This window comes from Chryseobacterium sp. GM_Chr_2 (assembly GCF_026540445.1).
GTDB lineage: Bacteria > Bacteroidota > Bacteroidia > Flavobacteriales > Weeksellaceae > Chryseobacterium.
Genome location: NZ_JALNUD010000014.1, coordinates 57,672 through 115,342, shown reverse-complemented (window position 1 = coordinate 115,342; position 57,671 = coordinate 57,672). Strand labels below are relative to the sequence as shown.

Annotated in this window: 57 protein-coding genes (2 of these 57 cut by a window edge); 27 read left to right on the top strand and 30 right to left on the bottom strand. The window is 33.8% G+C overall.

Annotation, left to right across the window (positions count from 1 at the left end; genetic code table 11):
- The 10 genes from OXQ85_RS18745 to OXQ85_RS18700 form a co-directional block, all read left to right on the top strand.
- On the top strand, positions 1-994 hold the 3' portion of the coding sequence (locus tag OXQ85_RS18745; protein ID WP_267406453.1) for a MoxR family ATPase. Its footprint begins 11 nt before the window's first position; only the last 994 of its 1,005 coding nucleotides appear in the window; its start codon lies off the left edge, out of view; the stop codon is at positions 992-994.
- On the top strand, positions 994-1,452 hold the full coding sequence (locus OXQ85_RS18740; protein WP_267406451.1) for a GNAT family N-acetyltransferase: 459 nt from the start codon (positions 994-996) through the stop codon (positions 1,450-1,452). Before OXQ85_RS18745 ends, OXQ85_RS18740 begins: the two co-directional genes overlap by 1 nt.
- A 112-nt stretch (positions 1,453-1,564) precedes the next feature.
- The gene (locus OXQ85_RS18735) at positions 1,565-2,428 is read left to right on the top strand and encodes a DUF58 domain-containing protein (RefSeq protein ID WP_267406450.1); all 864 of its coding nucleotides are present in this window, start codon (positions 1,565-1,567) and stop codon (positions 2,426-2,428) included.
- A gap of 83 nt (positions 2,429-2,511) precedes the next feature.
- Positions 2,512-3,408, top strand: a complete 897-nt coding sequence (locus OXQ85_RS18730; RefSeq protein WP_267406449.1) for a BatD family protein — start codon at positions 2,512-2,514, stop codon at positions 3,406-3,408.
- Positions 3,401-4,393 carry a VWA domain-containing protein gene (locus OXQ85_RS18725; RefSeq protein WP_267406448.1) on the top strand — a complete coding sequence of 331 codons (993 nt, stop codon included), beginning with the start codon at positions 3,401-3,403 and terminating at the stop codon, positions 4,391-4,393. The genes OXQ85_RS18730 and OXQ85_RS18725 overlap by 8 nt, the downstream gene beginning before the upstream one ends.
- A 5-nt stretch (positions 4,394-4,398) precedes the next feature.
- Positions 4,399-5,406, top strand: a complete 1,008-nt coding sequence (locus OXQ85_RS18720; RefSeq protein WP_267406447.1) for a VWA domain-containing protein — start codon at positions 4,399-4,401, stop codon at positions 5,404-5,406.
- 99 nt (positions 5,407-5,505) lie between these two features.
- Positions 5,506-6,249: a tetratricopeptide repeat protein gene (locus OXQ85_RS18715; protein WP_267406446.1), complete on the top strand. Its 744-nt coding sequence runs from the start codon at positions 5,506-5,508 to the stop codon at positions 6,247-6,249.
- A gap of 11 nt (positions 6,250-6,260) precedes the next feature.
- A complete protein-coding gene (locus OXQ85_RS18710) occupies positions 6,261-7,982 on the top strand; it encodes a BatD family protein (protein WP_267406445.1) in 1,722 nt (573 codons plus the stop codon).
- 44 nt (positions 7,983-8,026) lie between these two features.
- Complete coding sequence (locus OXQ85_RS18705) at positions 8,027-8,629, top strand: MarC family protein (RefSeq protein WP_267406444.1); 603 nt, start codon at positions 8,027-8,029, stop codon at positions 8,627-8,629.
- Positions 8,630-8,634: 5 nt separating this feature from the next.
- The gene (locus tag OXQ85_RS18700; protein WP_267406443.1) at positions 8,635-8,829 is read left to right on the top strand and encodes a hypothetical protein; all 195 of its coding nucleotides are present in this window, start codon (positions 8,635-8,637) and stop codon (positions 8,827-8,829) included.
- A gap of 88 nt (positions 8,830-8,917) precedes the next feature.
- Here the strand turns inward: OXQ85_RS18700 and OXQ85_RS18695 are convergent, their stop codons facing one another.
- From OXQ85_RS18695 to OXQ85_RS18645, 11 genes are all read right to left on the bottom strand, one after another.
- Positions 8,918-9,505, bottom strand: coding sequence for an AraC family transcriptional regulator (locus OXQ85_RS18695; RefSeq protein WP_267406441.1), 588 nt, complete (start codon positions 9,503-9,505; stop codon positions 8,918-8,920).
- A 59-nt stretch (positions 9,506-9,564) separates the two neighbouring features.
- Complete coding sequence (locus OXQ85_RS18690; RefSeq protein ID WP_267406438.1) at positions 9,565-10,533, bottom strand: chorismate-binding protein; 969 nt, start codon at positions 10,531-10,533, stop codon at positions 9,565-9,567.
- Positions 10,534-10,556: 23 nt separating this feature from the next.
- Positions 10,557-11,450: a hypothetical protein gene (locus tag OXQ85_RS18685; RefSeq protein ID WP_267406437.1), complete on the bottom strand. Its 894-nt coding sequence runs from the start codon at positions 11,448-11,450 to the stop codon at positions 10,557-10,559.
- A 16-nt stretch (positions 11,451-11,466) separates the two neighbouring features.
- On the bottom strand, positions 11,467-12,576 hold the full coding sequence (locus OXQ85_RS18680; protein WP_267406436.1) for a sigma-70 family RNA polymerase sigma factor: 1,110 nt from the start codon (positions 12,574-12,576) through the stop codon (positions 11,467-11,469).
- Positions 12,577-12,767: 191 nt separating this feature from the next.
- Complete coding sequence (locus tag OXQ85_RS18675) at positions 12,768-13,790, bottom strand: hypothetical protein (RefSeq protein WP_267406435.1); 1,023 nt, start codon at positions 13,788-13,790, stop codon at positions 12,768-12,770.
- A 137-nt stretch (positions 13,791-13,927) separates the two neighbouring features.
- On the bottom strand, positions 13,928-14,659 hold the full coding sequence (locus OXQ85_RS18670; RefSeq protein ID WP_267406434.1) for a helical backbone metal receptor: 732 nt from the start codon (positions 14,657-14,659) through the stop codon (positions 13,928-13,930).
- Positions 14,659-16,050, bottom strand: coding sequence for a hypothetical protein (locus tag OXQ85_RS18665; protein WP_267406433.1), 1,392 nt, complete (start codon positions 16,048-16,050; stop codon positions 14,659-14,661). Before OXQ85_RS18665 ends, OXQ85_RS18670 begins: the two co-directional genes overlap by 1 nt.
- A 12-nt stretch (positions 16,051-16,062) precedes the next feature.
- Positions 16,063-17,385, bottom strand: a complete 1,323-nt coding sequence (gene mgtE, locus OXQ85_RS18660) for a magnesium transporter (protein WP_267406432.1) — start codon at positions 17,383-17,385, stop codon at positions 16,063-16,065.
- A 158-nt stretch (positions 17,386-17,543) separates the two neighbouring features.
- Positions 17,544-17,705 carry a hypothetical protein gene (locus OXQ85_RS18655; protein WP_267406431.1) on the bottom strand — a complete coding sequence of 54 codons (162 nt, stop codon included), beginning with the start codon at positions 17,703-17,705 and terminating at the stop codon, positions 17,544-17,546.
- A gap of 172 nt (positions 17,706-17,877) precedes the next feature.
- A complete protein-coding gene (locus OXQ85_RS18650; protein ID WP_267406430.1) occupies positions 17,878-18,021 on the bottom strand; it encodes a hypothetical protein in 144 nt (47 codons plus the stop codon).
- Between the two features lie 257 nt (positions 18,022-18,278).
- The gene (locus tag OXQ85_RS18645; RefSeq protein WP_267406429.1) at positions 18,279-18,830 is read right to left on the bottom strand and encodes a pyruvate decarboxylase; all 552 of its coding nucleotides are present in this window, start codon (positions 18,828-18,830) and stop codon (positions 18,279-18,281) included.
- A gap of 172 nt (positions 18,831-19,002) precedes the next feature.
- Here OXQ85_RS18645 and rpsO point away from each other — a divergent pair, with 172 nt between their 5' ends.
- Positions 19,003-19,272, top strand: a complete 270-nt coding sequence (gene rpsO, locus OXQ85_RS18640) for a 30S ribosomal protein S15 (protein ID WP_267406427.1) — start codon at positions 19,003-19,005, stop codon at positions 19,270-19,272.
- Between the two features lie 374 nt (positions 19,273-19,646).
- Here rpsO and OXQ85_RS18635 read toward each other — a convergent pair whose 3' ends face one another.
- Entirely contained in the window at positions 19,647-21,062 is a 1,416-nt protein-coding gene (locus OXQ85_RS18635; RefSeq protein WP_267406425.1) for a sugar MFS transporter, read from the bottom strand.
- Between the two features lie 492 nt (positions 21,063-21,554).
- Here OXQ85_RS18635 and OXQ85_RS18630 point away from each other — a divergent pair, with 492 nt between their 5' ends.
- The 3 genes from OXQ85_RS18630 to OXQ85_RS18620 all read left to right on the top strand — a co-directional run bounded on the left by OXQ85_RS18630 (position 21,555) and on the right by OXQ85_RS18620 (position 25,015).
- A complete protein-coding gene (locus OXQ85_RS18630; RefSeq protein WP_267406423.1) occupies positions 21,555-23,819 on the top strand; it encodes a polyribonucleotide nucleotidyltransferase in 2,265 nt (754 codons plus the stop codon).
- 107 nt (positions 23,820-23,926) lie between these two features.
- Positions 23,927-24,286: a hypothetical protein gene (locus OXQ85_RS18625; RefSeq protein WP_267406422.1), complete on the top strand. Its 360-nt coding sequence runs from the start codon at positions 23,927-23,929 to the stop codon at positions 24,284-24,286.
- A gap of 294 nt (positions 24,287-24,580) precedes the next feature.
- Positions 24,581-25,015 (top strand): cold shock domain-containing protein, encoded by a 435-nt coding sequence (locus tag OXQ85_RS18620; protein ID WP_267406421.1) that lies wholly within the window; start codon positions 24,581-24,583, stop codon positions 25,013-25,015.
- A gap of 250 nt (positions 25,016-25,265) precedes the next feature.
- Here the strand turns inward: OXQ85_RS18620 and OXQ85_RS18615 are convergent, their stop codons facing one another.
- From OXQ85_RS18615 to OXQ85_RS18590, 6 genes are all read right to left on the bottom strand, one after another.
- Positions 25,266-26,321 carry a nucleotidyltransferase domain-containing protein gene (locus tag OXQ85_RS18615; protein WP_267406420.1) on the bottom strand — a complete coding sequence of 352 codons (1,056 nt, stop codon included), beginning with the start codon at positions 26,319-26,321 and terminating at the stop codon, positions 25,266-25,268.
- 11 nt (positions 26,322-26,332) lie between these two features.
- Entirely contained in the window at positions 26,333-27,082 is a 750-nt protein-coding gene (locus tag OXQ85_RS18610) for a nucleotidyltransferase domain-containing protein (protein WP_267406419.1), read from the bottom strand.
- Between the two features lie 506 nt (positions 27,083-27,588).
- Complete coding sequence (locus tag OXQ85_RS18605; protein ID WP_267406417.1) at positions 27,589-28,311, bottom strand: hypothetical protein; 723 nt, start codon at positions 28,309-28,311, stop codon at positions 27,589-27,591.
- Positions 28,312-28,663: 352 nt separating this feature from the next.
- Positions 28,664-29,245, bottom strand: coding sequence for a hypothetical protein (locus tag OXQ85_RS18600; RefSeq protein ID WP_267406415.1), 582 nt, complete (start codon positions 29,243-29,245; stop codon positions 28,664-28,666).
- 45 nt (positions 29,246-29,290) lie between these two features.
- Positions 29,291-30,001: a hypothetical protein gene (locus tag OXQ85_RS18595; RefSeq protein WP_267406413.1), complete on the bottom strand. Its 711-nt coding sequence runs from the start codon at positions 29,999-30,001 to the stop codon at positions 29,291-29,293.
- Between the two features lie 174 nt (positions 30,002-30,175).
- Complete coding sequence (locus OXQ85_RS18590) at positions 30,176-31,555, bottom strand: RtcB family protein (protein ID WP_267406411.1); 1,380 nt, start codon at positions 31,553-31,555, stop codon at positions 30,176-30,178.
- Between the two features lie 99 nt (positions 31,556-31,654).
- Here OXQ85_RS18590 and OXQ85_RS18585 point away from each other — a divergent pair, with 99 nt between their 5' ends.
- The 4 genes from OXQ85_RS18585 to OXQ85_RS18570 all read left to right on the top strand — a co-directional run bounded on the left by OXQ85_RS18585 (position 31,655) and on the right by OXQ85_RS18570 (position 37,296).
- Positions 31,655-35,659, top strand: coding sequence for an AAA domain-containing protein (locus tag OXQ85_RS18585; RefSeq protein ID WP_267406410.1), 4,005 nt, complete (start codon positions 31,655-31,657; stop codon positions 35,657-35,659).
- Complete coding sequence (locus OXQ85_RS18580) at positions 35,653-35,985, top strand: HopJ type III effector protein (RefSeq protein WP_267406481.1); 333 nt, start codon at positions 35,653-35,655, stop codon at positions 35,983-35,985. Before OXQ85_RS18585 ends, OXQ85_RS18580 begins: the two co-directional genes overlap by 7 nt.
- A 104-nt stretch (positions 35,986-36,089) precedes the next feature.
- Entirely contained in the window at positions 36,090-37,109 is a 1,020-nt protein-coding gene (locus OXQ85_RS18575) for a WYL domain-containing protein (protein ID WP_267406409.1), read from the top strand.
- A gap of 49 nt (positions 37,110-37,158) precedes the next feature.
- Entirely contained in the window at positions 37,159-37,296 is a 138-nt protein-coding gene (locus OXQ85_RS18570; RefSeq protein ID WP_267406407.1) for a hypothetical protein, read from the top strand.
- A 59-nt stretch (positions 37,297-37,355) separates the two neighbouring features.
- Here the strand turns inward: OXQ85_RS18570 and OXQ85_RS18565 are convergent, their stop codons facing one another.
- Together OXQ85_RS18565 and OXQ85_RS18560 are read right to left on the bottom strand one after the other, a co-directional pair.
- The gene (locus OXQ85_RS18565) at positions 37,356-38,540 is read right to left on the bottom strand and encodes a DUF1501 domain-containing protein (RefSeq protein WP_267406405.1); all 1,185 of its coding nucleotides are present in this window, start codon (positions 38,538-38,540) and stop codon (positions 37,356-37,358) included.
- Positions 38,541-38,625: 85 nt separating this feature from the next.
- Positions 38,626-40,005, bottom strand: a complete 1,380-nt coding sequence (locus tag OXQ85_RS18560; RefSeq protein WP_267406404.1) for a DUF1800 domain-containing protein — start codon at positions 40,003-40,005, stop codon at positions 38,626-38,628.
- Positions 40,006-40,295: 290 nt separating this feature from the next.
- On the opposite strand from OXQ85_RS18560, the gene OXQ85_RS18555 reads away from it, so the two are divergent.
- The 6 genes from OXQ85_RS18555 to OXQ85_RS18530 all read left to right on the top strand — a co-directional run bounded on the left by OXQ85_RS18555 (position 40,296) and on the right by OXQ85_RS18530 (position 44,395).
- Entirely contained in the window at positions 40,296-40,859 is a 564-nt protein-coding gene (locus OXQ85_RS18555; RefSeq protein WP_267406403.1) for a hypothetical protein, read from the top strand.
- A 115-nt stretch (positions 40,860-40,974) separates the two neighbouring features.
- Entirely contained in the window at positions 40,975-42,024 is a 1,050-nt protein-coding gene (locus tag OXQ85_RS18550) for a glucokinase (RefSeq protein WP_267406402.1), read from the top strand.
- 145 nt (positions 42,025-42,169) lie between these two features.
- Positions 42,170-42,736 carry a YceI family protein gene (locus OXQ85_RS18545; protein ID WP_267406401.1) on the top strand — a complete coding sequence of 189 codons (567 nt, stop codon included), beginning with the start codon at positions 42,170-42,172 and terminating at the stop codon, positions 42,734-42,736.
- 78 nt (positions 42,737-42,814) lie between these two features.
- Entirely contained in the window at positions 42,815-43,441 is a 627-nt protein-coding gene (locus OXQ85_RS18540) for a YceI family protein (protein ID WP_267406400.1), read from the top strand.
- A 181-nt stretch (positions 43,442-43,622) separates the two neighbouring features.
- Positions 43,623-44,045, top strand: a complete 423-nt coding sequence (locus tag OXQ85_RS18535) for a hypothetical protein (protein ID WP_267406399.1) — start codon at positions 43,623-43,625, stop codon at positions 44,043-44,045.
- 200 nt (positions 44,046-44,245) lie between these two features.
- Complete coding sequence (locus OXQ85_RS18530; RefSeq protein ID WP_267406398.1) at positions 44,246-44,395, top strand: hypothetical protein; 150 nt, start codon at positions 44,246-44,248, stop codon at positions 44,393-44,395.
- A gap of 92 nt (positions 44,396-44,487) precedes the next feature.
- On the opposite strand, the gene OXQ85_RS18525 is transcribed toward OXQ85_RS18530, so the two are convergent.
- Positions 44,488-44,721, bottom strand: coding sequence for a hypothetical protein (locus OXQ85_RS18525; protein WP_267406397.1), 234 nt, complete (start codon positions 44,719-44,721; stop codon positions 44,488-44,490).
- 283 nt (positions 44,722-45,004) lie between these two features.
- Here OXQ85_RS18525 and OXQ85_RS18520 point away from each other — a divergent pair, with 283 nt between their 5' ends.
- From OXQ85_RS18520 to OXQ85_RS18510, 3 genes are all read left to right on the top strand, one after another.
- The gene (locus tag OXQ85_RS18520; RefSeq protein WP_267406396.1) at positions 45,005-45,646 is read left to right on the top strand and encodes an alpha/beta hydrolase; all 642 of its coding nucleotides are present in this window, start codon (positions 45,005-45,007) and stop codon (positions 45,644-45,646) included.
- Between the two features lie 106 nt (positions 45,647-45,752).
- Positions 45,753-47,096 (top strand): ammonium transporter, encoded by a 1,344-nt coding sequence (locus tag OXQ85_RS18515; protein WP_267406395.1) that lies wholly within the window; start codon positions 45,753-45,755, stop codon positions 47,094-47,096.
- 250 nt (positions 47,097-47,346) lie between these two features.
- Positions 47,347-48,765, top strand: coding sequence for an L-serine ammonia-lyase (locus OXQ85_RS18510; RefSeq protein WP_267406394.1), 1,419 nt, complete (start codon positions 47,347-47,349; stop codon positions 48,763-48,765).
- Positions 48,766-49,042: 277 nt separating this feature from the next.
- On the opposite strand, the gene OXQ85_RS18505 is transcribed toward OXQ85_RS18510, so the two are convergent.
- The 9 genes from OXQ85_RS18505 to OXQ85_RS18465 all read right to left on the bottom strand — a co-directional run.
- A complete protein-coding gene (locus tag OXQ85_RS18505; RefSeq protein ID WP_267406393.1) occupies positions 49,043-49,888 on the bottom strand; it encodes a prephenate dehydrogenase in 846 nt (281 codons plus the stop codon).
- Between the two features lie 284 nt (positions 49,889-50,172).
- The gene (locus OXQ85_RS18500) at positions 50,173-52,464 is read right to left on the bottom strand and encodes a cation:proton antiporter (RefSeq protein ID WP_267406392.1); all 2,292 of its coding nucleotides are present in this window, start codon (positions 52,462-52,464) and stop codon (positions 50,173-50,175) included.
- A gap of 100 nt (positions 52,465-52,564) precedes the next feature.
- Positions 52,565-52,954: a hypothetical protein gene (locus tag OXQ85_RS18495; protein WP_267406391.1), complete on the bottom strand. Its 390-nt coding sequence runs from the start codon at positions 52,952-52,954 to the stop codon at positions 52,565-52,567.
- A gap of 109 nt (positions 52,955-53,063) precedes the next feature.
- Positions 53,064-53,774 (bottom strand): response regulator transcription factor, encoded by a 711-nt coding sequence (locus OXQ85_RS18490; RefSeq protein ID WP_267406390.1) that lies wholly within the window; start codon positions 53,772-53,774, stop codon positions 53,064-53,066.
- A complete protein-coding gene (locus tag OXQ85_RS18485; protein ID WP_267406389.1) occupies positions 53,752-54,522 on the bottom strand; it encodes a histidine kinase in 771 nt (256 codons plus the stop codon). Before OXQ85_RS18485 ends, OXQ85_RS18490 begins: the two co-directional genes overlap by 23 nt.
- Positions 54,523-54,756: 234 nt before the next feature.
- A complete protein-coding gene (locus OXQ85_RS18480; RefSeq protein ID WP_267406388.1) occupies positions 54,757-55,128 on the bottom strand; it encodes a hypothetical protein in 372 nt (123 codons plus the stop codon).
- Positions 55,128-56,321, bottom strand: coding sequence for an alanine dehydrogenase (locus OXQ85_RS18475; RefSeq protein ID WP_267406387.1), 1,194 nt, complete (start codon positions 56,319-56,321; stop codon positions 55,128-55,130). Before OXQ85_RS18475 ends, OXQ85_RS18480 begins: the two co-directional genes overlap by 1 nt.
- Positions 56,322-56,391: 70 nt before the next feature.
- Positions 56,392-56,799: a tRNA (adenosine(37)-N6)-threonylcarbamoyltransferase complex ATPase subunit type 1 TsaE gene (tsaE, locus tag OXQ85_RS18470; RefSeq protein WP_267406385.1), complete on the bottom strand. Its 408-nt coding sequence runs from the start codon at positions 56,797-56,799 to the stop codon at positions 56,392-56,394.
- Between the two features lie 147 nt (positions 56,800-56,946).
- Positions 56,947-57,671, bottom strand: partial view of a T9SS type A sorting domain-containing protein gene (locus tag OXQ85_RS18465; protein ID WP_267406383.1) — the end only. 1,018 nt of this gene lie beyond the right edge of the window; only the last 725 of its 1,743 coding nucleotides appear in the window; its start codon lies beyond the right edge, outside the window; it ends in the stop codon at positions 56,947-56,949.

Genomic DNA, 57,671 nt, shown 5'->3' with positions numbered 1-57,671 from the left:
CAATCAAGCTGAAGATATTCGTCAATTGACGGAACAGGTAAAAGAAGCAAACTACTTTTTTTCTCTCCTGAGACAGGAAATAAACAAGGTTATTATTGGGCAGGAATATATGATAGACCGCCTTTTGGTAGGGCTTCTGGGGAATGGTCACGTTCTTTTGGAAGGGGTTCCCGGCTTGGCAAAAACCTTAGCAATCAAAACGCTGGCCGATGCTGTTCATGGCGAATTTTCACGAATTCAGTTTACTCCGGATTTACTTCCTGCCGATGTAGTAGGAACGATGATCTATAATGTAAAAGATAATGATTTTTCCATCAAAAAAGGACCTGTTTTTGCCAATTTCGTATTAGCAGATGAGATCAACCGTGCACCTGCAAAAGTGCAATCTGCTTTGTTGGAAGTAATGCAGGAAAAGCAAGTTACCATTGGTGACGAAACAATGAAACTTCCAAAGCCGTTTTTGGTATTGGCAACTCAAAACCCGATCGATCAGGAGGGTACTTATTTGTTGCCGGAAGCTCAAAGCGACCGTTTCATGTTGAAATGCACGATTGATTATCCTAAATTTGAGGATGAAAGAACAGTAATGAGAATGGTTTCAACTTCGCATCAGCCGACTGTGAAGCCTGTGATTTCGCTGGAGCACATTGTAGCGGCAAAAGAATTAATCAATCAGATTTATCTTGACGAAAAGATCGAAAAATATATTCTGGATATGGTTTTTGCAACGCGTTTTCCAGAAAATTATGGTCTTTCAGAACTGAAAAATTATATAAGTTTCGGAGCTTCTCCAAGAGCGTCAATCAATTTAGCTATTGCATCAAGAGCGCACGCATTTTTGAAAGGAAGAGCATTTGTGATTCCTGAAGATGTAAAAGAATTGGCTAAAGACGTTTTGCGACACAGAATTGGTCTCACGTTCGAAGCAGAAGCGGAAGAAATTTCATCAGAAGAAATTATCAATAGAATTTTAGCAAAAATCCAGGCTCCGTAATGAGTGAAGTGGTGATTAGAAAAGCAGTTCAGGAAGATTGTGCTCCGATGTTGGAGCTGATCAAAGAATTGGCGGATTATGAAAAGGCATTGCATGAAGTGACTTTAACTTTAGAGCAATTCATTGAAGACGGATTCGGAAAATCGCCTATTTGGGGAGCTTTTGTTGCTGAATTTAATGGAGAAATCGTTGGAATCTCTTTATATTATGATAGATATTCAACTTGGAAGGGAAGAAGATTGTATCTTGAAGATTTGGTGGTGACGGAAAAATTAAGAGGAAAACAAATCGGAAAGAAATTGTTTGAAGCTACGATGGAACATGGAAAATCCAATCAATACAGCGGAATGGTTTTCCAAGTATTAAACTGGAACGAACCCGCCATTAATTTCTACAAAAAATACAGTCCGAAATTCGATGATGAATGGCTGAATGTTTCTATTGAGTTCAAGGTTTAATGTTTTTTGTTTAAAGTTTATTGATGTCGTTAGCCTATTTAAATTTTTAATAATAGAACATTTTTCAAACAAAAAACATTGAACAAAGAACCTTAAGCTTTAAACTAATTATATGCAGATAAAAGATATTGTAAAAAAAGTAAAGCAGATAGAAATCCGAACTCGTAAGAAGACGGAAGCTACTTTAATGGGGCAGTATCACAGTGCTTTTAAAGGACAAGGGATGACTTTTTCAGAGGTTCGTCCGTATCAGTTTGGAGATGAAATCCGCAGAATCGACTGGAATAAAACAGCACGTTTCCGCGAACCTTTCGTAAAAGTGATGGAAGAGGAGAGGGAGCTGACGATGATGTTGGTGGTAGATATTTCCGCATCGATGGATTACGGAACAAAAACGCAGCTGAAAAGAGAATATGTTGCTGAAATTGCCGCAAGTTTAGGCTTTTCGGCAGCAGGCAATAATGATAAAGTAGGATTAATTTTATTTGCTGACAAAGTGTATAAAGTGATTCCGCCACAAAAAGGGAGAAAGCATATTCTTTCGATTATCAGTACTATTTTAACGGCAGATTATGTTCCTGCGGTTTCAAAAATTGATAAAGCGATGGAATATATGATGGGAATTTTCAAAAGAAAATCTTTGGTTTTCCTGTTCTCAGATTTTGAAGATGAATATGATTCTAAAATGTTGAGAGTCGCTTCCAAAAAGCATCAATTGTTAGGAATGAGAATTTTTGATGAAAAGGATAATGAAATTCCGGATGTGGGTTATACCTTATTATATGATGCCGAAACAGGCAAACAGGTTTGGGTAAATACGTCTAGCGCAAGATGGAGATATACTTTCGCCGAAGCTCAGAAACAGAAATTAAAGGCTTTGGAAGAAGACTTTGCCAACAGCTCAGCAAGTTTTATGAATATTAATACGGGAGAAGATTATTCGAAATTATTGTATAATTATTTTCAAAAGAAATAAAAATGAAAGTTGAAATTTAGAGCGTAAAAATTAGTTTAAACTTTAAATTTTGAACACTAAACTTTGAACAATTATTTAAAAAATTGAAAAAACTATTATTTATATTTTGCTTTTTACTCTGTGCGAATGCTTTTGCGCAGATGCTCTCTTCGAATGTTGACAAGAAAACCATTGCTTTGGGAGAAGTAAACAGAATTGTTGTGACGATTAATAATCTTCATAACGAAAAAGTTTCTGCTGCTCCCAAAAACGAATTGTTGCCTTTTCATTTTGAAGAAATAAAAGACAGTATTGCACAAAATCCTGATATTTATTATAGAAGCATTGAATTTGCAGTTTATGAAGAAGGAAAATTTACGATTCCTGAACTCGAATTTAAAGTAGGCGGAAAAATTTTAAAGACGATTCCTTACGAAATCGATGTCATCAATACGGCTCAGAAAAATGATCCTATTAATGATATTATGAAAAATAAAGAAGTAAAGCTCGAAGCCACAGATTATTGGGAGCTTTACAAGTTTTATATTTTAGGTGCTATTGCGGTTATTTGTTTGATTATTGCAATCTTCATGATTGTGAAATGGGGTAGGAAATCAAAAAGTTCACCTGTTGTGGCTACCAATCAGACATTAAAAGAGCTAGATTCTTTGAAGAAGAAAAAATATGTGGAAAGTGGAAATTATCGTTCATTTTATGTTGAATTAATTGATATTTCGCGAAAATTTATCACAAAACAATATCATCTACCGGCCGATGTTTTACTGACGGATGATTTGATCGATTTAATGAAAAAAAATAATACCATTTCTCAGGAAAATGAAAAAGTGGTGGAAGATGTATTTTTAAGAGGTGATTTGGTGAAATTTGCCAAAACATTCCCAGATAAAGATGCCATGGAGAAAGATCTTGCGGATATTCGGGAATTTGTAAAAAGATCTTCTAAAGATCTGGAATTTGAAAACTTGAGAAAGGATGTTTAATTTTGAGTTTTATAGTCCGTGGTTTTTAGCACTTTTCCTGCTGTTTATTCCTCTTTTTATAAGAGACATAAGCAGACAGAAAAAGAAAGGGATTAAAGTTCCTACTGTTAAAAATATGGGCGAAAGCAGTGGAATTCTGCCTGTACTTTTTTTACTGAAATTATCAAAGTATATTATACTTTCTGCGTTAATTGTAGCAATGGCGCGACCTCGTACGTTCACGATTTCTCAGGATCGAGATGATACAAAAGGTATTGATATTATGCTTTCTGTGGACGTTTCACTAAGTATGCTGGCAAAAGATTTATCACCAGATCGTTTGTCTGCGTTGAGGGATATTGCTATAAAATTCGTCGATAAACGCCCGAATGACCGATTGGGTTTGGTGACTTACTCAGGTGAAGCGTTTACAAAAGTTCCCGTAACTTCAGATCATCAGGTGGTGATTGATGAATTAAGAAACCTGAATCCTATGGAACTTCAGCCCGGAACAGCTATTGGAGAGGGGCTTTCGGTAGCGGTAAATCACTTGAAAAATAGTAAGGCGAAAAGTAAGATCATTATTTTAATGACCGATGGCGTAAATACCATTGAAAACGCAATGCCTGCACAGGTGGCTGCCGAATTGGCAAAAAGTAACGGGATTAAAGTGTACTCTATCGGGATCGGAACCAACGGATACGCTTTGATGCCTACTCAGACAGATATTTTCGGAGATCTGGTTTTTACTGAAACGGAAGTGAAAATTGATGAACCTCTGTTGAAAGAAGTGGCAGAGATGACTGGAGGAAGATATTTCAGAGCGACATCGAATAGCAGTCTGGAAGAGGTTTACAATGAAATTAATCAATTAGAGAAATCAGACGTCAAGGTGTCCAAATTATATAATTACGAGGAATATTTTAAAATTTTCCTTTGGATTGCATTGGGAATGTTGTTTTTTGATGCTTTACTGAGATGGGTTGTTTATAAATTTTTAAGCTAATGGTAATGGATTGGTATTTAGGGAATTATTGGTACTTGTTGTTGCTGTTGCTTTTGCCGCTGCTGGCTGTCTTTATGGTTAGTTATTTAAAATGGAAGAAGAAAAAAAGAGCGGTTTTTGCAGATTCAAAGTTTCACGAGGGTTTGTTTGAAAAGAAATCGTGGTTTACGAAGTTTTTTCCGACATTATATCTTTTAGGAACATTATTTTTAATCTTTTCAATTATTGATTTGTTGAATGGTTCCGAGGAAGTTAAAACCAATCAGAAATTGAATAACGTCATTTTTATGATGGACGTTTCCAATTCGATGAATGCTGAAGATATTGAGCCAAGCCGTCTAATGGAAGCCAAGAATTTAATGATCAATACCATGCAGAAGATGAAAAACGATAAAGTTGGGATCGTGATTTTTGCTGGTGAGGCGACATCGATCATGCCTTTAACAACAGATTATGGCTCTGCTGAGACTTATATAAACGCAATTGAAACGAACTCCATGCAGATCCAGGGGACAGATTTTCAGAAAGCGATGCAGGCGGCAGTTTCAAAGTTTAAAAATGTAGGAAAAGGTTCAAGAAAAATAGTTTTGCTGAGCGATGGTGAAGATAACGAAGGAAAAGACGATGCAGCGATAAGATTGGCTAATAAGGAAGGAATTATGGTAACTTCTGTGGGAATTGGTACTGAAGAAGGAGCACCGGTTCCTGAATATGTTTTCGGGCAGTTGATGGGCTATAAATCTGATGCTGCAGGGCAGACGGTAATTTCTAAACGACAGACAGAAGCATTGACAAAAATAGCAGAATCTACGGGTGGAAGCTATATTGACGGAAATAATATCAACGAAGCTCCGAATAGAATTATAGATGCTTTAAGCAAAAAACAATCGTCGGCGACAACATTGGTAAAATCTCAAAATGCGAATCATTATTATCAATATTTTTTGGCAGTTTCGATATTCTTTTTCTTCCTGATTTATCTCATAAACCCCAAAAGAGATTTTAATGTTTAATTTCATCCTTGTTTATCAGGATTTTAAATAAGCATTTTAACCGAATTTTAACAAATAAAACGCTGTTTCTTAACAATTAAAGGAATAATTTTGCACAGTATGAATACTAAAATCATATATTTATCGTTAATAATTGCTTTTACGTTCTCAGGGCTGCTTTTTGGGCAGAACAATTACAGAACTTTAGTATTCGAAGGCAATCAAAAATTTAATGCTAAAGATTATGATGGCGCGTCTGCTAAATACTTTGAAGCTATAAAGTCTAACAGAAAAGATTTTACAGCTCATTACAATTTAGGTAACGCATTATATAAAAGTAAAAAATACGAAGAGGCTAAAACAGAATTTGAAAGAGCGCAAAAACTGGCTCAGACACTTCCTGATAAAGCGGCAGCTCTTCACAACATGGGCAACACTTATATGCAGATGAAACAGCCGGAGCAGGCTGCTAATTTTTATAAGCAAGCGCTAAAACAAGACCCTTACAATGAGGCAACAAGAAAAAATTATGAAATTGCCAAACTGAAGGAAAAAGAAAACCAACAAAAAAAACAGCAAAACAACTCAGGAAAAGGGGGCGGCGGCAAAGACCAAAAACAGAATGATGATCAAAAAGGAAATCCGAATGATAAAAACCAAGATCAGGGAAGCGGAAAGCAGAATCAAGGTGAAAGTCAACAAGGAAAAGATCCTAATCAAAATCAAAATAATGAGGGCAAAATGCCTAAAGATCTCGAAAACGCAATTCTAAATAAAGTAAGCGAAAAAGAAAGAGAAACCGCCAGAAGAATTTTGAATAAAAATTCTTATTCGATGCCTGAGAGCAACGAGAAAGATTGGTGATGCAGCACAAATTGATTTACATATTATTATTTTTATCTTCCGTAATTTCTTACGGCCAGGTAACTATATCCATTGATCCCGATAAAAATGATTACTCGGGTAAGGAGGTTGTAAATCTTACGGTGGTGCTTGAAATGAACGGAAGCGAGTACAATCAGCAAACGCCAATTCGTCTGCCGGATCTTTCAAAATTCAATATTATCGGAAGCGGATCTGTCAACAATACTTATATCGATCCCGCGACCAATACCGTTATTACTCAACGTGTTTCACAAATTGCTCTTGAACCAAAACAAAAAGGTAAGATCAAGATCGGTTCGGTGCTTGTTACGGTTAATAATAAAATTTATAAGACAGAACCTTTCGACATTCTGGTAAAAGATGTTGAGAAAAAATCTGTGGCTTCCAACAATAATGATCTTTATCTTAATATGGAAATTGAAGATCGTGATGTTTATCAGGACCAGCCAACCATTGCTGTTTTAAAGGCTTACTCCAAAAACATGGATAATTTAAGGAAGGTTAAAAATATCAATCTTCCTAAACAAGAAAACATCAATGTTCACCCTGTAAGTTTTACCAAATCAGAAATTGATCCTTCGGGTTCAGGCAATATGGCTTCACAGGTTTTAGCCGTATTTATGGTGTTTCCGAATGAAGCAGGATATGTTGAAGTTCCTGCAGTTTCAGCGTCAATTAATTCTTATTCACATAAAAATAAACTTCTTTCCAACAAGGTTAAATTGAATGTTAAAAAGCTTCCGGAAGGCTCTCCTGACTGTTTTAAAAATGCGGTGGGTAACTTTAGCGTAAGCGTGTATCATTCACCCAAAGAAAAAGTGGAGGTTAAAAAACCAATCAATGTTTTTGTAAAAGTTTCAGGTGAAGGTAATTTGTCTGATATGCAATTGCCTAAAATCGAGAACTCTCCTGATTATGATGTTTTTGCTCCGAAAATAACCTCAAAAGTTGCTCCCGGAACTTCAGGAATAAAAGGAGAAGTTTTGGCAAATTATGTCGTAATTCCTAAAAAAGCAGGCGAAATTGCTATTAAAACGGAACAGTTTGCCTTTTTTAATCCTGCTAAAAAAGAGTATGTTGACTTAGGTCAGGAAACTTTGGCGGTAAATGCTTTTTCTCACGATCAAATTTTAGAAGCTCGTTCTACCGTTGAAAAGGTAAATGAATACACCAATAATTTTCTTGAAACAGTAAATAGTCCGGTTTTAAAAACGACTTCCTTCAAAGTAAAAGAGAAAAGTAAATTCAACTGGAATGTACTTTTTGTGAATGCTGCAATACTTTTAGGATTGTTAATCGCCTACTTTTTATTTAAAAATTGGCAAAAAAAACGTAATTTAGTTAAGGAAACTGTACCTCCACGATCATTAGGCTCTATTGCTGAAACAGAAAATGAAATTCGAAAAAATCTGGAAACAGATGTGAATGATTATTTCAGTTATTTAGAAAATCTTAAAGATAGTGGGGATTATCAGAAGTTCTTTCAAATTGTAGATGAAATGGATTCTGAGATCAGAAAGCAGTATTCTCAAGGTTCTATGGAAGATTTTAAGTTGCTTTTAGAAAAACATAACGGAGCTTTAATTGCCGATGAATACAGTAAAGTATCTCAAAAGATTCAGATTGAAAAATATGCGCCTGTAAAATCTTCGGAAGGAATTGATGAACTTTTGAAGGCGATTGTTAATTTGTATTCACAGATTAGCAAATAATCAATTTATTTTCATATTTTTGCGAAATTATTAATTACGGAAAGATGGAAGTTTTCAATGATTTTTCAATAAAAGAGATTGTTACGTGCTTTATGGTACTTTTTGCGGTAATCGATATTATCGGTTCTGTGCCTATTGTGGTAAGTTTGCAGCAGAAATTCGGGCAAATAGAAGCAGGTAGAGCTTCGGTAACGGCGGGTGCTATTATGATCGTTTTCCTTTTCGTAGGGAATAAAATTCTTAAATTAATCGGCGTTGATGTAAATTCTTTCGCTATTGCCGGTGCGTTCGTTATTTTCATTATTGCACTGGAAATGATCTTAGGTATTGAAATTAATAAAAGCTCTGAAGCCAAATCGGCATCCATTGTTCCTATCGCTTTTCCATTGGTAGCTGGTGCCGGAACTTTAACGACTACACTTTCTCTGAGAGCTGAATTTCATGATATTAATATTATTTTGGGCATCATTCTCAATACAATTTTCGTATATTTGGTGCTGAAATCTGCCAAGTGGCTGGAGAAGAAAATGGGTGAGGCTACCTTGTCGATCTTACAAAAAGTTTTCGGAATCATTCTTTTGGCAATATCAATTAAATTATTCACCGCAAATTTTGCGCAATTGGTGCAGAATTATATTAATTTTTAAGAATCATGCAGAAGTTTTATAAAGTATTTTTAATACTATTTATCGTGTTCATCGCAATCAATCTTTATGCTCTGGATTGGCAATCAGATATTTTGTCTGAAGATAACCTGAAGTTTGTTTTCTCAATTGCTTCAGCGGTCATTGGTCTTATTGTTCTTTTCGTAATGGAAACATGGAGTAGAGTAGGCGTGAAGAAATAATTTTGAATTACATCTTAATACATATAAAATCCTCTTTCAGTTTTGAAGGAGGATTTTTGTTTATGCTAAAGTTTATATTTAAACTGAATTAAGGGGTTTCCTTTAATCTTTCCATTTCTTTTAAGTAGACAGAAAGGGGAGTTCCGGTTCTTTTTTTAAAGGCTAACGTGAAAGCCTGCTCGTTGTTATAGCCCAATTCATCGGCAATGACAGATAACTTATAAGAACGAAATTTTCTGTCGTCACTTAAACGATTGATAGCGCACTCTATTCGCAAATCATTTAAATATGTAGCAAAATTTTTACCCTTATAAATATTGATGATTTCAGATAAATATGCGGTATTGGTATTAAATTTTTTGGATAAATTAGCTAATGTAATTCCTTTTTCAAGAAATTCACTTTCTCTTTCAAATGTCTCCAGATCAGCTAAAACTTTGTCGACAACATCTCTCGAAATTGTACAGAAAGTTTTGGTTTTTAAACTTTCCTTCAGCTGATTTTCTATGAATTTTTTCTGAAGTTCAAGCTTTAAAGTATAGCTGTTTTTATGTTGGAATTGATGTTGCGGTTGATTATATTTCGGGATGTTCCCTGAATATTGTTTTACAAAATTAGTGTAAAGTATGTAAATAATCAATATGATTAATAGTATTAGCAATAAAATAACATCCATAATTCATCATTTAGTTATTGTACAAAAATATAGTTTTCCTTGGTTATTCAATTTTTTATTTACGAAAATTCCAGATTTTTCAAAACAACTTCCGATTTCAATTCAGTCTCTATCCATTCTTTTTCCGTATTGCTTTGAGCTGTAATTCCACCGCCAACGAAAGAATGAACCGAATTTTGATACAGTTTTGAACATCTTAAATTCACAAAATACTGAATGGTATCTTCATTTTCAATTCGAATATAACCAGAGTACAATTCGCGTGCAAACTTTTCGAATTTCTGAATATTTTCTTTACAAAAGTCTTTTGGGATGCCGCAAACTGCCGGAGTGGGATGTAAATCGTTAATGATTTTGCTTAAATCTTGAGGGTTTATTTTTGTCTTAAAATCAGTTCTTAGATGTTTAATATTTCCAGAAATATGATCGTAAGTTTCAGATTCATTAATATGATCTGAATAATTGTTTAAAATATTTCTAATATATGATGAAACAGGTTTTTGTTCTTCAATCTCTTTTTCCGACCAATTTTCTGAAATGGGAAGCGTTCCGGCAAGACTCATGGTTTCAAATTCATGAGTTTTTTTGTTGAATTTTCCTAAAACTTCTGAAAAGGCGCCCATCCATGACGTTTCGCCATCAAAGAATAAATATCGGAAAGCATTTGGATAAGATGCGCAGATATTATTAAAACTCGCTTTTAAATCAATTGTATTAAAACCGGTGAAAATTTTTCTTCGTGAATACACCATTTTAGGAAGATGATTTTCTTTAATTACCTGAATTACCTTATCCAGCTGATTAAGATATTCTTCCTTTGTTTCCGCTTCTATTTGATTATCATCTTTTGGCAAAATTTCGCTGGAAATGACATGGTTTTTAAAGTCTTCTTCATTTATTTCAATGATATTTCCTTCGAAACTTACCTGCCTATTTCCATCAAATGTGTAAAACTGAATAGGATTTTGATCGTTTTTTTCGTCTGTGGAATACAGTTTTTCGTCGAATGGAAGTTTGAAATAAATCATCAGATAATACTTTTAGAAACCTTTTATTTAGAAATAATATATGCTATTCCGAGGTTTACTTTTCTTTCTGCAAAGGTATTATTAGTCTTAAAAATGTCAAAATCAAATGTGCTGTTTTTTAAAGAAACATTTTTTAATTGAAACTGCTGATAATCGACAGAAATTAAAAAATTATTCCATATTTTATATTGAACTCCAAGTGAAAAACCGAAATTGATTTGAGTAGTTTTAAAGTCATCAAGTTTATTCAAGACATTATTTTCGGGTACTAAAAACTGCATTTTATAATTATTTCTGTTGACTAAAAATCCAGCAAAAGTTCGAATATTTTTCCATTCGTATAATAATTTTAATTGTAAAATGTATTCAAAATGTTTATTATTAAATCTTTGAAATAACAAGGGTTGATTGTCTTTTGTGAAATAAAATCCATTCAGATAGGTGTCTTCCGTATGTCCGTCAAGATCGAAAGTAGAGTTCCATCGATACACATTCGCGGAAAATAGCAAAGATAGTTGAGGAAGGAGAATTTTTTTTGAAATCCATATTCCCAGATTTTCGCCAGTTTGTTTTTTATTGTTGGATGTATTAATTGTCCAGTTACTGTTTTTAATTCCCACTCCGGCTTCGATTCCAAATTCAAATCTTTGGGCTAATTTTTTTCTTGCTTTTTCCTCATTTTTTTCTTTGTTAATTTCCTGTTCCATAATATCTTTTAATTCCTTTTGTTGAATTTCAGAATTTTTTATAGAAAGATCATTAAGTTTTATTTTCAATGGTTTTTCTAAGTAAACAGTGTCGTAAACAATAATATTTTCATACACGTAAACAGTGTCGATTTTTTTCTTCTTTTTCTGTGCGAATGAAAAATTTACGATAATAATGAATGAAAGTAGAATAAATTTTCTAAGGAACATAAGTTGATTATTGAGTTTATCTTTCTACAAATATGGTGTCTCTTTTGATGATTTTTTTCACAATAATCACTTTTTGCGGCTCTTCTTTTGCTGAATCCTTTCTGATGATGATGATTGTATTATTTTTTTTAGATTGATTTTTTAGCGCTAATTTTTCTTCGGCATTTTCTGAAACGTTATCTTTTTGTGAATTATCCTCAGTATTATCTTGTGCTATGTTTGAATCTATATCTTGACTTTTTTCTATCGTTTCATCATAATTTTTAATATTGTTCTGATTTGTTGAATCTGAAATTTTTACATTATCTGAATGGTTTTTACTAAAAATAGTACTATTTATATTCATAGCAACAATTGAAGCTGCTACAATAACGACAGCAGCAGAACCTATAATAATTTTCTTTTTCCATGCATGATTTCCTGAAGAAGATTGAAAGAAATAAGTTTGATTATTAGCAGGGATTTTGAACGTTTTAGAAGGCAAAATTTTAAAATTAGAAAAGGCTGCCTGAAAAGTTTGAGCCCAAAGTAAGCCTCCAAATCCGAAAATAACAAGCAATTGAGCCATTTTCTTTTTGTTTTTTGGAGTATTTTCATTTACGAAATTATTTAACAAAAAGTTTTGAACAGATTTTTTTGCTCTTAACAAATGAGACTTTGAAGTATTAACTGTAATTCCTAATATTTCTGAAATTTCTACATGAGAATGATTATCAATAAAATATAAATTGAATACAGATTTGTGATGAGATGGCAAACTATCGATGGACGAAAGAAGCTGCTCTCTCGTAAAATCGTAAATGAAAATATTTTTTTCTTGTGAAGCGGAATGGTTCATTTCTGAAAAATTATCCGGAATTTCCGAGGGTTCTATTGAAACGAAAAGGTCTTTGCTCTCTTTACGCAAATATTGTAAAGCATTATTTACCACAATTTTTTTAAGCCATCCAAAAAGTGCTTTTTCATCCCGAAGTTGATGATTATTCTGGATTGCCGCCATGAAACTGTCTTGAAGAATATCTTCCGCAGTTTGAATATCAGGAATATATCTACGGCAAATCCCCAAGAGTTTTGGGGAATAATTGTTGTAAATATTTTGCCAGTCTGTGTTGTTATTTTGCTTCATATTTTATAGGTTAGATTGCAAAATATTTCTTTTCATCTGTTGAGTTTTCTTTTAAAGATTTCCTCTTCATCCTGCGGTAGACAGGATGAGAGGAAAACTAGTAAAGATTGATCGGCGAAATTAAAAGTTTTCATGGTGTTTTTAATTATAAGATGAAAAGATTTATAAAGTTGTGTTTTTTTGTAATTTTTTTAATTCGCTACCACAAAAATTGAATTGAAAGCATTGAGGTAGGTTACACTGTTTGAAATATTTTGAGATTCTACATTGTTGATGTAAACTTTACTTCCTGAAAGACTAAGTTGCTCTTTAATCATATAGATGTTGTTATCAAGAACAAACAGATCTTTAATTTTAGAATAAGTAGGATCAATCGAAACATTAGTTTGCACATTATTTTTATAATAGAGATTTTCCAAACTAGTTCCTGTTACATATAGATTGTTTGTTTCACTAGTGATTTTTCCATCGAAAATATTCATATTTCCGGCACTTCCTACGGCAGTTTCTGTATTATTAGACAGTTGTCTGTAATAATATTGCTGATCTTTAGCATACAGGAAATGAATACCATTTGATGTTTCGGTAAAATTACCAAGCCAAGTAATATTTGGAACTTCATGGAAGGTATTGTTCACAAAATATCCCGATTTTATAGTTCCTGCATCATGAATCATTGAGGAAATGTAAGGTTGGTGATTAAAAATATTGATTTGCGAACTCGAATAAATAATACTGTCATAAGTGTTTAAAACAGTTTTTACTCCATTTTTCCAAACACAGAATGCATATCTTTGGTTTGCTATAGGTGACATGGTGTCGTAATATCCTACAAAATAATCATCATTATCATCAATGGCCATATCAAAAATTTGATATTCTACAGCAGAAGGAATTCCTAAGTACTGTTTAAGATCCTTTCTTGTATTATTTTCCCAATAATAATAAGTTCCGTTGAAAGTTGTTTTTGTTTTTCCAAATACGTGAACATCATTGTTTTTCACAATAATTTTTGATGCATACGTACTGTCTGGTGAAATTAAAGAAGTTTTCACATTGTTTTTCCAATAACATGCTTTGTAGTTTTCCATTCCTGCTACATACACATCATAAGAAGCTACGTTTTGTTGAAGGTCTTCTATTTCCTCAGCATTTTGAGTACACGAAACAAAGAGCGTTAATAGTAATAAAAAAGGTAAAATTAAAGTTTTCATGGTTGTTTTGTTTTTCTTACTTATAAGATGAAAAAAAATAAAAAGGTTGCAGAAAAAAAATATAAAAAAGCTCAAAATATTTTTGAGCTTTATGTATTGGTTTGATTTTTAATTGATTAAAGTGTATGGAGTTTTCATTAAAAAGTGCTGACTTCAGAAATTAATTCCTTGAAATAGCTTTCACACTTGGCGATATGAGTTCCGTACCAGGAAAAAGCTTCTCCGTCTACGATCATGATTTTTTTATCAGGATAAACTTCTTTTAGCTCTTCAATATGTTTTTCTTTAAAGGGAAAAGGTTCGGAAGAGAGCATAATAATATCAGCTTCTGCAAGATCTTCAGTTTGAATTTCGGGATAGCGTTTTTGATTCTTAAATATATTTTCAAAACCAATTTCTCCTAAAATTTTATGTATGAAAGTATCAGAACCTATTGTCATATAAGGGTTTTTCCAAATAAGATAAGCCACTTTTATATTAGAATTAATTTTAGCATCATTTAAAATCTCATAAATTTTCAGATTAAAAAGTTGTGCTTTTTCTTCTTTATTAAAGATGTTTCCTAAATTTTTAAGCAGATAATAATTGTCTTCAATATTTTCTACATTCGTAACAATTACTTTAAAATCATCCATTAAAGCTTCTACTTGTTCTTTACTATTTTCTTCTTTATTCGCAAGAACTATATCAGGTTGTAAAGCTTTTATTTTGTCAATATTGATATTTTTTGTACCACCAATAATGGCAACATTTTTTACTTTTTCTTGAGGGTGAATACAAAATTTTGTCCTTCCAATAACTTCATTTTCGGTTAATCCCAGATCAAATAAGGCTTCTGTGATGGAAGGAACCAGCGAGACTACTTTCATTAGCGAGTTTTATAGATGTATAAATAAAATCCTTGATCCATAGGATAAATATACAAAATCTCGCGTTTTTTTAAGTCTAATGTTTGATAAATAAATGCCTCGGAAGGGCTTCTGGCAAAGAATTCCTTATCAGATGTTGAAGCTAAAGCAATTTGGTTAATATCCTTCTTGTTAAAATATTCTTTATAGGCATTTGCATCCCAGCTTTTTAGCGCTAATAAGAATTTTGCATCATTTAATCCATAGCCGTCATACGTCATAGAAGGAGAAAAATAGGCCACATAACCAGCATCAATAATTGAAACTTTATCATTTTTGGTAAGATGCTTTGTCCATTCTTTATAACTAGAATCAAAACCTTCTTTTACAATTTCAACGCCTTTCATGCTTTCGTAGAAATTGGTGCATAAATCAAACATTCTCAAGACTGAAGCAATCAGAATAATTTTCTTGATTAATGACCATTTTTCCTGAAATTTTTCAGCATTAAAAAATAAAAAATAAGCCATTAACGGAAAGAAATATCTTATGTAAATACTAGATGAATAACTGCTTACATGAAATGTGTAATAATAAATAAGGATAAATAACGGGAGTAGTTTGAAATACTTTTTTTCTTCAAAAAACTGAATAAGAACCGGCGCAAAAATAATCAGATAACCAATGAAAACTTTAACAATTGCAAAACTAAAAACGGTTAAATGTGATTTTAAAATAAACGGCAAAGGAATATAAAAATCGAAAAATACTAAGTAAAAACCTACAAAAATTAAAATTCCAATGGCTGAAATACATACTTTTTTGAAAAAATCTTTACTGAAAAGTTTTGAATTTAAAACATAAAATACCTGAAATAAAGCAAATTCCGGACGAACCAAAGGCAATAAAAGGCTGTAATAGTTTTTATCTGAATCAAAATTAACTAAAAATTGATACAAAATAACAATAGCCAAAACAGACTCTAAACCATGCGTAGCATTTAAATAAAGCCAAATGGTAAAGAAAATCGCGAATGATATATTGAAGATTTTCGAAAAAATATTTCCTTTAAAATCAAAATTATTGACGAGTTTATAAATTAAGAAAAGCCCTAATAATAAGTTGATGATAATAAATGAATCTTCAGGTTTTATCTGCAAAAAAGCAAATAATGCCAAAATCCACATCCATAATAAGCTGGTTTGCCCGTTTCCCTGATATTGAGGATCTAAATTGTACCAAGGTTTAAAATGTTCAGCAAAATTCTTAGAATATTGAAAAGTGATAAATGAATCATCAATTACCAAATCGTGTTTAACAATTAGTAAAATAATAAATGCTAAACCGAAAAAAGCGATTAATATTCTTTTCAATAGGATATCTTTATTATGAGATATAGAAAAATCTGTCATAATAAAAATGTTTTACAAAAGTTTACCCGTTAAGAAAAGTCCGGCAACAGAAAAATAAATAATAAGTCCGGTAACATCTACCAAAGTGGCTACAAACGGAGCAGAAGAGGTTGCGGGGTCGAGATTTAATTTTTTCAGAATAAAAGGAACCATAGAACCTGAAAGTGTTCCCCAAAGTACGATCATGACTAAGGAAACGCCAACACTCAGTCCTACATAAACCCAATGAATTCCATAGTTGAAAAGTCCTGTTTCGTGCCAAACCATGATTCGTAAAAAGCCGATAATTCCCAAAATTCCACCGAGGAGCAATCCTGTGAAAATCTCTTTTTTCATGACATACCACCAGTCTTTCAGACCGATTTCTTGAAGCGCCATCGCCCTGATGATAAGGGTTGCAGCCTGAGAACCAGAATTTCCTCCACTAGAAATAATCAGCGGAACAAATAATGCTAAAACAACAGCCTTCTGAATTTCATCTTCAAAATAACCCATCGCAGAAGCAGTTAACATTTCGGAGAAGAAAAGAATGATTAGCCACATTCCTCTCTTTTTCACCATTTCGATCAGCGAAGTTTGAGTATAAGGCAAATCAAGGGCTTCCAATCCCCCGAATTTTTGAATATCTTCGGTATTTTGTTGTTCAATTTGATCTAAAATATCATCAATCGTTACAATTCCAACCAAAACTCCAGCTTCTGTTACAATCGGAAGAGCGCCTCGGTCATATTTTTCAAAATATTGAACGGCATCTTCTTTTGAAGTGGTTGTGGTGATGGCAACAAAGTGATTATCAGTTATATCTGATATTAAAGTGTCTTCTTCTGCCAACAATAAACTTCCTAATGCAATATCATCAATCAATCGGTTTCTTTCATCAACTACATAAAGATAGTTCATGGTTTCTACCTTACTTCCGACTTTTTTGATCTGTTGAAGACATCTTTTTATTGTCCATTCCTTACGGATCTGGATATAATAAGGCGTCATCAAACGGGCAATGGAATCTGAATTGTACCCCAAAAGTTTCAAAGCAATTCTTCTTTCCTGCGGATTCAGATGGTTGATAGAATATTTGATTAATTCATCCGGAAAATCTTCAAAAAGAGCCGTTCTGTCATCGGGAGTCATTGCGTTCAGAATCTCAGAAACTTCGTCGCTTCCGATACTTCTGATGGTTTCTTCCTGAAAATCAGGATCCAAATGAGAAAAAACTTCGGCTTTGTATTCTTTCGGAACTTTCAAAAACGCCAAAAGCCTCTCGTCAGCGTGAAGTTCGCTAAGAGTTTCTGCTATATCGGCCGGGTTGAAGATAAGTTCGTCTTTAGAATTCAAAACGTTAAAATTTTAGGATATGCAAAAATAGGGCAAATTTTTAAAATTGGAGAATGTTGACAGAAAATTAAGGATTTCTTAAGATTATAAATAAAGAACATCCGCTAAAAAACGGATGCTCAAAAAAATTAAATTTAAAATAAAGTTCCATGTGGATTTTATGATAGGAGAGTACAGATCGGAATATCTGAATACACACATACTCCGTAGCTGCAGCATTGGAAGAAATCACACTGATCGTCGGCAGTACATTTTACAATTTTTCCGCCTCCGTTGATTGCTTTTTGCTGTTGTCTGTTTAATTTCTTTAAATTTTTCATAGTTTATTAAGAATTAGTTAATTGCACATCGAATGTTCGAACATCTGTCTTCGCAGCACCATAAACCTAGGCAGTCATTGTCGGTTCTGCATCTTTTAGCTAGGGCTCCGCCGCTAATTTGTGATTGCTCTGTTCTTGAAAGTTTTCTTAAATTTTTCATACTGTTCAGATTTTAAGGTTCAATACAAGCAAATTCCACACAAGTTCCGCCGCAGCACCATCCGTAGACACATTCTGAATTACTTTTACATTTTTTCAACGCTCCACCGTTGATCAGTTGCTGATCTTTTCGTGAAAGTTTTTTCAAATTTTTCATATTATTTAGTTTTAATGTTGAACTAAAATAATAAAAAAATCTATATTATTCACTTATTGATGAAAATATTTTTAATGTAATTGATTAATTATGAGATTTATGCAGAAAATGTTTTGATTTAAATGAAATAAAAAACACCTATAAATACAAATGAAAAGGGAAGTTTTAAGGCAAATAAAACGTAAAGAAAAATGAAAAAGAAATAAAGTAATTAATTTTGAACTATCAACTATCAACTATCAACTATCAACTATCAACTAAAACCCCGTTTCCGTAGAAGGTTTTATTTTTCTGAGTTTTTTAAGAATATCTTTAATTGCACCATTCGTTCCGATTTTCACGGAATTGGTTGTGGAGCCCAAAAGACGCATATTTTTGCGATACGTATCGTAGTCGGTTTCGGTTAAAAGATTTCCTTCAGCATCAAAAAGTTTCATGCTTACCACAACCTGATTAGAAAAGACATACTTTCCGAGACCTACTTTGAAATACTTTACTTTAGGAACAATAACGAAATCTGCTTCGTTGTTAATGCTGTAATCGGTGATGGTCTTTTTATCAATACTATCAAACGAAACCTGAGTTTCCGTTTTGATCATTCTATTTTTTCGCTCGCTAAGATTGTCTGAAACAGCGCTGAAAAACGCATGATTGGTAGGTTCTTTTATTTCTTCAATATCAGGTTCTACCTCGGGATTGAAGTATAGAATTCTTTTTATTTTGTCGGTCGAAATTTTCTGCGCTTTTAGAAGTACAGATCCCGAAAATAAAAATACAGTAAGCGTAACAAAAGATATAAATTTTCTCATCACTAATTCGAATGCAAAATTACTGCCTTTTAGTTGGATACCATAATTTATTTAAGAAATATTTAACATTTTTTTCTATCAAATTTGATACATGAAATCAATAATGTTTGTGCATTCAAAAAATAGTTGTAATTTTGCAGCCGTTACATAATAATCATTAAACAATATTGGAATGTACTTAACAAACGAAAAAAAGCAGGAAATTTTCGCAAAACACGGAAAATCTGCACAAGACACAGGAAGTGCTGAAGGACAGGTAGCTCTTTTCACTTACAGAATCAATCACTTATCTCAACACCTAAAGTCTAACCGTCACGATTTCAACACAGAGAGATCTTTGGTTAAATTGGTAGGTAAGAGAAAAAGTTTACTAGATTATCTTAAAAACAAAGATATCAACAGATATAGAGCAATTATTGCTGAACTAGGTTTAAGAAAATAATCTGTAAAGATTTTACAAATAAAAGCAATCTCGAAAGAGGTTGCTTTTTTGTTTTCCGAGTTTAATTTTTTTAAAGCTATTTCCAGCTATCCACTTTTACTCCTCGCGCCAAAGCTTTTCCATCGCTTGCTGTGGGGTAGCCGTTCCTATCTGGGCTAGGGTGTAGCTATTCTCCTTAACTATTTTGCAAAAATAATTATTTGTCATTTCTTAGTAATCTATATTTAGGATTGAAATTATAAGGAAAAAATAGTATTTAAAAGGGTAATCTTAACAGAAAAAATATAGAAACAACTGAATTACACATTCTTCATAAAAAAATGAGACACTAAAAAGTGCCTCATTTTATATTTTTATCTCTATTAATATTTAAATTAATGTCCAGATTTAGATTCACCAGCTTCTACATGGCTAAGATATTTCGTGCAATACGCTCCAAAAATCAAAATCATAATATAGCAGAGTACAGGAATGATAAATGAATGCTGAACTCCAAAATGATCGGCTAAAAACCCTTGGAAAATAGGAACAATAGCACCTCCCAAAATAGCCATTACGACCAATGAAGATCCCTGGCTTGTATATTTTCCTAATCCTGAGATCGCCAATGTATAAATATTCGAGAACATGATCGAGTTGAAAATTCCGATTCCTAAGATGCTGTACATTGCAATTTCACCATGATTTACCATTGCTGAAATCAATAAAATAACATTGATTGCTGCAAAAATAGACAACGTTCTTGCCGGAGCTGCTTTTCCAACGAAGAAGGCAATGAAATTAAGAATGATAAATACTAAGAAGAAGCTGATTTGTGCAAAAGTAAGATCTACAATGCTGAAAATTACCAGGAAGACCAAGGCTGCAGCTCCCAACATAAAGATCGCTTTCTTAGCCTGACTAATCGAATGATTCAATGAAATGGCTCCTAAGAAACGCCCGATCATCGCACCTCCCCAATATAAGGAAAGGTAATTTTTACTGATCGCTTCATTAAACTTCATTGTTTCTTCAAGAAAACTGATGATGAAACTTCCTACGGCAACTTCACCACCAACGTAGCAGAACATAGCAAAAACTCCGAATTTCAGGTGACTGTATTGTAATGCACCCCAACCTTTTACCACTTCTTCTTCCTCCATTTGGAAAGACGGAAGTTTTACCCTTGAGATCAACAAACCTACTAATAAAAGGATCCCTGCGAAGATTAAATAAGGAATTCTTGTTGCCACAGCACTGAATGAACCGTCGGCTGCAGAGAAAAATTCAAAAATTAAGTGACCTCCTAAAACCGGCGCAATCGTTGTTCCAAATGCATTGAAAGCCTGCGTCATATTCAATCGGCTGGATGCAGAATCTTCGGAACCCAACAAGGAAACGTACGCGTTTGCGGTAATCTGCAATACGGTAAATCCTAATCCTAAGATGAATAAAGCTCCTAAAAATAAAGGATAATAAGAGAAAGTAGCCGCCGGATAGAATAGAATACATCCAAAAGCTGCTAATCCGATTCCGAAGAGAATTCCTTTTTTGTAACCCACTTTATTGATGGGGTCGCCTTGGGAAATCGAAATCAGGAAATAAATCAATGAGCCAATAAAATAAGCTCCGAAGAAACAAAACTGTACCAGCATTGATTCGAAGAAACTTAGGTTAAAAAGCTGTTTCAGGTAAGGAATCAAAATGTCATTCATACAAGTGATGAATCCCCACATAAAGAATAAAAGAGTAATGGTAATAAGCGGAATAGTGTAATTCCTGCCTTGCGATTTTACTTCATTATTGATCATAAACACACATATTTAGCAAAAGAGTTTTTAGTTCTCTTTTTAATTCAAGTCATCACAATGGTTTGAAAATCTTCTTGTTAAGCTAATTTTTAATCTGATTTTTAATCTGAATCTTCAAGAAGCATGGCAAATATAGTTGAAGTTCGTGTTTTTATGCAAACTTTATTGTGTTTTTAATGTTAAATTTTATTTTATTCATTTGCAAATGTTTTAAAATTTACATCAGATTTTAACTATTTTGGAATGAAAATGATAAAATGTTTTCAACTTAATAATTTTTATAAGAATCGATTGTATTTCCCAAAGTGAGATATTAATTGATTGATAGTATGTTTATTAAATGGTAAAAGTACAATGAAGAACGTAAGCTAATTTTGATATTTTAATACTAAAAATTTAAAACATCATTATAATATATTACCTTTGCAAACGAAAATTTAAAGAGTTTAAATAATAATCGTACTCAATACGGAGTACTATAGACGAAAATTTATGAGTATACCTCAAGCGTTTACAGAAACGATTACTCTAGCAGACGGCAGAGAAATCACTTTAGAAACAGGGAAGTTGGCAAAGCAGGCTGATGGATCTGTGGTAGTAAAATTAGGCGGAACAATGCTTTTAGCAACGGTTGTAGCCAATAAAGAAGCAAATCCTGGTGTAGATTTTTTACCATTAACAGTAGATTACAGAGAAAAATTCTACGCAGGTGGTAGAATTCCCGGAAACTTTTTCCGTAGAGAAGCAAGACCTTCTGATCAGGAAATTTTAACAATGCGTTTAGTAGACAGAGTTCTACGTCCGCTTTTCCCTGAAGATTTCCATGCGGAAGTTCAGGTAATGATTTCTTTGATTTCTTATGACGGACAAACAATTCCTGATGATTTAGCTGGTTTAGCAGCTTCTGCAGCGATTGCTATTACTGATATTCCTTTCAATGGACCAATGTCTGAAGTAAGAGTTGTAAGATTCAACGGAGAATTGGCAATTAACCCAAGTTATGAAGCTTTAAAAGATTCAGAATTGGATATCATGGTGGGAGCTACTAAAGATTCCATCGTAATGGTAGAAGGGGAAATGAAAGAAATTTCTGAGCAGGAAATGTTGGAAGCTATTAATTTCGGTCATGCTGAAATCAAAAAGCAAATTGAAGCTCAGGAAAGATTAGCAGAAAAAGTAGGAAAAGCTTTCCCTAAGAGAGAATATTCTCACGAAACTCACGATGAAGCTATTCGTGAAAAAGTGTGGAAAGAAACTTACGATAAAGTATATGAAGTAGCAAGAACTCCTTCTGGAAAAGAAGAAAGAGGAGAAAAATTCAAAGCGGTACGTGAAGAATTCCTTGCTCAGTATGTAGATGATGCAGAAGAGCTAGAAAGAGTAACACCTTTCGTAAAAGTATATTATCATGATGTAGAGAAAGAAGCAATGCGTCAGATGATTCTTGAAGACAATATCCGTCTTGATGGTCGTGATCCTCAAACGATTCGCCCAATCTGGTCTGAGATTGATTATCTTCCTGGAGCTCACGGTTCTGCAATCTTTACAAGAGGTGAAACTCAGTCTTTAACGGCTGTTACACTTGGTTCTGTGAAAGATGCGAACATGGTAGACAGCGTAATCACTCAGCACGATGAAAAATTCTTCTTACATTATAACTTCCCTCCATTCTCAACGGGTGAAGCAAGACCTTTAAGAGGTACTTCAAGAAGAGAAGTAGGACATGGAAACTTGGCTCAAAGAGCTTTACAGGCGGTAATTCCTGAGGAAAATCCATACACAATCAGAATTGTTTCTGATATCTTGGAATCAAACGGTTCATCTTCAATGGCAACAGTTTGTGCAGGAACATTGGCATTAATGGATGCAGGTGTGCAAATTACAAAACCTGTTTCTGGTATTGCAATGGGATTGATTACTGATACAAAATCTGGTAAATTCACGGTACTTTCTGATATCTTAGGTGATGAAGATCACTTGGGAGATATGGACTTTAAAGTAACTGGTACTGCAGACGGTATCACAGCTTGTCAGATGGATATCAAAATCCAGGGGCTTTCTATGGATATCATGGAAAAAGCTTTGATGCAGGCTAGAGACGGAAGATTGCATATCTTAAATAAAATCACGGAAACTATTTCTGAACCAAGAGCAGATGTTAAACCTCACGCTCCGAAAATGGTAGTAATGGAGATTCCTAAAGATTTCATTGGTGCTGTAATCGGGCCTGGTGGAAAAATCATTCAGCAAATGCAGAAAGATACAGACACCGTTATCGCTATTGAAGAAATTGGTGAAATCGGGCGTATCGAGATTGCAGGTACAGACAGAGAGAAGATCAACGCTGCTGTTGCTAAGATCAACGAAATTACTTTCGTACCGGTTGTAGGCGAAGTTTACAAAGGGAAAGTAGTTAAAGTAATGGATTTCGGTGCTTTCGTAGCGATTGCTAAAGGTACAGAAGGTCTTCTACATATTTCTGAGATCGAATGGGCTCGTTTAGATAAAGTTCCTTACAATGAAGGTGATGAAGTAGAAGTGAAGTTCATGGGTTACGATGATCGTAAGAAAATGAAACTTTCAAGAAAAGTTCTTTTACCAAGACCTCCAAGACCTGAGAAAAAAGAAGGTGAACAAAGAGGACCAAGACCGGAAGGACAGAACAACAGATCTGAAAGACCAAACAGACCCGAAGGACAAAGAAGACCGGAAGGTGACAAGCCTGCTGGTGAAGGAAAGCCTTCAACTGAAGCTTAAGAAAAATTCTTATACAACATATGAGTCCCTCAATTTTGAGGGATTTTTTGTTTCTATATTTTTTGGCATGATTTTTCGTTTAAGCAGTTTAAATAAAATACACAAAAATGAAAAAAATATTTATTGCAGCCTTATTAGGTTTTGCTGGTTTAGCCTTTTCTCAAACGGTTAATAATGTTCCTATCAAAGATATTGATGTTGAATATGTTCAGATTGTTGGATACGAAAGATTATTTAGCAATAAAATCGATGTAGATTTAGATTTCGGACAAAACACAAAATTCTTTTCTGGAAAAAACGATTTAATTATCTTAGATGATAAAGGAAAAGTAGTGAAGTTCAATTCTATGACGGACGCACTGAACTTTATGTCTGCCAATGGATACTCTCTTCAACAAGTTTATACCGTGAAAAATACGGGAAATGATGCGACAGCAGTACATTATATCCTAAGAAAAAATAAATAACAGACAATTGCCTATATTTTCCAATTGAAATTCAATTAATTATATACTGAAAGTGGATAATTTTTCGTATATTTGTACATTAATAATTAAAAAGGTCTCTGCCTTTGCTTTCTCTGGAACGGTTTAGAATTTCTATTTTCCAGCATCAGTTTTCGCTTTTACAGCAGACAATTTTACTATTAATTCCGATAGACTTCGTTTTTAAAGTCATACGGAGACTTAGACACCTTTTTAGGCTTTCGGTAAAACGAAAGATTTTTTATTCAGAATAACAATTAAATTTTAAAACAATATATGGCGGATTCTTTCTCTAAAAAAGAAAATTTCAAGAAAAAACAGCAAAAACAAAAAGAAAAAGCGCAAAAACGCGAAGAACGTAAATCAAGCAACAACAAAGGAAAAAGTCTTGATGATATGATCATGTACGTAGATGCCAACGGACAGTTGACTTCTACACCTCCTGATAATGCTGAAAGAGAGGAAATTGATATCAACAACATTCAGTTGGGTGCAGCTCCTATCGAAGAAGAAGAGGTAAGAAAAACTGGGATCATCACGTTTTTCAGCGAAAAAGGCTACGGATTTATCACAGAAGATAGATCAAAAGAAAATATTTTCTTCCACAGCAACAACTGTACAGAGCCTGTGAAAAAAGGAAATAAAGTGTCTTATGAAAAAGAAAAATCACCAAAAGGTTTTTCTGCAATAGACATTAAAATCGTAAAATAATACACATTTATACTGATATAAAAAAGAGCTTCATCTAATGAAGCTCTTTTCTTTTTTGATGAAAGTTTTATCTCCGTCAGTTCGAGTGTTTTTCGAAGCGAAGCGTAGAAAAATGTATCGAAAACCCGTGAACTTAACTACAAAATTTGTCTTTTCATCATGAACTTCTCGATACAATTTTTTTGCAAAAAATCACTAGAAGTGAAGTTATATTTCATGAGTGATCATTTTAATCAGAGAATTTAGTCTTTTAATACAGATTCTCTCTGATCTCAATCAGAATCTTCGTTGTTTTTTCGATATCGGGAAAATTAGGAAGATTAGAAATCGAATGATAATGTTCGATGGATTTAATCAGACTTTCTGCTTTATCCATGACGGCTTCGTACGACCAGTTTCCGGCTTTGATGTCTAATAATTCATCACGGTTTTCTACACGAATGTTCAATGAATTGGTTTTAAAAATTTGTTCGCAAGACTGTAACAAACGAATGGTATGCATCATATTTTTGCTGTCATAATTTTGTCCGTGATTTTGATTGACATTGTATCGGTCTTCATTTCGTTCCGAAACCCATTTCCAATATTCACGGTAATCTTTGCAATAGGTAGAGTAGGCATCGAGGTTGCAGAACAAATAAGCAATTGGTTTTTCCTCTTTCGGAACCGATGAAACAGAAACCTGATTGGCTTCTTCATGCTGAATGATTCCTTTATAGTTCAGATCTCCAGATTCGTTGTAGAAAAGTGCAAACATTCCTTTGGTATTGTCGATGCTTACCAAACCGCATTTTTCTTGAACTTTCCCATTTTCCGAAAGCCATTTTTTCAATAGAATCGAACCTTGATTCTGCAAAATATAACAGAAATCAAGGATAGATTTTCTTTCTTTATCAATTGGATTTAGGATCTTTTTATTTAATCCCTTTGCTTTTTTAATTTGTGAAATGGCGTAACCCGCAAAGGTGTCTTTGCATAATTTAGACAGAAAATCTTCAGGTTTCAGCAAATCCATCAACGGATTTTTATATTGAATACAATCTTCCGGACTTGCCAGAATTTCTAAAATATTCGGATTGTTTTTCTGTAATAATTCAATCAGTCTTCCGATTTCATAATACGTGATATCATTCGTTTCATTGGAAATTTGCGGAATATAATTTAAACCAAAAAAATCTTCTTTTGGTAAATAATACACTCCACGAATATCTGTATCTGAGTTTTTCGTTGCCAATCCGAAAGAGCGGCTTCCGGAGATCGCTTGGAAAAGGATGAGGTTGTGGGATTTTATGTGATCTAATTCCATAATTTTAATGATTAATCTAATAATATTTCCCTAAAAACCCTTTCCATCTTAGTTTTTTCCGAATTTCCACCCTTTAAACTTTTCGCTCTTTCTTCATTATCCGAAACCATTTTTTCCAAAAATCCAAATAATTCCCAGTCATTCGGGTGATGATAAGATTCTCCTTTGGTGGCTTTTAAAGCGATTAAGTTTTCTATTTTCATTCTTGTGAAATGATCTACTAAAACTAACAACTCACTGAATAAAACTGGAGGAACTGTTCCTTTTTCTAATATCCATTTTCCGGTCAGAGTCGTGCGAAGGCAGTAGAAATAAGATTTTAATTTTACTTCATTGGCTCTGCAGGCTTCCAGATATTTTTTGCTCATGCTTGAGTAATGATAAAATACAGCGATCGGAGAAAAGCATTCATCCGCTAAAGGTTTAAATAATTCATAGAATCTTTCATTTTTTACATAGATGATAGGAGAGTAGAACCAGCTTAATAAAGCGGCATTCGATTTCAAAAGTAAATGAAAAGTCTTCCTCAAATCCCATCCGGAACCATCCAAATCATCTTCTGTCATAAATTCTATCGTTTCATCCTTATCCCATGGTGAAAGATACCAGTCTTTTTCGTGTCGGTATATGAAACGTATGTCGTAATCGCTGTCGGGCGAAGCAAAACCCCAAGCCCGGCTTCCGGATTCTACGGCAAGAAGTATTTCTACTCCGCGTTTTTCTTCAACTTCTTTTAATTTTTCTAATATTTTTGGTGTCATTGTTTTTAATTTATGATGCAAAATAAAAAGTTAGCTGCGCAATCTTTTTACGTTGGGTGTTTTATGAAAGTTATGTTTAAACTTATTTTAAATGTAATCGCAAAATGGGCAAAAGACTTTATTGGATTTATTTAAAGGATTTCAAAAGTCTGTAAAAATAAAAGACCTTTTGATTCTTTTTCTGTAAAAAGTTGACTTACAAAGCAAAAATGTAAAGTTACAATTCAAGAATGTGAAGTTACATCGTAGCAAAGTAGAATGACATCGAAAGAAAGTAAAATTACAGCGAGAGAATGTGAAGTTACAATGCAAGAATGTAAAGTTACAATGCAAAAAAGCAAAACTACATCGGAAAAATGTGAAGTTACATCGTGCCAATGTAGAATAGCATCGAAAGAAAGTAAAGTTACATTACAAAAAAGTAAAATTACATCATAAAAATGCAACTTTACTTTGATACAATATTGAAATTCTGTAATTCAATATTTTTCAGTCTTAAAAATACATTATTTTCTATTGGTAAATTCTATGGCGGAGACGGTGGTGTATTCCGGGGAAGTGGCTCCGTAAAGACTTTTTACGTATTTTTTAATCTTTAGAGAGATGGCATACACTCCGGTTTCTTCTGCATACAGAATTTTGTCACGCTCTATAATTTTGGTGTTCAGTTCAGACTCGGTTTGGTCTACGGCGAAGGTTGTCGCTTGTAATGAGTCGTGATACGTGTTGAGGTTTTGTAATTTTATGTTGTCTTCATTGGGAGCGTAAGCGGGTAGGGTGGAAAGCAACTGTAAAAGAAGACCGAAATTTTCAGTTTTTGAGGTGAAAGACTGTCGGGAGGTAGATGCGGTTTTAGGAGCTTCTTTGCCTTCTTCAACTGGTGTATTGCTCTTCCTTGCGCTACCCTGAATAGTCTGGGTTAAAGATCTTGCCTGATCTAAAGTCCCCTGCGGTAAGCCTACAATTTCCAATAGATTGATGATGCTGGTACAAGTGGATTTCAAATTTTCGAAAGCAGTCTGACGGGCAACGATAGCATTTTTATTGGCGCTTCGTTTGTTTCCAACTTCTGTTAATTTTGCATTGGCATCGTTATACAATGCCTGAAGGCCAGCAATTGTAATATCACCAACGGGCGGATTGTAAAGATTGTACGTAGAAACTTGTTGGGTAATTTTTTGAAGGTTTGCTACATTTTTAGCGTGACCTACTTCTGAGGTACTAGACATATCAATTGTGTTTTTTAGTTAATGATTCAAATATAGAAATTATTTTAAATGTGCGGCATATTTTTTAAAGTATTTTGATGGTGAGGATGTTATGTTAAATTGGGGAAGCGCGGATTGCAAATCCGCGCTATCGGGTAATCAAAAAGACCGGAATTGCTTCTGGTCTTTTTATCATCTTGTGATCTTTTGCTGGCGCAAGCATCTCGCTTGTGACCGCCGTATTTATTGACAATGGGTACCGAGCGTGACGCTCGCATCAGCGGGGGGATCCCACAAAAGTGTTTAAAACTTAGATAAACAAAAATGGTCGGAATTTTCTTCCAACCATGACTAGCTAATTTATCGGCTCTTATTACGAATAAAGATCTATAATTTCATCCGCTTTTTGATTGAATCTTTCTTCAATCTTATTTTCGAATGATCTATTATAATCAGTAATAAATTTATTATTATTTTCAATCACATATTCAGTCATAGTCATTTTCTTCTTTGCTTCTGCCAAAATGAATTTTTTATCTAAAGTAGGAGACTGAATTTCAAGTGTTATTTTATCTCCAATTGGTTGATATACATTATTGTCCATGTTAGAAGAAAATCTAATAGCTTGTGGTGAGTAATCAAATAATTCTGAGTTACCTGTTATTTTTGCCTCGACTGTAATAATATTTACATTTGCAGTTTGACCATTGAAAGGATTACTAAAAGATGGAGGAATCTGAACTGTTTCAGATCTATTAGCTACCACATTAAAATCACCTATTGTTACTTCCTGCCATAATAATTTTTGTTTTATTTCTTTTAGCTTTTCTTCTCTTTTTTCGAGAGTGTCAATTTCTGCATATTGAATGTTATTAGTTTGTTCTTGTAACAGGTCGAATAAATGCCCGGGTAATTCAAAATTAATTGTTTTCATAGTTGTTCTGTCTTTTTTCATGGTTAAAATCTAATTTTAAAAATTGTTTTTTTTTAAGATAATTATTTATTTAGAATTCTTGTCATCTGGAAATAAGTCATCAATTTTTTTAACTACAATACTAGTATTTGCATAACTAGGATTGGTTGCAAAAAAAATATATTGATCATTATAAAAAGCAATTTTTGCTTTAGGATATTTTTGTCTTACACTATTACTTAAATCATTAAAATTTTCAATCTTATTTACATCTTTTATCTGAACAAAAATTGTAATAAAACCAATACCTATAAAGGTTACAGTTTTTGTTATTTTAGATCTGAATTTTCCTAGAAAAACTAGTGTAACCCATAAACAATATGTAACTAATATAAAGGGTATAGTTAAGATTTTCAACAAATATCTGTCTATATTAATGTAATATAAGTAAATAACTAATGCATTTGTAAGGAAAAATAATACTGATAATTTTATAATATATTTTTTTAGCCATTTATATCTTAAAGTATAAGATTTTTCTTCATTCATCCGACTCTGAACTATGTCTTTGTAGACGAATAGTATAAAATATACAAAAAGAAGTTTTATAGTCGCAATTAGCCCATCTATGATTAATTGACTTAATGAAAAGAATTTGATCAAATCTGTAGATATATAACTAATTTCTAAAAATTGCTTAATACCACCAATAATTGTAGGAACAGCAATAAGCATTGCATTGTTATTATTAAAAAATTTAAAAAAATAATTGTTTTCAATTTTTTCTAAGATATTCATGGTTATAAAGTTTGAAAGTAAATATATAAAATACTTATGAATATTATCCCGCTACGCAAAGTCTTCTGACTTTGTTCGAACTATTATTCATCATATGTGTATAGTTTAATTTGAAATTTAACAAAAATAATTTAAGTCAATAAAAAAAGATTACGGCAACCCGTAATCTCCACACTATTTTCTAAACTTCTTCTTTTTCTTCCAAGGCGCATTCTTCTGAACATCCCCCGCCATAATACATCCGTAAGGCATCACTTCATCCAAAACTTCGCAAAGTCCGTATTCTTCGATCTGCGCTCTCACGTTTTTTGCACTTTTATAAGCGGTTGGAAGTTCGGAAATATCAATTTCATTCGAGAAGAAACGAACGTCAATTCCTTTTGTTTCTTCTTCAAAAATTTCCTCAATCGTTTTATGAGCCAAAGATTTTTTATGCTGACTTCTGCTGAAATTTCTTCCCGCTCCGTGTGGCGCAAAACCTAAATTTCTTTCGTTGGTGGTTCCTTTCACAATCAAAACAGGTTCCGACATATTCAACGGAATCAATCTCGGTCCCGTAATATCCGGCATAAATTTATCATCCAAAGGCGTTGCTCCTTTTGCATGGTAAAATAAATCTCCATCTTTGAAAACGAAGTTATGTTCGTTCCAATATCGATCTTCTTTTTCGATTCCTAACTTATTTAAAGTCGCATCGTGAATTGACGTATGGTTTTCTTTCGTCCACGTTCTGATCAACTGAAGCGCTTCCCAATACGATTTTCCTTCTTCAGATTCGTAAGGAATCCAGGCATTTTCTCTCAATGTTTCAGGAGAATTTTCTATTCTGAATTTATTCGCGACCTTCATCCCTTTATCATACAAAGCAGCTCCGGGCGCTCTTGAACCGTGGTGTGTCACCAACATAGTATTTCCGGTATTTTTTGAAATTCCGACAAACAGGAAATGGTTTCCGTCACCCTGCGTTCCCATATGAGAACGGGCAATGCTGATTAATTTCTCATCATTCAGGAAATCATTGGCTCTGAAAGCATCCATCAATTCCTGAGACATCTCCATTTGCTCACCTCTCGGTCTACCTCCGTATCCGAAATGCGTGATGGAATGAGCGGCATCCAAAACTTCTTTAGGATCTGCCTTTCCAAAATCCGTCAACATCACCGAACAACAGATATCTGCGCTATGGAATCCCGGATGAATGGCATTTTTCGCCACAACAACTCCACCAACTGGAATCTGACCCACGGGACCTGTCGGACAGGCATCAGGCATAATCGCTCCGGCAACCAAAGTTGGAGTTTTCATCAAAACTTTCATCGTATTGATTACTTTTTCCACATTATCATTTTCACTTTCATGTTCGGCTCTGATGTTGATGACAAAATCTTTTGCCGTCTCATGAAGCGGGATTAATTCGGGTTGTTTGAATTGTTCCAAATAGGTTGCGATTTGATTTTCATCTAATTGATTTTCGTTGATATGAGTAATTGCTTCGGCAAACCATTTTGCTGGTCTATATCCTAATTCGATTAAGTTGTTTCCGTTAAATTCCATGTGTTCTTCATTTTGTTGATGCAAAGTAAAAACTAAAGTATGCAATGTTTTTGCGTATTATAAATTTTTTATATTTTTATTCAAAAATTATTTTTAGGCATGATGGAAAACTTAACTCCGGAAATATTTCAGGCATTTCAAAACAAACTGAAAACAGGTAACAGAAGAGGTGTTCACTTAAATGCTATTCCCGGAAGCTCAAGATATAAATTTGATCTTGCCCGACTTTCAGAAATTCATAAAAGTCTTCCCGAACATTTTATCATTAACCTTTTAACGCAGAAAAACGTTAATTTTAAATTCTCCATTCACGATAAAATTTCCGATGAGGTTTCTAAAGAAGCGGTAAAAGACAGCATTTATCTGTTTGATGATGAAAACGAAGAAACCGAAAAAAGCACAATCGGAATTTCTCTTGCTAAAGATAAAACTAAAAAGGCAGCCCTTGAAAAACTGTCTGCAAGCCTCGAAAATCTGATCTTTCAAAATGATGTCATCCAATCGGAGAAAGGAATTAATTCTCTGGGCTTCGGTTTTCCGATTCTGGTTCGAAAAGATATGGACGGACAGATTTCGGCTTCGCCTGTTTTAATCTGGTCTGTGACGATTAAGCCGGTCAACGAACTGAATACCTGGGAAATCAGCAGAACGGAAGATGATCCTATTTATGTGAATGAAGTATTGATCAATCATTTACAAAGCGATTCCGGAATTACGCTGGAGCAGATTCCTGAAGAAATGCTCGCTGATGGAAAAATAGATAAACCTGAGTTGCTGGAAATCTGCAAAACCTTATTGGGACAGCTTAAGATTACCCAAAATTTAGATTTTATCTTAAATAATTATGAGGAAATTCCGCTGATTAAAGCTAAAGCATCTTACGAAGACCAACTTCAGAATAAAGGCGATGCAATCATCATTAAATCAGGTGTTTTCTCCATTTTTGAAGTACAGAAACAGAATATCATCAATGATTATGAATCGTTAAAAAAAGAATTTAAACCTCTTGAAAACGCCGTAAGAGCTGATTTCCAATCTATCACATCAATTGAAACTGATCCTTCACAACAGGGAATTTTAGAATTATTAAAATCGCAGACTAAAATTTTGATTCAAGGACCTCCGGGAACAGGGAAAAGCCAGACGCTGACGGCGGTTTTGGTGAATGCACTGGAAAATAAGCAGAAAACCATTGTGGTCTGCGAAAAGCAAACGGCATTGGAAGTTTTGTACAACGCCCTTCATAAACTGGGCTTGGAGCGCTATTGTATTATGATTAAAGACAGTGTTTCCGACCGGAAACCTGTGGTGGATGCGGTAAGAAATACCATTGATCCTGCTGATTTTAAGAGACCGGGACAACCGTATTCCGTTCAGTCGCTGCAAGATCAATTGACAGGAATTCTGCAACATAAAACAACGATCAATGAGGTTCATGAGTTGTTGAATTCAGATTTGATTCCGGGAAAAAACTTGACGGAAATTGTAGCTGATTTGTTGAAATTCAATGAAACAAAAGAAAATATAAATATTCAGGATATTCAGTTTTCCTTTTCGGAAGAAGAGTTTAAAGATATTGAATATATATTGGAAAAGGGAAAAGATTTGTATGAAGAATACAAACCTTTTGAAAAATCATCATTTATTAATCCTGAAAAATTAATTAGCGAAAATTTTCATAACAGTCTGCAGAATTTAGATACTTCATTTCAGAATTATGAAAAAATGTGGGATGAAATTCAATCGCTGATTATTGATTTTAAACCCGTTTATGAAGAAAAGAGAAAGCTGGATTTCAGTCAGAATCTTCAAAAATTGTCTTCTTTAATCAATGAAACAGAAGTAATTACCTCTGTTCTGAATCAGAATTCTGAAGAGTTTCATCCCGAAATGACGAACGGATTTTTCTACAAGTTTATGGCTTTGTTTTCTTCCGAAAAGAAAAAGAAAATCAGCAATCAGAAAAGACTGTTAGAGATTAGTTCGGCGATTAAACAGATCAGTTTAAGTGAATTTTTTCCTTCCATTGAGCTGTCGGATAACCTTTGGAATAATAAAAACGAAATTCTGAATTACCGTCAGAAAATACAGAACCTTTCGTCGGAGTTTTCTTCAAAGCTGGAAGAGCAGTTTAATGAGATTGATTTCCTGAATGTATTTGATACTGTAGTTTCGGGAAAAGAAACGGAAATTATTGCTCAGCGTATTCAGCAGTTGAAGAAAAATATTTCCAATGATCAATGGATCAAAGATCTGAATTTTGGAAATACCTATCAAAACTTTGATGACTATTTAATTTCTGTTTTAGACCGACACCGAACGTACAGAAATCATCCTGAAAATCCTTTTTTGGCAGAGTTTAACTGGTTTTATTTTTATCAGCCTCTTAGCATTTTTCAGAAAAAAGTATTGGAAAAACTGTATTCAATTAATGATTGGAAAGCTTCTTTTTATTCCGCTTATTACCCCTTATTGTTAAACAAACATTCTGATGCTAAACTTAATTTTAGCGAAAAAAATTACGAAGAAATTACAAAGCAGATTAAGCAATACGGGTTTTCTCAGCAGAATTTTATTCAGTATTTCTGGAATGATTCTCAGCAGAATGCGGTGAAAAAATTTGAACAGGCAAATAAGGATATTACGGTGGCCAATCTTTACAATAAGAGAAGCAGTGTCAATCATAAAAGATTAACGTTACGACAAATCGTGCAGAAAGATATTGATCTGTTTACTAACTTTTTTCCAATTATTTTAACGACTCCGGATGCGTGCAGCAATCTTTTCCAGGGTAAGAATTTTTATTTTGACAATGTGGTTTTTGATGAAGCGAGCCAGTTAAAATTGGAAGATAACCTTCCGGCGATGCTGAAAGGGAAAAATATTATTATTGCGGGAGATGAACATCAGATGCCGCCATCCAATTATTTCAGTAAAGTTTTTGACGGAGTGATCGAGGATGAAGACGATATAGAATCTGAAAATGAGATTATCACTTATAAAAATTCATTGCTGAATATCGAATCTTTGTTGGATTTTGCGACTGAAAGTCAGTTTGAAAAGAATCATCTGGATTTTCATTACCGTTCTAAGCATCCTTATCTGATTGATTTTTCGAATCATGCGTTTTATAATTCGCGTTTAAAGCCTCTTCCGACAAAATCTGAAATGTTACCGATTGAATTCTTTCAGGTAGATGGAGTTTTTGATGAACATAAGAATAAAGAGGAAGCGGATAAAGTATTGGAGATTTTAAAGAATATTCAACCTTTAAAAGATGGAAATTATCCGTCGGTGGGAATTGCGACTTTCAATATTTCTCAAAGAAATTATATCAAAAGAAAAATTGTTCAGGAAACTAATCTTTCGGGAAATGAAGTTTTTAAAGAAAAAATTCAGGGATTGGAAGCAGCGGGATTATTCATTAAAAACCTTGAAAATATTCAGGGTGACGAAAGAGATATTATTATCATGTCGACGACTTACGGAAGAAAATCCGGTGGGAAATTTATCCAGAGTTTTGGTCCGATTAATCATACGAAAGGGTATAAACTGCTGAACGTGATTATCACCAGAGCAAAGGAAAAAATCTATGTCTGCAACTCGATTCCCGAAGAGATTTTTTCGAATTATAAAGAGGCTTTGCAACAGGAAGGTTCAAATAACAGAAAGGCTGTTTTGTATGCTTATTTAGCATATTGTAAGGCGGTAAGCGAAAAAAATGAAAGCCAGAGACTGGAAATTCTGAACACGTTAGATCAATTTGGATATGTTGATCATTCAAACAAAAATACAAGCTCCAATGGATTTATTGATGTAATTCATGATCGATTACAACAAGATATTCCTCAATTGAAAATGTTGAAAAATCATCATTTCGGAGGATATGAATTTGATATTCTGATTGAAAAAGGAGGTGGAAAGTCGATTATTGTGGAAGCAATGAGTAAAGAGAAATATTCCGGAAATCTTGGGTATCTGGAAGATTTACATAAAGAAAAAATAGTCCGAAATGCAGGTTTTGAATACATCAGAATCTGGAGCCAAAACTGCTGGCAAAACTTGGACGCGGAAATACAGAAAATACATAAAAAAATATCATGACAGAACAATTAAAAAATTTACCTGAAACGATTCAATTTAAAGAAGTAATTGCTCATATTGACGAGAATTACGATTTTACACCAACGAAATTTACCAATGGAAATACGGTAAATGAAGAAAATCAGAATAATGGTTCGTGCAAAGTTTTCAGCTATGCGAAACTGAATGATTTATCTAAAGAAGATACGTTGAATCTCTTCGGAGAATTTTACAGACAAGATGTTTTAAAAAATCCTGAAGGAACAGATCATCAGAATATCAGAAACTTTATGAAGTTCGGTTGGGAAGGGATTTCTTTTGAAGGAGAGGCTTTGAGTAAAAAGTAAATTGTCATTGCGAGAAACGTAGTGACGAAGCAATCTCAATTGATATTTTTTAGATTGCCGCGTCGCAGGCTCCTCGCAATGACATAAAACACAAAACAAAAACTATGTCATCCAATAAAAATGCTCTTATCCGTTATAAAACTTTAGATAAATGCTTGAAAAATAAGTACAGAAAATATACTTTGGAAGATCTTATCGACGAATGTTCTGAAGCATTGTTTGAGTTTGAAGGTAAAGAATCTTTCGTAAGCAAACGCACGGTACAGCTGGATTTGCAGAATATGCGCAGTGAGAAATTTGGGTATGAAGCGCCAATTGAAGTTTTTGAAAGAAAATATTACCGATACAGTGATCCTGAGTATAGTATTCATAATATTTCCGTTAACGAAAGTGACCTGAAGGCGATGAATAATGCGGTGCAGATCTTAAAGCAGTTCAAGGATTTCTCAATGTTCAAAGAGATGAACGGGGTGATCCAGAAATTGGAAGATTCTATTCATTCCACCAATCAAAAGTCAATCATTCATCTGGATAAAAATGAACAGTTGAAAGGATTGGAATATATTGATATTCTGTACGATGCCATTTTGCATAAGAAAGTTTTAAAAGTTACCTATAAAAGTTTTAAAGCAAGAGAATCAGATTCTTATATCGTGCATCCGCAGTTGCTGAAGGAGTTTAATAACCGATGGTTTTTGATTTGTTTTAATAAACAATATGCATATAATCTGGCTTTGGATAGAATGGAAAATATTCAAATCGAAGAAAAGATAGAATATATTGATAAAAATCTTGATGGTGACGAATATTTTAAGGATATTGTTGGCGTTACAGTTTCCCCAACGATGGCTCCGAGAAATGTGGTCTTTTTTGTGGATTCTCACAATGCGCCTTATGTTAAAACCAAGCCTTTACACGCCAGTCAGGAAATTGTAAGTGAATCAAATGACGGAACTGTTTTTAAAATTTGTGTTCAGTTAAACTACGAGTTGGAAAGACTTTTACTTGGGTTTGGAGAATCACTGATTGTTCACAAACCCCGAAAACTTCGAGTACGATTAGAGGAAAAATTTAGGGCAGGAAGTAAAAACTATGAAAATCTGGTTTTGGATGATGAAGATTAATCAAGTTTGTGGCTTGGAAATTGTAGTAATCAAAAAATAAAATAAAAATATGAAATCAAGAATATTAAAAGCAGTTGTAGCTATTGTAGCCCCTTTGGTAATCGAGTTTGTGATAAAGAAAATATCAGAAAAACTGGATGAAAAATATAATAAAGACGAGAAAAAACAACTTCCTGAATCTGTTTAAAATGATTCATGTTGAAAACTATAGAAAGAGGCTGTTAACTTATGGCAGTCTCTTTTTATTTATACAAAATCATAAACTCCATTTTTCCAACCCAATACTTTAGAAGAATCCGCTTTCAGCCAGTTTTTAAGAATAGTAGCATATACTTTCCTGAAATCTTCAGAATAAATTAAATCTCCTTCATTCAATTTGGTTAAATCTGGAAGTGGGTTTAAAAGTCCTTTTTTCTTCAAGCTACCACTGATGAAAAACATTTGATTGGCTGTTCCATGATCGGTTCCATTGCTTGCATTTTGGGCAACACGTCGACCGAATTCTGAAAAAGTCATTAACAAAATATCATCAAAAAGTCCGTTACCTTTCATGTCTGCAACGAAAGATTTTACTGCTTCATTAATGTCTCCAAATAATTTTTGTTGTCTTTCATTTTGGTTCACATGCGTATCAAAACTTCCTACTGAAAGATAATAAACTCGTGTATTAATATCGGACTTAATCAATGATGCAACGGTTTTAAAATCTTTTCCTAATTGCGAATTCGGATAAGTTTGTTCGGTCTTTTTGGCTTTACTTTTATCAAAAATATAGCCCGCATTATTGATGGTGGAACCTAAAGTTTGATATAAATAAGAAACCGTTTCATCGTCATGATGATGATCGTACAACGATTTGAAATATTTTTCCTGACTGGTTTGATATAATCTTTTTGGATCTTTGAAGGCGAATGCTTTATTATTTTCACCTTTTAAAGCCAAACTTAGCATATCATCAATTTCTAATGCCTGAGTTGGATGTTCACATTTATAACATTCTTCATCTAGAAAACGCCCCAGCCAGCCGGTTTCCAAATATTCATCGCTTTTGCTAGCGGAATGCCAAATATCCATGCTTCTAAAATGGGATTTATCGGGATTGGGATACCCGACATTATTCATCACGGAAAGCTCGCCATTGTCATACAATTCCTTAAAATAGGAGAGGGCTGGGTTAATTCCCGCTTCATCGTTCAACTGCAAAGAATCTTTGATGGCGATATTTTTTCTTTCTTTAAAATAAATGTCATTTTTTGTCGGAATGATCGTATTTAAACCATCATTTCCACCTGTGAATTGAAGCACAACCAAAATCTTCTGATGGGGTTCCAATGCTTCATCGAAAGTCATTGCTTTCAGAAAATTAGGCATCAACAACGATGCGGTAGCCAATGAACTTATTCTTAGGAATTCTCTTCTTTTGATTAGCATAAATAGTAGGTTTTAGGTTAAAGATGGTAGGTTGCAGGCTTTGCAGCGTACTTTGGCTATAAGCTAAAATCTGCAACCTGCGACCTTACATCAACTGATATTCTGGCGTTGACATTAGATTAATCACATTCATTTTCACACTATTGTCGGAGAAATTTTTAACCGAGCTCATATCCAAAGATTTTGAATTTTGAATTAAATAATCTTCAACATTTTTTCCGTTAAAAATCTTTTCTACTCTTGCCCAATCGATCGTAATATTCGGATTTTTGAAGCTTTTCGCAAGATTATTCGGGTTCTTTTTTAAGCCCATATCTACATCGTCATCTTCTTTTGGATGATAATCAAGAGGTCGTAAACCCGACCAAATCTGGGGAATTTGCAATCTCAACATCAGTGTTGAACTGTCAATCCATGATTTTCCGTTTGGCCAGCCTGCAACGTTTGGCGGGTACAAAAGCGTTTGCCCTAATAATTTCTGATAAACGATGAGGTTTTCCCGATTTTGAATATTCATTGGAAGAGTTCTCATCATTCCTGCCATCAATTCTATGGGCGATTTTATTCTGTTCCCAATGTTTTTTTTATCATAAAACCATGAACTTGAGAAAATATCTTTCATGAGTTTTTTAATGTCGTAGTTCGATTGATAAAAACTTTCGCTTAGTTTATTTACAATAGCTTCGTCTACATTTTCATTCACGAAAAATTTGTAAATTTTTGTGGTGATAAATTTTGAAGTTGCTTTTTGTTCAAGAATAATATTTAAAGCATCAGTTCCTGTAAAATTTCCGGTTTTATTGAGGAATATTTTTGTGCCTTCATCATGCTGTTTAGGCCTTTCAAGAAAATTCCCTTCTTTGTCATAACCCCATCCGGTAAAGGCTCTTGCACCTTCTCTGATGTCTTTTTCGGTATAATTTCCTCGTCCCATTGTGAAAAGTTCCATTACTTCACGAGCGAAATTTTCATTGGGATGATCTTTTTTATTTTGTTGATTATTTAAAAAGTTCAACATTGCAGGCGCTTGGCTCACTTCAAACAAAAGATCTTTGAAATTTCCCAGTGCATTTTTTCGGATAACATTTAAAATCTGTCGATTAAATCTAGGATTTTGAACTCTCGAAGCAAAATGCCCATGCCAGAAAAATGCCATCTTTTCCCTCATTTGCTCTTTGCTGTTAACCATTTTATCAAGGAAATTCAGATTGAGCTCTTCGTTTTGTTCGCGATTGATCTTCTGCATTTCTTTTTTCTTTTCTGCGGGCGATTGATCGGTCATAGAATCATTGATCTCTATATCAGGCGTCTCGTAATTAATTTCAGTAAAAGGTTCTTCTTTAAATAAATCATTAATTAAGTCTTTTACATTTATATTTTTCAAATCTTCCAATTGGTTGATTCCGGCTCCGAAACCGGCCCGCCAAAGAAGATGTTTATTATTAATGAGAGATGGAGGTGTCATTGTAATACTTTGTTTTTTGATGTTTCGAGTGAGATAAGGTTAAAATAATAACGATTAAGAATTCTTAATATTGCTATTTTTCGTAATTCAAAAAATGTATAGTTTTCATTAAAATCTCAATTCTATATTAAATGTAAAGAATAACTTAAACACCTATTTAATTTTTAACTAAATTTAACTGACTGATTCACTTTTGATTGTGCTCTTTTAGAATGTTAAAGTGGAATTATTTGCCTTTCTTGGCATGATTTTTACATCTTTCAGGATAGTAAAATTTAAAAATCAGAGTTATGAAAATGTTAAAACAAGCAATCTTACTTGCTGGTATTATGACGGCAGGTGTTGTAAGTGCTCAAAGCTCACAAATGAATAATATGTTGAAAGTAGGTGCTAACGTAGGTTTAGCGGTTCCTGCTGATAACCTTTCTGCAGCTGTGGGTGTAGATGTAGCTTACCAAAACTTAATCACTCCAGGATTCGGATTGGGTATCGCAACAGGATATACTCATTATTTCGGGAAAGATAACAACGGTTACAATAATAACGATGTAGGAGTTGTGCCAGTAGGTGCTTTGATCAGAATTTATCCTAAACAAACAGGATTTTATTTTGGAACTGACTTAGGATATGGTTTTCTAGTTGGTAACGACAAAGTAGCTTCAAACAGCAATGTAGACAGACCAGATGGTGGTTTCTACATCAAGCCTGAGATCGGGTACCACAACAGAGACTGGAATTTCTTTGTACAATATCAGAAGGTATTTGCAGGAAGTAAAGGAGATCTTGCTGGGCAAGACTATAATGTGGGGAATCTTGGTCTAGGATTTTCTTACAATATACCATTAGGGAAGTAGTTAGATTTAAATATAAACAATTATTAGCCAAACCTTTTCAAATTTTTGGAAAGGTTTTTTCATTCCCTTGAGAATTTACAAAAAGTATTATTATATTTAGATAAAATTTGAGATAATGAATTTGAATCCAAAATTTCCACTTTATTTACCGGGAGTACAGAACGGTAATAATGATAATGTTTCTATTATCGGGGCAAACCTTCGTGAAGATGTTACCACTGTGGGATATTTTATCTCCGGAAACGGTGGTCTTGAAGTAAAAATCCAAAATAATTATCCTACCAAAGAATTTTCTTCGTTTTCAGATATTTTGAAGAAATTCATTCAGGAAAACAATTTGGAAAATGTAAAACGTCTGGGAATGGCGGTTCCGGGACCAGTGCTTGATGGGAGAAGTGCTCCTGCAAGGCTAGGTTGGAATCTGGAGGTAGAAGACTTTAAAAGAGATTTCGGGTTTGAAAGAGTAGAAATGCTTAATGACCTTGAAGCTTCTGCATACGGGATGGGACTTTTGGAAGATAGCGAGCTAGATCCTATCTACACAAGCGGTCACCTTGAAAAAGGAAATGTCGCAATTCTTGCACCTGGAAACGGGCTGGGAGAAGCTGGATATTTCTTCGACGGAAAATATTTAAGACCTTTTGCTACAGAAGGTGGTCACTCAGAATTTTCACCAAGAACGAATGTTGAGGTGGAATTTTATCAGTTCTTAAATAATATTTACGGAATTGTAAGCTGGGAAAACGTACTTTCAAAAACAGGTTTGTTTAATATTTACCGATTCCTGAGAGATGTGAAAAGACATCCTGAACCGGAATGGTTGGCAGATCGTTTTGCGAATGGTAATTTTGCTGAAGAATTATACAAAGCAGCGATCGAAGAAGATGTATTGATCTGTAAAATCGCGTTGGATACTTTCATCGAGTTTTTAGCAAGAGAGGCAAACAACCTTACTTTAAAGCTAAAAGCTACCGGAGGATTGTTGATTTCAGGAGATATTGCTCAGGCGATCAGAGAATATATTAATAAAGATAAATTCTACGAAAAATATAAGATCAGTGATAAAATGGAGGATATGTTGAGAAACATCCCGATTTACCTAATAAAGACAAAAAATACAGGATTGAACGGTATTGTATTATACACTGCTTATTATCAAGACTAAAGAACGGCTCCGAAGAAATTCGGAGCTTTTTATTTACTGATATTATTCATGAAAATAATTACTTTTATTGATATACATCAATGAAATCTATCAAATAAGTATAGTATTTTTGCATCATTAAACAAGGTAAATAACTTTATTCGAAATGAAAAAAATATTATTATTAGCAGTTTTAGCTGGTGGTCTGGCTTTCGGTCAATCAAAAAAAGTAGTAGCTTCTGACGTACACTGGTGGGGATACAAAGTAGCAAAATCTGAGGCTAGCTCTCACGACGGTACTGTGAAAGTAAAATCTGGTGATATGATCATGAAAGGAAACCAATTGGTTGGAGGTTCATTCGTATTAGATATGACTTCTATCAACGCGACAGACCTTTCTGGTGAGTACCAAGGGAAACTAAACGGTCATCTTAAAAACGGAGATTTCTTCGAGGTGGAAAAGTTCCCGACTGCTAGTTTCAAAATTACTGGTGTAAAGAAAAACAACGATAAAGTGTATAACAGTATCGTAACAGGAGATTTAACGGTAAAAGGAAAAACAAATTCTATTTCTTTCCCTGCTAAGATTTCTTACAGCAAAGGAGTTGTGGCTTTGGTTTCAAACAAATTCTCTTTCGACAGACAGAAATTTGATGTTGCGTACAAATCTACAATGCAGGATGTTTTTGTGAAAGATGATATCGATATGCTTGTAAAAGTAACTGCTAAATAATTTAAACAAAAAAAGATTGTTAAAAGTGTAGAAGTTCTACACTTTTTTTTATTTTTGTTGAATTGTAAATAAAAAAGAATGAAAAGATTACTATTGTTTGCTATGATGTGTGTAAGCATGTCATTTGTTTTTGCTCAAAAGAAAGGGGATAAGGTGATAAAAGTGACTTCATCGGATATCAGATGGTGGGGATACAAAGTAGTGAAAACTCAGGCTTCATCGCACTCGGGAACGGTAAAACTAAAAAGCGGGAAGTTTAATTTTGATAAAACTGTTCTTATCGATGGTGAATTTATTATAGATATGAGAAGTATTCTGGCGGGAGATGTCTCTGATGAAGATCAATTGAAACTGACAGATGATCTGAAAAGTACCAACTTTTTCGAGGTTAAAAAATTTCCTACGGCTAAATTTCACTTAACTAAAATTATTCCTTTAGCAAATAGTGAGTACAATTCTACGATTTATGGTGATATTACGATCAAAGGTGTGAGAAAAACAATCTCTTTCCCTGCGAACGCTTATATTACTCAGTTTACTGTTATTATTGAATCTGCTAAGTTCTCATTAAACAGAAGAGACTTTAAAGTATTCTATCAATCTTCATTAAAAGATTATTTCATTAAAAACGAAATGGATTTTCAGTTTAAAATTTCTACTGAAAAACTGGATAATGAAAACAGAGTTCCTGTAAAAAAGAAATAATATCAACCTTGATATAAATAATTGAGCGGCTTGTAAGTCGCTCTTTTTTTTGGTCAAAATTGTGAATTAATTTTAATTTACTATATTTGTTTTAAAGTATTTATAAAAATATTTTTTAAAAAATATAAATTCGTAACTGTTGGGATTGGATTTTTGAAAAATTAATTAAAATAAATACAAAATGAATAAATTATTAGTAATTTTTATTGCTTCTTTTGTGGAGCTTTCGGCTCAAGTGGGAATAAACACCACGCATCCACAAGGTGTCTTAGATATAGTTTCTAACAATTCTACTATGGTAATTCCTCGCCTCGCTGATCTGTCGGCTATTAAGCAGCCTGTAGAAGGAATGGTTGCCTATGATTCTACCAATAAAACAATCCGATTTTATGACGGAACCAGCTGGGGAACTTTAGTGTATAGTAGGGATCAAACAAAAACCAATGAAGGAGTCTTGAAAATAAACGGAAGTGGAGCCGGAGCCGGAACAAAACCCACTTGGACTAACGTTTCTGAGAATACCCTCAAACAGGTAACTTTATCCTCACCGTTGGTTTATGCACACCGCCTACTACAAGTTGGCCGGATAATTCTTCCACTATAGATTCTAAAGTATATGCTGGTGGAAAATTTTTAGAAAATGCAGTACGTGGGCAGGTTCATCAGTGGAGGGTAATCGTTAATTATACCAAATCCTCCAATATTTACAGTCAGGATATTACTTTTATTCTTAGAAATCCTACTTCGGGTTTTCGGTCTGAGATCAGTGGGGTAGTACCTTCCAGTAAAACAAGTGGTATTTTGGTGTATAATTTTACTACCATTGCAGATGGAGCAAGCCTTCCTCCTCCTTTAGGCACGGGTGCGGGATATATTTTAGAGTGGGTAGCGTCGGATACTATTTCTTCATTATCTATTGATAGTATTACAAGGATATCTTTTGCAAAAAACTAATTCGTATTGAATTTGAAAAGTGTAAAAACCTCTTTATTTGAGGTTTTTATTTTTGAAATAAAAAAACCGCTCTTTTTGGAGCGGTTAATTTGTTATGGACAAGGTGTACATTTTATAAGCTGATCAATTGGAATATTGGCTAGGGCGGGTGTATGAATGGCTTGGCATACAGCTGTACATATTAATTGTTCTACAGATGGTCCTATGTAAGGAACATTACCTATGATGCCTATTGGAATGCCACCGCCAATAGCAGGGATTAGATTAAGTGCACTTCCTGAAATTTCTTTCAATTCCTTTCTGTCTAATTTTTTTAAATTTTTCATGATATTTTATTTTTATGATTATTGTTTTACTAAATTATTAAATATTTTAATTGAATTTGTGTTTTTAATGATTAAAATGCGTTTTATGTGATTTTATTCGTTTTTATTTTTGTAATTATTTATTAATTTATTTAAAACATATAATTAAATTAATATTGTGTTGTTTTTATTGTAAATCACGATTTTTAGATTTAATTACAATGTAAGTTTCTTCTTCTTTGACTATTACTGATAAAATGTAAAGCAGTAATTCTATTTTCATGATTTTTATTATTTTAGTTCTATGAAAATTTATGTTGTAAGTGGTCTCGGTGCAGATTTTAAAGTGCTGGAAAAAATAAAATTCCCGGCGCAGTATGAAATTGTTTTTATAGACTGGCTCATTCCACAGATGAACGAGCCTTTCAATGATTATATCCAAAGAATGGCTGAGAAAATAGATGTTTCTGAGCCTTTCAGTCTATTGGGATATTCTTTTGGAGGTATTGTGGTTCAGGAAATCAACAAAATAAAACCTGCGCAGAAAGTCATAATTCTTGGAAGTATAAAATCCGACAAAGAAAAATCGAAATTCATTAAACTTGGCGAATACACGAAAATTCCGAGGGTTTTGCCTATTGGTCTTTTCAACGATAAAGCTGCCAATATGTATTCTGTAGTGAGAAAACTGTTTGATCCTAAAAATCCTAAAATTCTACAATATTTTAGAGTGAGAGATCCTTATTATTTAAAATGGTCTGTCGAAAAAGTATCAGAATGGAAATTTGAAGAAACCCCTGAAGTGATTCAGATTTTGGGAGATCGGGATATTGTTTTTCCTATAAAATATTCAAAGCCTAATTTCGTCATAAAAGGAGGTACTCATCTTTTTCCTGCAACAAAACCTCATGAAGTGTCTAAAATTTTAGGGGAGGTTTTAAAATAAATATGTTTTAAAATTAATTTTACTTAAAATTAAAGGGGTTTTAAAAATATTTTATTGTTTTTATAAAATTAATGCTTACTTTTGAGGGGGTAAACAGAAAAATTTTATGAAAGTAGGTTTGAAATGGATCGTTTCATTTAGTATTATTAGTTTGGTGGCAATAGGAGGGTTATTTTGGAGCCCGATTGTTGATTTTCCAAATACCGGAGAATTCCTGAGTGAAGATAAGATTGTAGGAGCAGATGTTGCATGGATTTTGGCTGCTGCCGGATTGGTTTTGCTAATGACACCTGGTCTTTCTTTCTTTTATGGCGGAATGGTCGGTAAGAAAAACGTGATTTCAACCATGCTTCAAAGCTTTATTGCATTAGGAGTTATTTCAATTTTATGGGTAGTCATTGGTTTTTCACTGTCTTTCGGAGATTCTATCGGATTTACCTTAAATGGCGAACATTACGGTATTATAGGAAATCCTTTAAGCTATCCTTTTTTTAGCCGAGTAGGCGTTTTGCCGCATAAACAGATGGCATCCACGATACCTTTTGTGTTGTTTGCTTTGTTTCAGATGAAATTTGCTGTAATCACACCCGCGTTAATTACCGGTTCTTTTGCAGAGAGGGTTCGTTTTGTATCCTATCTATTATTTATGGTACTTTTCAGTTTGTTTATCTATACACCGCTTTGCCACATGGTTTGGCATCCGGAAGGTCTTTTAAATAAATTTTTTGGAGTTAAAGATTTTGCTGGTGGAACCGTTGTTCATATGAGTGCAGGATTTGCGGCTTTGGCAGGTGCTTTAGTGGTCGGAAACAGAAAAAATCCTCATCATGAGCCTTCCAATATTTCTTACGTGATGTTGGGAACAGGAATGCTTTGGTTCGGTTGGTTTGGTTTTAATGCTGGTTCTGCATTAAGTGCCAATGCAACAGCAGCGATGGCGTTCGGAACAACCACGATCGCTTCGGGATCTGCAATGATGACATGGATCTTTTTTGATCGAATTAATAAGCGTAAAGTTTCTGCATTAGGAGCCTGCATTGGTGCGGTAGTCGGTTTGGTGGCTATTACGCCAGGATGCGGATTTGTCTCTATTCCTGAAAGTATTTTTATCGGATTTATTTCTGCGATTGTTTCAAATATCATGGTGAATTGGAAAGCATTGAAGAAAATAGATGATACCTTAGATGTTTTTGCCTGTCACGGCGTGGGCGGAATTATGGGAATGATCTTAACGGCTATTTTTGCTCACGGTGAAAATGCAAGTTTGCTTCACGGCGGTTGGGAAGTGTTTGCTCATCACATGATGGCATTGGTTCTTGTTTCTTTATTTGCGTTTTTCGGTTCATTAATTTTATATAAAATCACAAATAATATTATCACATTAAGGGTTTCTGAAGAATCTGAGAAAATGGGACTTGATATTTCTCAGCACGAAGAAAGCCTTTGTTAAAAAGAATTGTGAGGTTTAAGCTAGACTTAAATAAATTCACAATTCACATAAAAATAGTTTATCTACAGTGTTCATATAGTTTTAATTTGAAGCCAAAGATTGTCACGATCTTTGGCTTTTTGTTTTAAATTATTTTGGTCTAATTATAAATAGGCGGTACTTTCTAGTAAAGTTTTCCTTCCGTATAGATTACAATTTTTTTATCCGATTAAACCTTTATCTTTGTTTTTTGTGGAAATGAAAATCAATTATGGAATCAATATCGGTTTTTGAGATTATAAAAGTAGGAATAGGCCCGTCTAGTTCGCATACAATGGGGCCTTGGAATGCAGCATCTGCGTTTATCAGAATTATTAAAAGAGAAAGATCAATAGATGAGGTGAAGGAAGTTTTCTTGGAATTCTTCGGTTCACTGGCAAAAACGGGGATTGGGCATGGTACAGATATTGCCGGAATGCTGGGTCTAAATGGTGAAGATTTTAAAACAATCGATACAACAAAAATTGATGAGAAGATAGAACATATTAAAACTTCTCAGATTCTAAATCTGGGTGGTGAAAAAGAAATTCCTTTTATTTACGGGCATCACTTGGTGCTGAATATGTCTAAATCTTTAGACTATCATCCCAACGGAATGATCTTTAAAGCTATTTTCGAAGACGGAACTGAGCTTGTTCAGGATTTTTATTCTGTGGGAGGCGGCTTTATCATGAGTCAGGAAAAAAAATCGATTGATAAGCACTGTATCCGTACTTTATATCCTTGTCACAAATCTTCAGACATCGTAAAATACTGTCAGAAATTAGGATTAAATAAAATTTCAGATTTAATTTTAATGAATGAAGAAAGCTGGCGATCTCAGGAGGAAACAAGAGCAGAAGCGCTTTATATTTGGCAGCAAATTAAAGAATGTATTTACAAAGGCGTAAACAAAGAAGGTATTCTTCCGGGCGGATTGAATGTTACGAGAAGAGCAGCCGGAATCAACAGAAAATTATTAGGAGATAAAATCTATAAAAATAAAGATGAATGGTTTCAGCAGGTGGTAGATGCCGAAGAAAATTTTACCAATATCAATAAATGGATTGCCTGTTTTGCATTGGCGGTAAATGAAGAAAACGCAAGCTTCGGAAGAATTATCACGGCTCCCACTAATGGGGCAAGTGGTGTAATTCCTGCGGTATTAATGTATTCTCAGGCTTTTACAGATTTCATCAGCGATGATGATATTGTAAGATTTTTATTGGTTGCGGGCGAAATCGGAACTTTATTTAAGAAAAATGCAACCATTTCTGCAGCAATGGGCGGTTGTCAGGCAGAAGTAGGCGTTTCTTCAGCGATGGCGGCAGCAGGTTTGACAGAAATTCTTGGCGGAAGCGTTGGTCAGGTCTTGATGGCAGCAGAAATTGCGATGGAGCATCATTTAGGATTAACTTGTGATCCGATCAAAGGTTTAGTCCAAATTCCATGTATCGAAAGAAATACAATGGGAGCAATAAAAGCGATTACTGCGGCAAATATTGCCTTAGAAAGTGATCCTGCAAAAGCAAAAGTGACTTTGGATGAGGTGATTCAAACGATGTGGGAGACAGCACTTTCGATGAGCGATCGATTTAAAGAAACTTCAGAAGGCGGTCTCGCAATTGCGGTGAATGTGCCGGAATGCTAGAATATGAGTGATAAGTAATTGGTAATAAGTAATGTTTTACGACCGCTAATTCTAATTATAACTAAAAAAAAGACTTAGGAAACTGAAGCGTAAAGAAAATAAATTCTGCGAACGTTAAGAGAATTCTACTGTTTGAGCGCGAGACAAAAATTGAACCGAAGAACAAATTTCGTTATCGCGCGAGTTTTAGAATTTTTAGATACCAGAATTTATTTTTAGCGAAAGTTTCCAAGTCTTGAATTTTTGTTTCTTTTGCTTCAAGACAAAAGAAAATTATTTATTTATCCAAAATCCCTCTAATCTTATTCGCATTAGAAATCAACTCTCCCAAATATTCAAAATTTTCTTTTTCTAAAGCAGATTTGAATTTTCTTAATTGTGAAATATGCTCATTCAAAACATCCAACACATTTTCTTTATTTTGTTTAAAGATCGGAACCCACATTTCAGGATGAGATTTTGCTAAACGAACCGTACTCGAAAAACCGGAACTCGCCAACTGAAAAATTGTGTCTTCTTCACGTTCCTTTTCCAAAACAGTATTCGCCAAAGCGTAAGAAGTGATGTGTGAAATGTGTGAAATATAAGCGGTGTGCACATCGTGATCTTCGGCATTCATATAAATTAAATGCATATCAAGACTTTCTACAATTTTTTCAATCAATTCCAAAGCATCTTTAGCTGATTCTTCTTTGTTGCAAATGACACCTGCTTTTCCTGAAAAACTGTTTGAAATGGCAGATTTCGGACCATTATTTTCCGTTCCCCACATCGGGTGAAAAGCCACAAATCTCGATCGTTTCGGATGATCTTTTACAGCATTTACAATTCCAGCTTTTGTAGAACCTGCATCCATCACGGTTTGATTTTCAGAAATCAGATCTAAAACATTGGGTAATAATTTTCTTGCAGAATCTACCGGAATTGCTAAAATAATAAGGTCTGAATTTTTAATGCCGTACTCCAGATCTACTTTCGCATCAATTATTTTTAATTCTAAAGCTTCGTTCAGGTGCTCGTTGCTGTTATCGATTCCGTAAATGAAATCGCTAATGCCTTTTTCTCTTAATTTTAATGCGATTGAGCCGCCAATCAATCCTACACCGATAATACTTATTTTCATCTCTTTAATTTATTAAAACAAAAAACCCCGTCCGAGGACGAGGCTTTAATTTATATACATAAGAATCCTTATCCCAAATTTGAGCTAGAAATTCCGTAATAATATGTTCTGTTATTTAAAATCACAAAGCTAAGGTAGACAATTTTTTTTAATCTGAGATTAAAAAAGTGAATTTTCCTATGCAAATGAATTTAAAAAGTCAATTGGCTCTGCTGCCAATTTTTTTTAATTGAATTTAAAAATTGACCATTGACTTGCAAAGCAAAATTGACCTTTCACACAATCTATGGATTGCTGATGATTAAAGTTGATGGAATATCCGATAACCAAATACTTTTTGTGTCGATCAGGCCTTTCCAGCTTTTTTTACTGATCAACATTAGGTTTTGTGAATTGAGAAATTCCTTTTCAATCTTTTTCTCGTTATATAAAGTGATATGATTGGGTGCCACCTGTTCTATGCTTCGGATCAATTCTTTCACCTCAATATTATTTCGGATTTGCCCTGCAACATCCAGAATAATAATTTGAGAATTATTGTTATTTATTAATCGTTTAGCATATTCCAATAAATAAAAATCGCTTAAATTAAAGATTGGAACAAAAACTTTATCTGCAGAGGTAAATTCTTTTTCCACTAAAACTCCTACCGGAATTGTCGCTTTATCCAATACCTGAAGCGTAAGATCGTCAAAAGGAGAGGTGTTGAAAATATTTCCTTTTCCTTTTACGGTGTTTAATAATTTTTCAGGATTAATGATTTTTGTAGTAAATCCTAAAAGTCTTCCCAATAAACTTCCTTCATACATCGATTTTCCAAGCATAATCAGGAGAAGATCATAATTTCCTTTATTGGTAATACTTGTCAGGTCATTTTCAACATCAGTTGATGCTTTGAAAAGGGTAGTAACTTCCAAATTCAGATCACTGGATGTTTCGATTACATTTTTAAACTGATCTTTTTCAAAATCATTAATATCAAAAGCATGAAGTTCATCAACAGGAGCAATATTCATCGCGGTTATGCTTTTGTTTCCATTCATTTTATGAGTGAAATTATCAGCAAGTTTTAATAAAGTACTTCCCGATTTCGGAGTTTCAAAAGACAAAAGAACTCTGTATTTTGCATCATTTTCGCTCTCATCAAACTCTTCTTCCAAAGATGATTTTTTTCCTTTAAATAAATAATTGATCAGGTCAAGACAAGGCCCTGTCATAAAGGTTGTAAACAATGCCATGATGACCAGCATCGCGAATAATTCCGGGCCTAAAACTCCAAGATCATACCCGATATTCAGAACAATAAGCTCCGTTAAACCTCTGGTATTCATCAAAGCGCCGATGGTAAGACTGTCTTTCCAGTTAATATTCAAGAATTTTGCCGTTAATGCACTTCCTACAAATTTTCCGATAACGGCTGTTAAGATGATAAATCCTCCGATTTTCCAAAGATGCGGATCATTCAATAATCCGATTTGGGTTCTTAAACCAGTGAATACAAAGAATAAAGGAAGCAATAAAACTAAAGCTACATCTTCTACTTTTTCTACAAACAGACTTCTGAATTTTACGTTTTCAGGCATAATTGCTCCTGCCATAAAGGCTCCGAAAAGCGCATGGATTCCGATAACTTCTGTTGCGTAAGATGAAATAATCAGTATTAAAAAGAAAACAGCAACCAATGCTTTGCTGATGAACCCTTTTCCTTTTTGGGATTCGGCAATTCTATGCAAAAATGGTCTTACTGCTTTAATCATGATGAAAACATACAAAATAGCCATCAGGATAACGAAAACCGAACCTGAGAAAGAACCCGCTTTTACAATCGCAATAACGGCTGCCAAAATACACCATGCGGTAATATCATCGGCGGCGGCACAGGTGATAACGACGGTTCCTATTTTTGTTTTATGTAAATTTCTTTCCTGAACAATTCTTGCCAATACCGGAAACGCGGTAATACTCATCGCAATGGCGATAAATAAAGCAAATGAACTGAACTGAATTCCGTCCGGCGCAAACTCTTTATATAAAAAATAAGAAAGACCAACACCCAACGCAAAAGGAATAATGATACTTGCGTGACTGATGACAACAGCATCGTGTGCTTTTTTTCTTAAAACGCTCAAATCAAGCTCCATTCCGACGATATACATGAAAAGGATCAAGCCGATTTGGCTTAAAAATTGTAAATTTCCTAATGATTCTTTCGGAAAAATAAATGCGGAAAGTTCCGGAAAATACAGTCCGAAAAGAGAAGGACCTAAAACGATACCCGCGATCATTTCACCAATTACGGAAGGTTGTTTCAGTTTAACACAAATCCATCCAAATAATTTTGCGACCATAATAATCGTAACGATTTGAGCCAATAAAAGCGCCAACGGATGATGAAGATTGGTTAAAAAAGAATCTGTGAAATTCTCCCACATCGTGCCGCCTGTAGTTTTGGGAGCCGGAATATTTTCTCCGATTTCTAACGTTTTTCCCTCCACAAAAAACCAATACATCAGGCATGAAAAAAATGCAATGGTACAGACGTAAAAAATAATATTTTTATATTTCCCCAAATTCATAACTCCTATATTTAAGTGTGTAAATTTCTTTATAATAAATGGTTAATAAATGTTAATTTTCTTAAAATGTAATCAATCCCGCGAATAATGTAATGAAAATCTATTTGAAAGAATATCCAAGCCCGACTCCCATTTTCCAGGCTCCGTTTTGGGTTGAAGTTTTAGAATTGTAATAAACAGGCAGCTGCAACGCGATTTTCTTGTAGACAACCGTTAATCCGGCTCCGAGATTAGGCGTAATCGGGCTATTTTTTGTGCCTTCAGATTTGTCTTCTTTAATTCTGAGTGAAGGCAGCATTCCCAAGATCAGCTTTAAATCTTTGTTTTTGTAACTTATATTGGGTCCCGTAAAGTTGATGAATGCGCCATGATCTACATATCCGACAACGGCAATTCCGTCAAAAAAAGATGCTTTAATTTTAGAATCTGTTTCCTGAGAAAAGCAAAGACCGGATATGAGAATCCCACCAGCATAGAGTAGTTTTTTCATTATAAAATCATTTAATCAGACGCAAAACTACGTTGACTAAACGTTTAAAATAGGGTAGATGTAATGAAAGGCTGAGATTATGTAATTAAAAGGATAATATTTGAAAAATCTACTTTCCAAACATTTCCATTAATGAATTTTTGTAAGCATCCCCGATTTGTAGCTTTAAAAAATTCTCTCCTTCTGAAAAAATAGTTGTGATAATTTCGTTGGTTGAAAATACTTTGATGGAAGATAGCGCAATGATTTCTTTTTTATTCACTTGTGCAAAATCCTTTGAAGGGAGCATTTCTAAAAGGTTTTTGAAATTTAAATTTTTCAGAACGATGTTGGTGCCATCATTCAAAATAATATCTTTATCGCGGCTATCGATTTCTGAAGTTTTAATATAAGCGATTTGGTCTGTGAAAATCACGGTTTTACCGATGTTGGTATTCCATTCGATAAATTCTTTTTTGTTTGATTTTTGAATAAGTTCTGCTGCTTTTTCAAAAGCCTGTGTTAACCTTTCTTTTTTGATCGGCTTTCGGACATAATCCACTACATTGAGGTCAAATGCTTCAGCTGCGTATTCTTTGTAAGCGGTTGTGAAAATGATTTTTTTTGAACCTGAAATTAATTCGGCAACCTGCAAACCATTCATTCCGGGCATTTCGATGTCTAAAATGCAGACGTTACAATCGATATTTTCAATTTCATGTAGAAAAACTTTAGGATCATTGAATGCTTTTATAACTTCCACGTTATCAATTTGTTCGCAAAGTAATTTTAGATAGCTGATCGCCAGTAATTCATCATCAAGAATAACGCATTTTATCATAGAATTCTCCTAAATTGATTGTTAATTCTGCCGTGAAGATACCGTTTTTTGAGTTTTTTTGAAGCGTAAAATAATTTCCGTAAATCATTTTGAGCCGTTGATCTAAAGATTGGCTTCCGAAACCACTTTTCTCTTTTTCCAACATATTTTTCAGGGAAGCCTTATTGCTTACTTTCATGATGAAAATTCCGTCTTCAAGTTCCATTTGGATTGAAATGAATGAGTCTTGTGCCAAAAAATCAGTGTGTTTAAAAGCATTTTCAATAAGATCAACGGAGATTAATGGAGCAAAAACCTTTTCTTCATAAACTTCATCCGATTTATTAATTCTCGATTTTATTCTAAAGTCAAAAAGTGGATTAATCTTTATTTTATTAATTTCAATTAAACTTAAAGCGAAATTTAATTCTTCTTTCGGGCTTACAAATTTATTATTGCTTTCGTATAAAATATAGTCTAAAACATTCGCCAGTTTGTCGAGAGACATGTAGGTTTGATATGCATGAGACTGAACAGAATTCAAGATATTTTTAAACAAATGCGGATTTAGTTTGGTGCCGATATGTTCCAGCTGAACTTCATTTAATCTTTGCTGAATAATTTTATTCGCCTCAGAAATTTTAGCATTTTTTATCTTTAATTTCTGATTTTGACTGAATAAATAAATACTAACGGTTAAAAAAAAGAAAATAGCAAATACTCCAACGAATATCAGATAATCATGAATCATGTAGTAATTGCCATCCATTAATTTAAATCAGTTTGACTTTTTTTAAGTTCAGTATTAGCGATGTCATGCTGAGCCTGTCGAAGCATATTTATTTAAAATGAAGACTTTTTAACCATTAAGAAGATTTAAGTTGTTAAGTCGAATTAAGAAAATATTAAAGATATTTTTAATCATGTCGCTTATTATTTGACCTTATCAAATTTTTAATCTTTTTTGAATGAATTTCTAAACTTCTTACTATTTAAAACAAAATTACTTCAACTTTTTCAAAGAATTCAATGTCACATTTTCCTCACACTTCTCAAACGTGATTTCATACGTTGGATTGTTTTCAGGATACGTTAAAAAATAATCAGGACAAGGTTTTTTTTGAGCGTGACTTCTGTCGAAATCTACTTTTCCTTTCGTAATAATGCTGTCTTTCAAGAATTTTTCATTTACTTTCAACGTATTCATTTCTGCTGTGAAAGCTTCAGAATATTTAAAATCTTTAGACAATGTTTCTGCAATAACACGGCTGTTTGGAAGATAACCGCTGCAGCTTGCGCCTTTTTTGTTTAATATAAAAAATACGATAATAAGTCCTGGAACAAGACCAATTGCGTAGAATTTGAGTTTTTTCATTAGAAAATTAAAAGATTGATATCGTGATAAGTAAGTCCGAAACGGTCGCAAATAATTTTTTTCGTGTGTCTGCCTTTGTACATGTAAAGACTCTGTTTCATTTCATTTTTGCGAACCAGCATGTTTTCGAAGCCACCTTCTTCGTCGTAATTTAAAATATAAGAAAGGAAGAAATTAGAGATTGCTTTTGTTGTCGTTCTCGGCATTCTTGAAGTAAGATTCGGAAGTCCGCAGTGAATAACACCATGTTTGATGATGTAAGGATCTTCCATTGTCGTTAGTTCAGACGTTTCGATCACTTTTCCGTTGTCGATGGTAATATCGATGATGACGCTGCCTTTTTTCATTTTTGCAACCATCTCTTCGGTTACAATCGGGGTCATATTTAATCTTGGAAGAGCTCCGATTACAACATCTGCTCTTCTTAATGCTTTGCTTAATTCTTTAGGATCGATAATTGAAGTCGGAACGCGGCTGTCTACCAACGTATGAAGCCTTCTTAGTTTTGAAAGTGAATTATCAAAAACTCTAACGCTTGCTCCTAAACCGATGGCTGCTTTTGTTGCAAATTCTCCCACGATTCCTGCACCTAAAATTACCACTTCTGAAGGTCTTACACCTGTGATTCCACCAAGCATTAAACCGTTTGATAAGGCTAATAATTCGGAGGCATAAAGAATGGAAACTGTTCCTGCAATTTCACCCACTAACCTTACTAAAGCCAGTTGTTTATATTCATCAACGATAAATTCAAAAGCGATGGCATTTACTTTTTTCTCTGCCAGTTTTAAGAAATAATCTTTATCTCTTAAATTGATTTGAAGCGCCGAAACCAGATAGGTATTCGGTTTCATGTAATCAATTTCCTCTTCTGTTGGTGGATTAATTTTTAAGATAAGATCTTGTCCAAAAGCTTCTTTAGGATCATTCGTAATCCTCGCTCCCGACTCAGAATATTGTAAATCTGTAAAAAATGAACCTTGTCCGGCTCCGGATTCTATGATGATTTCGTGGCCGTGTTCTACCAAAACCTGCACAGCATCGGGAGTGATGCACGTTCTTCTTTCGTTCAGACAGGTTTCTTTAGGAATCCCGATACTGAATTGTTTGCCTTTTTTGACTACATCCAGCTTTTCAGCCTTAGGAATCAGCTCCTCTTCAGTAAAAGGAGTAAAAATATTAGTAGTACTCATCCTTTAAAATTGCATTAAGTTCTTACAGATCGTATTTTTAATCAAATTCAATAGCAAAGATACATAATATTTAATCGAAAGTAATTTCTCTGCTTTCTCCGTTATTAATTATGCTCATTTCGTGGTAGGTAAGACCGTAAAGATCTTCTTCGTACACTTCCGGCCATTCGATGATGCACAGGAAGGCGTTGTCTAGGTATTCTTCCATTCCGATATCATAAACTTCTTCAATATTTTTTAAACGGTATAAATCGAAGTGGTAAATTTTACCTTTTGGTGTATTGTATTCATTAACAATAGAATAGGTTGGGGAATTAACTTCGTCTTCACTTCCTAAATTTTTCAGTAAAAATTGGGTGAAAGTTGTTTTTCCTGCTCCTAAATTTCCTTTCAACAAAAGAATATTATGCTGTAATTGAGGAATAATCTGGTCGACTATCTCTTGCCAGTCTTCGATTTTATGGATGTTAAAGTTCATTTTAATTAAATTAATGTACTGATTTATATTGATTTACTGTTTTTAATGTAAATCAAAACTCAATTTTCAAAAATAAGGAATAAAGCGATTTTAAATTCAATTTTCATCAATAAAAACTGCCTCACAGTTGCAAGGCAGCTTTTAAAATCATTTTTTAATTATCGTATAAGATTTCCTAACGCCATTTTTCATGTTTTTTAAAATCACAAAATAGGTTCCTTCCGGCTTATCTGAAACGGGAATTGTTATTGAATTTTCAGAAATATTTCCCTGATAAAGAATCGTTCCTGTGATATTGGTAAGAATAACTTCATACTTTTCATTATCATTGGTTATAATGGTAAGTTGATCTTTTACAGGATTCGGATAAATGCTGATTTTCCCTTTTTCCTCCTCTTTTTCTTTTCCGGAATTTTGAGTAATCGTTCCCGAAATACTGTAAAAACCAAGCGAAGCGTAGGTAGAATAGCCAGTATCAGGGGTTCCTTCGCCGATACTGCTGATGGAAATATAATAATCCCCGGGATCCAGATGCATATTAATAGCAATCGGTTCGCTCAAATTAAGCGGGTTACCGGAATAAGAACTGATAATCATATTCTGACCTTTGTAAATCATTATCTTTATCCTCAAATTACTATGTCGCGCAGCTGTTTTTACCAGAAGTGAAATATTACTGTTTCCTGTTGTAAAATGGAACATATCAATATCATCAGTATAATTAATAACGCCCTGATTTTCGCTTTCTGAAATTACAGTTCCTGAAATATGTAATGGCGTTGCAGCTGCATGTGTATTGGCATGTTTGTCGATTCGGTAGCCTACGCCATTATTTTCACTGGTAATGATGGCAAGGTCATCTTCATGGTTGC

Coding starts and splice junctions, on each gene's coding strand:
- OXQ85_RS18740 (WP_267406451.1), top strand. CDS start 994: ATGAGTGAAGTGGTGATTAGAAAAGCAGTTCAGGAAGATTGTGCTCCG.
- OXQ85_RS18735 (WP_267406450.1), top strand. CDS start 1,565: ATGCAGATAAAAGATATTGTAAAAAAAGTAAAGCAGATAGAAATCCGA.
- OXQ85_RS18725 (WP_267406448.1), top strand. CDS start 3,401: ATGTTTAATTTTGAGTTTTATAGTCCGTGGTTTTTAGCACTTTTCCTG.
- OXQ85_RS18720 (WP_267406447.1), top strand. CDS start 4,399: ATGGATTGGTATTTAGGGAATTATTGGTACTTGTTGTTGCTGTTGCTT.
- OXQ85_RS18715 (WP_267406446.1), top strand. CDS start 5,506: ATGAATACTAAAATCATATATTTATCGTTAATAATTGCTTTTACGTTC.
- OXQ85_RS18705 (WP_267406444.1), top strand. CDS start 8,027: ATGGAAGTTTTCAATGATTTTTCAATAAAAGAGATTGTTACGTGCTTT.
- OXQ85_RS18700 (WP_267406443.1), top strand. CDS start 8,635: ATGCAGAAGTTTTATAAAGTATTTTTAATACTATTTATCGTGTTCATC.
- OXQ85_RS18695 (WP_267406441.1), bottom strand. CDS start 9,505: ATGGATGTTATTTTATTGCTAATACTATTAATCATATTGATTATTTAC.
- OXQ85_RS18690 (WP_267406438.1), bottom strand. CDS start 10,533: ATGATTTATTTCAAACTTCCATTCGACGAAAAACTGTATTCCACAGAC.
- OXQ85_RS18685 (WP_267406437.1), bottom strand. CDS start 11,450: ATGTTCCTTAGAAAATTTATTCTACTTTCATTCATTATTATCGTAAAT.
- OXQ85_RS18680 (WP_267406436.1), bottom strand. CDS start 12,576: ATGAAGCAAAATAACAACACAGACTGGCAAAATATTTACAACAATTAT.
- OXQ85_RS18675 (WP_267406435.1), bottom strand. CDS start 13,790: ATGAAAACTTTAATTTTACCTTTTTTATTACTATTAACGCTCTTTGTT.
- OXQ85_RS18670 (WP_267406434.1), bottom strand. CDS start 14,659: ATGAAAGTAGTCTCGCTGGTTCCTTCCATCACAGAAGCCTTATTTGAT.
- OXQ85_RS18665 (WP_267406433.1), bottom strand. CDS start 16,050: ATGACAGATTTTTCTATATCTCATAATAAAGATATCCTATTGAAAAGA.
- OXQ85_RS18655 (WP_267406431.1), bottom strand. CDS start 17,705: ATGAAAAATTTAAAGAAATTAAACAGACAACAGCAAAAAGCAATCAAC.
- OXQ85_RS18650 (WP_267406430.1), bottom strand. CDS start 18,021: ATGAAAAATTTGAAAAAACTTTCACGAAAAGATCAGCAACTGATCAAC.
- OXQ85_RS18645 (WP_267406429.1), bottom strand. CDS start 18,830: ATGAGAAAATTTATATCTTTTGTTACGCTTACTGTATTTTTATTTTCG.
- rpsO (WP_267406427.1), top strand. CDS start 19,003: ATGTACTTAACAAACGAAAAAAAGCAGGAAATTTTCGCAAAACACGGA.
- OXQ85_RS18635 (WP_267406425.1), bottom strand. CDS start 21,062: ATGATCAATAATGAAGTAAAATCGCAAGGCAGGAATTACACTATTCCG.
- OXQ85_RS18630 (WP_267406423.1), top strand. CDS start 21,555: ATGAGTATACCTCAAGCGTTTACAGAAACGATTACTCTAGCAGACGGC.
- OXQ85_RS18625 (WP_267406422.1), top strand. CDS start 23,927: ATGAAAAAAATATTTATTGCAGCCTTATTAGGTTTTGCTGGTTTAGCC.
- OXQ85_RS18620 (WP_267406421.1), top strand. CDS start 24,581: ATGGCGGATTCTTTCTCTAAAAAAGAAAATTTCAAGAAAAAACAGCAA.
- OXQ85_RS18615 (WP_267406420.1), bottom strand. CDS start 26,321: ATGGAATTAGATCACATAAAATCCCACAACCTCATCCTTTTCCAAGCG.
- OXQ85_RS18610 (WP_267406419.1), bottom strand. CDS start 27,082: ATGACACCAAAAATATTAGAAAAATTAAAAGAAGTTGAAGAAAAACGC.
- OXQ85_RS18605 (WP_267406417.1), bottom strand. CDS start 28,311: ATGTCTAGTACCTCAGAAGTAGGTCACGCTAAAAATGTAGCAAACCTT.
- OXQ85_RS18600 (WP_267406415.1), bottom strand. CDS start 29,245: ATGAAAAAAGACAGAACAACTATGAAAACAATTAATTTTGAATTACCC.
- OXQ85_RS18595 (WP_267406413.1), bottom strand. CDS start 30,001: ATGAATATCTTAGAAAAAATTGAAAACAATTATTTTTTTAAATTTTTT.
- OXQ85_RS18590 (WP_267406411.1), bottom strand. CDS start 31,555: ATGGAATTTAACGGAAACAACTTAATCGAATTAGGATATAGACCAGCA.
- OXQ85_RS18585 (WP_267406410.1), top strand. CDS start 31,655: ATGATGGAAAACTTAACTCCGGAAATATTTCAGGCATTTCAAAACAAA.
- OXQ85_RS18575 (WP_267406409.1), top strand. CDS start 36,090: ATGTCATCCAATAAAAATGCTCTTATCCGTTATAAAACTTTAGATAAA.
- OXQ85_RS18570 (WP_267406407.1), top strand. CDS start 37,159: ATGAAATCAAGAATATTAAAAGCAGTTGTAGCTATTGTAGCCCCTTTG.
- OXQ85_RS18565 (WP_267406405.1), bottom strand. CDS start 38,540: ATGCTAATCAAAAGAAGAGAATTCCTAAGAATAAGTTCATTGGCTACC.
- OXQ85_RS18560 (WP_267406404.1), bottom strand. CDS start 40,005: ATGACACCTCCATCTCTCATTAATAATAAACATCTTCTTTGGCGGGCC.
- OXQ85_RS18555 (WP_267406403.1), top strand. CDS start 40,296: ATGAAAATGTTAAAACAAGCAATCTTACTTGCTGGTATTATGACGGCA.
- OXQ85_RS18550 (WP_267406402.1), top strand. CDS start 40,975: ATGAATTTGAATCCAAAATTTCCACTTTATTTACCGGGAGTACAGAAC.
- OXQ85_RS18545 (WP_267406401.1), top strand. CDS start 42,170: ATGAAAAAAATATTATTATTAGCAGTTTTAGCTGGTGGTCTGGCTTTC.
- OXQ85_RS18540 (WP_267406400.1), top strand. CDS start 42,815: ATGAAAAGATTACTATTGTTTGCTATGATGTGTGTAAGCATGTCATTT.
- OXQ85_RS18535 (WP_267406399.1), top strand. CDS start 43,623: ATGAATAAATTATTAGTAATTTTTATTGCTTCTTTTGTGGAGCTTTCG.
- OXQ85_RS18525 (WP_267406397.1), bottom strand. CDS start 44,721: ATGAAAAATTTAAAAAAATTAGACAGAAAGGAATTGAAAGAAATTTCA.
- OXQ85_RS18520 (WP_267406396.1), top strand. CDS start 45,005: ATGAAAATTTATGTTGTAAGTGGTCTCGGTGCAGATTTTAAAGTGCTG.
- OXQ85_RS18515 (WP_267406395.1), top strand. CDS start 45,753: ATGAAAGTAGGTTTGAAATGGATCGTTTCATTTAGTATTATTAGTTTG.
- OXQ85_RS18510 (WP_267406394.1), top strand. CDS start 47,347: ATGGAATCAATATCGGTTTTTGAGATTATAAAAGTAGGAATAGGCCCG.
- OXQ85_RS18505 (WP_267406393.1), bottom strand. CDS start 49,888: ATGAAAATAAGTATTATCGGTGTAGGATTGATTGGCGGCTCAATCGCA.
- OXQ85_RS18500 (WP_267406392.1), bottom strand. CDS start 52,464: ATGAATTTGGGGAAATATAAAAATATTATTTTTTACGTCTGTACCATT.
- OXQ85_RS18495 (WP_267406391.1), bottom strand. CDS start 52,954: ATGAAAAAACTACTCTATGCTGGTGGGATTCTCATATCCGGTCTTTGC.
- OXQ85_RS18490 (WP_267406390.1), bottom strand. CDS start 53,774: ATGATAAAATGCGTTATTCTTGATGATGAATTACTGGCGATCAGCTAT.
- OXQ85_RS18485 (WP_267406389.1), bottom strand. CDS start 54,522: ATGGATGGCAATTACTACATGATTCATGATTATCTGATATTCGTTGGA.
- OXQ85_RS18480 (WP_267406388.1), bottom strand. CDS start 55,128: ATGAAAAAACTCAAATTCTACGCAATTGGTCTTGTTCCAGGACTTATT.
- OXQ85_RS18475 (WP_267406387.1), bottom strand. CDS start 56,321: ATGAGTACTACTAATATTTTTACTCCTTTTACTGAAGAGGAGCTGATT.
- tsaE (WP_267406385.1), bottom strand. CDS start 56,799: ATGAACTTTAACATCCATAAAATCGAAGACTGGCAAGAGATAGTCGAC.